This window comes from Sporichthya brevicatena, assembly GCF_039525035.1.
In the GTDB taxonomy this organism is placed as follows: Bacteria; Actinomycetota; Actinomycetes; order Sporichthyales; family Sporichthyaceae; genus Sporichthya; species Sporichthya brevicatena.
Genome location: NZ_BAAAHE010000019.1, coordinates 1 through 57,008 on the forward strand (window position 1 = coordinate 1; position 57,008 = coordinate 57,008).

Below are 57,008 nucleotides of genomic sequence, written 5' to 3' on the forward strand. Positions count from 1 at the left end.
CGGGCTTACCGGAGCGCCTGTTTTCCCTGTTCGGGCGGGGCCTCGGTTCTTTCGTAACCGTAGGTATCGATGTCGATCCCCCCACACGTGAGGCGTGTCTCGTTCCTTTGCGTCAGGGCGGATCCACGCTCGGTGATACCTGATGATTCCGACGAAAACGGGATGTCAAACCTCGTCCATGACTGGGCGCGCCGCGTTCCGCGGGCCGTCTTTTCGGGCACGATTCCGGCCATGTCGCGCCACCGCACCGCGTCGCTGACCCTCCTCGGCAGCTACGACGCCGAGGTCGAGTCCCGCCGTGTGAACCGGGGCTCCGCACTGCTGCTGGGCCTCGCGGTCGTCTGCGCGGCGGTCACCGTGGCGTTCGGGATCTGGATGGCCGGCGTCGTCCCCGCCGCCTCCATCGGCTGACGTCGGCCCACCCCTCGGCGCGGTTTGCGGCGCCCCCCGCGCACGCCAACAACAGCCCCCCGGTACGCAAACGGACTCACAACCTGACGGTCCGCCACTTCCGTTGCTCTAGACCAGATCCAGCTGGTTGATCAACCATCGCCCCGACTGTTTCTCCAGCCCCATGCGCATCCGGAGTCGGTCGATCTTGGGCTGGTCCGAGTTCGTGTTGGTCACGGTCTGATCGACGAACAGCACGACCTCGCCGCGCCCGTCGTCCAGGCTGAGGACGGCGCGGGCGAGCACCTTGCCCGTCGCCTTCCCCTGGTACTTCACGATCAGCTCCCGCAGCGAGTCCTGCGCGACCTCGTACTCGCCGCGGAACTGACCGGTCGCCACGTCCATGACGCGTGCGAAGTCCGCGTCCAGCCGGGCGGAGTCGTAGGTCGTCAGGTTCACCGCGTAGGTCTCGGCGACCGCGAGCAGTTCGCTGCGCTCCCCGTCGTCGTCGCCGCTCCCCCGCAGCAGCAGGAAGGCCGAGAACAGCAGGCTCGCGACCAACGCCAACGACAGCAACGGAACCGGGCGGGCGGCGCGGGCCAGCCGGCCCGGGGACGGGGCGGGTGCCGCCTCCGCGGCCGGGCCGGCCGGGGGCGTCGTGATGTCGTCGGTCATGGCGTGCCGATCGTAGGGCTCATGGGGTCGCTCAGGTCCGCAGCAGCGCGACGAGGATCGCGATCGCGGCGGTCATCGAGCCCTCGGCACGGACCGGGCCGAGCGAGTACCGCGTCCCGTCCGGCAGCGTCACCAGACCGTTCGCGGGCTGGTACCCGAGGACGACCGCGGGGTATCCGGGCGCACCGGGGCCGGACGGCGCGGGTTTGGGCGCGTTCTGCGACCCGCGCACCTGTACGCCGGGCAGGCGGCTCGTGCAGGTGCGCTTGCGGTCCGGCTCCGTCCGCGTTGGGTCGACGGGGGTGCGCCGCGGTCCGGCGTAGCTGCACGTCGGGTTGTTCGTCAGGTGCAGATCGATCGCGAGCTTGCCGTTCCGCACGGTGGTGCGCAGCGCCCCGGTGGCGTCGGGGAAGGCGATGACGAGCGCCTCCAGCGCGGGCAGCCGCGCCGTGATCAGGTCCCCGGGCACGACGAGGTTGCCGAGCAGCGCACCCACCGGGGAGGTCAGCGCGGTGACGAACTCGTCGAGGTCCGCGACCGCCTCCGGGCCGGTGTCGAGCAGCCGCCGGACGTTCGGGTCGGTGCCGCGCAGCTCGCGGGTCAGGCGCCGCAGCTGGGTCGTGAACGTCTCGAAGTCACCGGACAGGGCGTTGGCGGTGTCGAGGTTGCGACGGGCGTTGGCGAGCAGACGCACGGTCTGCGGCAGGCTCCCGCGGAGCGCCTCGATCAGCTCGCTCGACGACGTGACGAGCCGACCGAGCGCGCCCCCGTTGCCGTCGAGGGCGATCGCCAGTTCCTCGACCACGGTCGCCAGGTCGTCGGAGTTCACCTGGTCCAGCAGCTTGGTGACGTCGCGGACGACCGCCGCGGTCGAGATCGGCACCGCCGTGCGCTCGACGGGGATGACGTCGCCGTCGCGCAGGATCGGCCCGTCGCTGCGGCGCGGCCGGAAGTCGACGAACTGCTCGCCCGCCGCGGACAGGCTGGCGACGACCACGTCGGTGTCCGCGGGGATCTTCGTGCCCTCGTCCAGGCGCAGGTCGGCGACCGCGCCCCCGTCACGCAGCCGGACCGCGGTCACGCGGCCGACCAACTTGCCGCGGTAGTTGACCTCCGACCGCTCGTAGAGGCCGCCGGCCTGCGCCAGTTCGACGCGCACCGTGAACGGGTCGCGCCCGATCTGCAGGCGCAGGACGTTGATCCCCACGTGGTAGACCCCGACCACCAGCACGACCAGGACGGCGAGGTTCGCCAGCAGCGTCCCGTGCCGGCGCAGCGCGGCGCTCACCGTGTGCCCTCCGCCCGGTCCGGCGCGGACGCCCCGACCGAGCCGTCGGTCAGCTCCATGTCCCCGGTCAGGTAGTCCCCGGGGGTGGCGTCGTCGAGGAACTCCCCGAACCGGACGAGCTGACGCAGCGTCGGCTCGACGTCGTCGGAGATCGAGATCAGCGCGTCCAGCACCGGCTGGATCTCGCGCAGGGTCGCGACGAGATCGGCACGGGTGCGCCGGACGACACGGTCGGAGACCCGGGCGAGCTCCTCGAGCCGGGACAGCAGCTCGGTCAGCCGGGAGGTCGAGTCCGCGAGCAGCTTCGCGGCGGGGGTGGCGTCGCGCAGTGCGGCGAGCAGGGTGTCGCGGCGCGTGGCCAGCGCCCCGGAGAGCCCGTCGAGTGCGGTCAGGGTGCGGTCGATGTCGGCCGAGCGGTCGTTGAAGGCGTCGAGCACCGTGGTCAGCGACCGGAACAGCCGGCCGGCGTCGCCGCGCTTGGTGTCCAGGGCGGCGTTGAGTTCCGTGACGACCGTGCGCAGCTGCCCGAGCCCGCCGCCGGTGAGCAGGAGCGAGGCCGCGCTGAGCATGTCCTCGACACCGGCGGTCGTACTGGTCGCGGTCAGCGGCAGCACGGCGCCGTCGGCCAGCGTGCGCTTCCCCCGCCCCGGGTCGAGGTCGACGAACCCCTCACCCAACGGGGTGGTGATCCGCAGTTCCGCCGTGGCCCGGTCGGTGAGCACCACCCGCGTCGGCAGCCGCAGGCGCACCTGCGCGAGGAAGTCGCGGGTCTCGATGCCGACGACCCGGCCGACGTCGACGCCGTTCACCCGCACCCGCGCCCCGTCCGGCAGGTTCAGCACGTCGGAGAAGACCGCGGTGATCTCGTACGTCGGACCCTCGACGCCCGCGCCCGGCTGCGGCAGGTCCGAGAGCGTGACGCTGCAGCCCGCCGGCCCCGCGGCCACGAGTACCCCGGCCAGCACGGCCCCGACCACTCGCGCGCGCCTCATCGCGAACCCCCGGGGGCTCGGGCGGCGTCGGGCCCGAAGACGTCGGAGAGCGCGCCGATCGGTTTGCCGCGGTTCGGGCACAGGGCGCCGACGGCGTCGCACAACTGCTGGAGCACGACGGGGTTGAGCAGGTTGGCAGCCGCGGAGGCGTTGAACCGCACCCGCCGCCGCTCCGGGTCCACCGCCCGCGTGAGGTTCTGCAGCGTCAGCGGGAGCACGTCGAGGGCCTCGGTGAGTTCGACGCGGTGGTCGACGAGGACGTCCAGAACGGCGGTCAGGTCCCGCACCCCCGTCCGCACCGCCCCGGAGTTGGTGCGGACGAACTCGCGCACGTCCGCGAGCGCGGTCGTGAGCGCGTCGAGGGTCTGCCGCAGCAACGTCCCGTTGTCCGCGAGCACGGTGGTGGCCTTCGCGACGTTCCGGCCGAACCGGCGCAGCGTGGCGTCGTTCTGCGCGAAGGTGGCGCTCAGGGAGTCGAGGCTGCGGATCAGCGCGGTCAGGTCGCCCCGGTTCTCGGCGACGGTGTCGATCACCGCGGACAGCCCGGCGATGCCCTTCGCCATCTCGGCGCCGTTGCCCTTGACGTTCTTCGCCGCGACGCCGAGCGCGTCCTGGATCGCGCCCAGGGTGCGGGTGTCGTCGGTCAGCGAGTTCGCGAGCTTGTCCAGCGCGGCGACGACCCGGTCGAACTCCACCGGCGTCCGGGTGCGCTCCAGCGGGATGACGCCGCCGTCCGCCATCACCGGCCCGGCCGTCCACACCGGCGTCAGTTCGACGTACCGGTCGGTGATGACGGTCGGCGGGATGATCAGCGCCCCCGCGTTCGCCGGCACCTTGAGGTCCGCCGGGACGCGCAGCGTGACCGCGACGCTGGTGCCCTGCGGCTCGATGCGGGTCACGGTGCCCACGGGCACCCCCAGCACGTCGACGTGGTTGCCGGGGAACAGACCGACGGAGTCGGTGAAGTGGGCGGTGATCGTGATCGAGTCGTCGCCGAGCACGCCGCAGCCGCCGCCCGCGAGGAGCGCGGCGGACGCGGTGGCGGCGGCGAGCAGGCGCCGCAGGCGGCTCAACACGTCCCCTGGGGCTTGCAGAGAGCGGCGTCGGGCAGGACGGCGTTCGGCCCGTTCGCGTCGACGTAGGGCCCGTTCCCGGCAGCGTTGCCGAAGTAGCGGGCCGCCGGCCCGAGCAGCACGGCCACGCGCCGGAGCGCCTCGTCGTTCGCGCGCAGGGTCTCCAGCACGACGTTGAGATTGCGCAGCAACGGCGAAATCTGGGCGGAGTTCTCCCGGACCAGCGCACTCAGCACCCGCGCCAGCGCCCGGGTGTCCGCGAGCAGCTCCCGCAGCACCGCCCGCCGGGTGGAGATCTCGGCGAAGATCGCACTCGCCTGCTCCAGCAGGTCGACCAGGGTGTCGCGGTTGGCGTCGAGGTTCGCGGTGACCGCCGCCGTGCGCGAGACGAGCTCCCCGAGCTGCTCGCGGCGCGTGAGGACGACGTCGGAGAGTCGCGCGATGTTCTCGACGGCCTCGCGGGTCAGGGCGGGTGTGTCCCGGAACCCGTCGGCCAGGACGCGCAGGGCCCGCCGCAGCCGGTCGCCGTCGAGCTGTTCCAGGGCCGGGGCCCCGGCCTCGATGATGTCCTGCACCTCGAACGGCACGCTGGTCTGCGTGATCGGGATCGTCCGGTTCGGCAGCGGTTCGGTCCCGGACGGCGACAGCCCGAGGTAGTGCGTGCCGAGCAGGGTCGCGATCTTGACGTCCGCGCGCGTGTCCTTGCCCAGCTTCACGCCGTCCCCGACGCGGAAGGTGACCCGGACCTTCGCGTCGCGGATCTTCAACGACGTGACCTGCCCGACCGAGATCCCCGCGATGCGGACCGAGTCGCCCGGCAGCAGCCCGCCCGAGCGCGCCAGCTCCGCGGCGAACGTCTGCTTCCCGAGCGCGAGCCCGCTCGGGACGAACAGCAGACCGGCCAGCACGCCGAGGACGGTGACGGTCGCGATGCCGGTGGCCCGTGGGGTCCGGGGCACCAGCCGGCGCAGAAGGTCGCGGATCGTCCCGAGGAAGGCCGCCATCACGCGCACACCTCCGAGTTCGACCCGGAGTCGAGCAGCCGCTGCGAACCGGCGGTCAGGTTGCAGATGTAGATGTTGATCCAGGATCCGTACTGCATCTGCCGGGCGAAGGCGGAGAGCGCGACCGGCAGCCCACGCACCGCCTCCCCGAACGGCTTGTTCGCCCGGGCGTAGGTGGCGAGCACCCGGTTCAGCTTCGCGACGTCCTCCCGCAGCAGCGGGCGGATGTCGGTCAGCAGACCGGTGGTCGCGTCGGTGAGGTCGGCGAGCGCGGCGATCGAGGACCCGATCCGCGTCCGGTCCTTCGCCGCCGCCGCGGACAGCCGCTGCAGCTGACCGACGAGGGCGTCGACCTCGGTGTCGCGCTGTGCGATGTCGCCGGCGACCTGGGCAAGGTTCTCGACGACCCGGCCGATCACCTCGTCGCGGTCGGCGAGGCGGCCCGAGAGCTCCGCCGTCGTCCGCAGCAGGCTGGTGATGCTCCCGCCCTCCCCCTGCAGGACCTGGATCAGCTGCCCGGCGAGCCGGTTGATGTCGGCCGGCGACAGCACCTCGAACAGCGGCTGGAACCCGTTGGTCACGACCGTGAGGTCGAACGCGTCCTGAGTCTGCGTCAGCGGGATCTCGCTGCCCGGCGGCAGCGCGTCGGCGGACCCCGGCCCCGGCAGCAGCGCGAGGTACCGCTGCCCGATCAGGTTCTGGTACCGGATCGCCGCGCTGGTGCTCCGCAGGACCGGTTGCTCCGCGCGCACCGTGAACTTCACCCACGCGACGTTGTCGCGCAGCTTCACGGCGTCCACGCGCCCGACGCGCACCCCGGCCACGCGGACGTTGTCGCCCGGGTGCAGGCCGGAGGCGTCGGTGAAGGTCGCCGAGTACGAGGCGGTCGGGCCGGCCAGACGGTTGGTCAGGGTGTTGTGCAGCAGCATCCCGATGAACGCCGCGACCACGGCGAACGCCACGAGGCGGACCACCGCGCCCCGCACACTCATCGCGTTCATCCCGGCATCACCACCGTCGACCCGCGCACCATGGACCCGGCGAGGAGCAGGCCGATGTCACCGCTCGACCCGCGGCCCGCCCCGAGCGCCGCGAGGATCTGGGAGAGCACGAGGCGGTCCGAGACACTGCCGACGGACCCGATCCCGCCGTAGTCGACGTTGCGCCCTCCCCCGCCCGGGCAGTTCGGTCCGGCGAGCCCGGGGTACCGCGGGCAGTCCGCGGCGGTGTAGGTCGGCAGCGGGGTCGTGGTCAGGCGGGTGTCGAGGCCGATCCGGCCCGCGTCGGTCGTGGCGAGGCCACCGAGGAAGGCCCCGAGGTCGACGAAGCCGCGGGAGAACGCGGTCGGGTGACGGCCGAGGACACCGACGATCTGCCGGGTCTGCCCACTGACCCGGATCAGCCGCGTCTCGTTCTCGCCCACCAGCTTCCGCGCGCTCGCGGTCAGCCCGAGCCCGCCGCCGAGCAGCTCGAGGAACTGTTCCTGACGGTCCACCAGGGTCCGCGCGAGCACCAGCACGTCGTCGACGGAGTCCAGCAACGACGGCGCGCGCCGGTTGAGGTCGGCGGCGAAGCGGCTGAACGCGGTCAGGTCCTCGCGCAGCGCGGGCAGCGACGGCGCCAACGCCCGCAGGTAGGCGTCGGTGCGGCCGACGAGCTGACCGATCTGCGCGCCCCGTCCGTCGAGGGCCTCGGACAGGGCCCCGATCACGGTGGCGAGCTGAACGGGCTGCACCGCGGACAGGACGCGGTAGAGCTTGCCGAAGACGTCCTGCAGTTCGACGGTGGCGGCGGAGGTGTCGGCCGGGATCCGCGCGCCGCCGCGGATCGGACCGGCGGTGCGCTTCGGCGGGACGAGATCGACGAAGGACTGCCCGAAGAAGTTCGCGGGCAGGCTGCGCGCCGTCACCTCGGCCGGGATCTGATCGACCGTGCCCGGGTCGAGGCGCAGCTCCACCTCGGCACCGCCCGAGCCGATCTCCCGCGCGATCGAACCGACGCGGCCGACGAGGACGCCGCGCATCTTCACGTCCGACCCGGGCGCGAGGGCGTCCCCGGGCTCGGTGAGCAGCGCGACCACCGTGACGCGGTCGGCGAACGCCCCGGAGAAGCGCGCGAGCACCAACCCGATCGCCAGCGCGATCACGACGACGTAGGCCACGCCGCGGACGATCAGGTCGCCCCGGCTCGCCACCAGCCGTCCCCGCCTCGGACCGGGCCTCACGTCGGTCCCCTCATCCCGAGATCCGGACCCCGGGGTCGTAACCCCAGAACGCGAGCGTGAGGAACATGTCCGAGACGATGATCAGGATGACGCTGGCGCGGATCGCCCGCCCGGTCGCACGGCCGACACCCTCCGGCCCGCCGGCGGCGTGGAAGCCGAAGTAGCAGTGGATCAGCGTCGCGAGCACGATGAAGATCGCGACCTTCACCGTGGAAAGCACGATGTCGAACGGATTGAGGAACGCCAGGAAGTAGTGCTGATAGGTCCCGGCCGACTGACCGAAGAACGTCGTCACCACCAGCTGCGTGGCGAAGTAGGACCCGAACAGGCCGACGACGTACATCGGCAGGATCGCCATCATCGAGGCGACCAGCCGGGTGCTCACCAGGTACGGCACCGGGCGGACGGCCATCACCTGAAGCGCGTCGATCTCCTCGGAGATCCGCATCGCGCCGAGCTGGGCGGTGTAGCGGCAGCCGACCTGGGCGGCGAAGGCCTGCGCGGCGATCAGCGGGGCGAACTCGCGGGTGTTCGCCAGCGCCGAGACGAAGCCCGCGAACGGTGCGAGGCCGATGATGTCGAGCCCGGTGAACCCGGCGATGCCGACCGACGTCCCGACGAACGCCGAGAGCAGCAGCATCACGCCCATGATCCCGCCGCCGACGAGCAACGCCTTGCCCCAGCTGATGTCCGAGAGCAGCCGCCAGATCTCGCCGCGGTAGTACCGCAGGGCGTACGGGACGTACCCGACGGCCTTGGCGAAGAACGTCGCCTGCTCGCCGAGGTTCGCGAACGAGTCGCCGACCCGCTTCGCCCCGCTACGGGCCCGCGCCGCGGGCGAGAGCACGACCACCTCAGACCACCGCCGGCGGCGAGATCAGCAGGTACGCCTGCGTGATGAGGATGTTCGTGCTGAACAGCAGCAGGAAGCTCAGGACGACGCACTGGTTCACGGCGTCGGCGACCCCCTTCGGCCCACCGCGCGCGTTCAGCCCCTTGTGCGCGGCGACGATCGCGGCCAGGAATCCGAACACCGCGGCCTTGATCTCGGCGACGACGAAGTCCCCGGCGGTCGCGAAGTCGGTGAACGAGTTCAGGTAGGTGCCGGGCGTGCCGTGCTGGACGTAGACGTTGAAGAAGTAGCCGGCGAGCACCCCGGTCATCGCGACGATCGAGCAGAGCAGCACACCGACGACGACGAGCGCGGCGACGCGCGGAGCCACCAGGCGCCGGACGGGCGAGATGCCCATGACGCGCATCGCGTCGATCTCCTCGCGGATCGTCCGCGACCCGAGGTCGGAGCAGATCGCCGACCCGGCCGCGCCCGCGAGCAGCAGCGCCGTGACGACCGGCGCACCCTCGCGGATGACGCCGAGCCCGTTCACCGCGCCGACGAACGAGGACGCCCCGACCTGCTGCGCGAGACTGCCGACGTTGATCGCGACGATCACGCCGAACGGGATCGCGACGAGGATCGCCGGGAGCAGCGAGACGCTCGTGACGAACCAGGCCTGCAGCAGGAACTCGCGCCAAGGGAAGCGACCGCGCACCAGGTCCGTGACGAGGTAGCGGACGCTCGCGATCGCCAGCGTCGTCAGTCGGCCGACGGTGATCAGCCCGGCGTCGATCGGCCCGGGCAACCGCACCGGCGCCCGGCGTCGCGCCCGCCGCACGGCGGTCACCGGGATCTCGGCCATGGCAATTGCCTCACGGGTCAGCGTCCGCGCGGGACGTCCGAACGCTGCGACCCTAGTCCTGCCAGACTCGGCCGGGTGAGTGCACGCGCCGACGTCGTCGTGATCGGAGCCGGGCACAACGGGCTGGTCGCCGCGACCCTGCTCGCCCGGGCCGGACTCGACGTCGTCGTCTGCGAGGCGGCGGACGTCGTCGGGGGCGCGGCGCGCACCGAGACACCCTTCGCGGCGGTGCCCGGACTGCGGCACTCGACGGGGGCGTACCTGCTCGGGCTGATGCCGCCCGAGCTGATCGCGACACTGGGCCTCGACCTCCCCGTGCTGCGCCGGAACCCGCACTACGCGCTGCCGGCCCCGGCGGGCTCGACCCTGCCCTCGGTCGTGCTCGGCGCCGATGCCGCCGCGAACGCCGCGGCGATCGAGGCGGCCTTCTCCCCCGCCGACGCCCGCGCGGACGCGGCACTGAACGCCGAGCTCGACCAGTTGCGCACCGACCTCGCGCCGGCCTGGCTCGCCGAGCCGCTGTCGATCGAGGACACCGCCGAGCGGTACATCCGTCCCGCGCTGCGCGAGACCTTCGTCGCGCTGTGCCGGGGCTCGGTCGTCGACCACCTCGCGCGGTTCGGCTTCATCTCCGAGCGCCTGGTCGCGATGTACGCCATCACCGACGGCATCTCCGGCCTGACCGCCGGCGTCGACGACCCGGGGACCGGCCACAACTTCCTCGCCCACAACATGGGCCGACTGCCCGGGTCGGACGGGACCTGGATGATCGTCCGCGGCGGCATGGGGACCGTCACCGGTGCCCTGGCCGACGCCGCCCGCGCCGCCGGGGCCCAGGTGCGGACGTCCGTCCCGGTCCGCGCGATCGACACCACGGCCGGCGTCGTCAGCGGCGTCGAGACCGACCACGGGCGCATCGACACCACCGTCGTCCTCGCGGCCTGCGACCCGTTCCGGCTCCCTGCCCTCGTCGGCGACGCGTTGCCCGCGGACCTGGCCGAGCGGCTGGAGCGGATCCGCCGACCCGGCGTCACGTTGAAGCTGAACCTCGCGCTGCGCGAGGTGCCGCACTTCCCCGCGCTCGCGGACTCCCCCGGCGCCGGCGCGACGGGCGGGGCCACCGTGCACCTGATGCCGGGCGAGGACCGCCCGCTCGAGGCGGTGCGCGCGATGTGGGCCGACGTCCAGGCCGGACGGCTGCCGCGCTACCCGACGTTCCCGACGATCGAGTGGTACCTGCACACGACCGTAGACCCGAGCCTGCAGGACGCGGCCGGGCACCACTCGTCGGCGCTGTTCGTGCAGTCGGTGCCCCACGTCCCGCACGGCTCGGACTGGGAGACCGAACTACCCGGCTACGTCGCGCACCTGCTCGAGGTCTGCGACCGCTTCGCTCCGGGGACGACGGCGAGCGTCGCCGACACCCTCGCGCTCCCCCCGTCGGGCATCGAGGCCCGGTTCGGCATCACCGGTGGGCACATCCACCACGTCGACAACACGGTGGCCTTCGCCGACCGGGTGCCGTACGCGACCGGGCTGCCCGGCCTGTACGCCGGGTCGGCCGGCTGTCACCCGGCCGGGTCGGTGATCGGGGCGGCGGGACACAACGCCGCCGCCCGGATCCTGAACGATCTCAGCGTGACCGACCTCGGCCGGGGGAAACAGCCGGGGACCTGACCGCGGCTAGCCGACGATCGTGCCGCCGCGCTTGTTCTCGAAGTCGAAGTCGTAGTTCGTCCGCTTGTCGTTGACGAACTTCAGCGCGACCTCGCCCGCGGCGTCGTCGTACCGGCCGGTGCCGCCGGTGATCGCGAGGACGGCGCTCTTGGCCGTCCGGGTGATCGTGCCGGCGACGGTGATCTGGCCGTCGTCGAGGCGGAAGGTGCCGGTGCAGTGCGACAGCGCGTTCTTCACGCGACCGCTCGAGCTCCGGTTGACGTAGGTGACGTCGCACGTCGCGGCCAGGGTGCCGACGCGCTTGTTGTCCTCGTCGAACAGCCGCTCCGAGAACACGTACCGGTCACCGACGCTGGGACCGCTCCGCCCCGTGTCGATCGTGTAGTCCTGCAGCGCCTTGCCCCGCAGGTCGTCGTCGGCGACGGCCGCACCGGCGCTCTGCGCACCGGTCGTGAACAAGGTGACGCCCACCGCGGTGGCGACCCCGGCGGCCAGAGCGGCCGAGGTGAAACGTCGAGTAACCATGAGTCCTCGCCCCATCTCCCGAGAACCCCCCAGGGGTCTCGAACGGATTTCACGTGCCCGTCAGGATCCGCCGAAACCCGACAAATGCCCCCAAAACGGTGGCAAACATCCACGCCGAACGGGTGAGCGGTAGACCACGAAGGTCAGGCGGTCGGCCGTTTCCGGAGGGGTCAGGGCCCCACGCAACGGGCAGGTGAGTTGGGCCACCCCTACCGACCTGTGACCAGACGAACACGGCGACTACGCTGGTCAGAGCGGCGGAACCGGTGGTCCGAGGTCCCGTCTGGTCCCTGTGCGCAGCCCGGAAGAGGTTGATCAAAACCGTGTCGTCACCGCAGTCCAATCCGATGTCCGGGTTCGGGACCAACGAATGGCTGGTGGACGAGATCTACCAGGCGTATCTGCGGGACAAGAACAGCGTGGACCCGGCCTGGTGGGAGTTCTTCGCCGACTACACCCCGAGTTCCGACACCGGAATTCACCGAATCTTGACCCGGCCCGCCACCCCGGCCGGTGGTGAGGCCGCCTCAACCGCCCCGGCGACTCCCGCCGCCCCGGCTCCCGCGGCCGCTCCGGCCGCCCCGACTCCGGCCGCCCCGACTCCGGCCGCTCCGACTCCGGCCGCTCCGGCCCCGGCGCCCGCCGCCCCCACCGCCACTGCTCCGGCCACTGCGGCCCCGGCCCAGCCCGCCGCTCCGGCCGCTCCGGCCAAGAGCGCCGCCCCGGCCGCGGCGGAGAACGTCTCCCCGCTCAAGGGCCCGGCGGCGCGCGTCGTCACCAACATGGAGGCGAGCCTCACCGTCCCGACCGCGACCTCGGTGCGCGCGGTCCCGGCGAAGCTCCTCATCGACAACCGCATCGTCATCAACAACCACCTGAAGCGGGCGCGCGGCGGAAAGGTCTCCTTCACGCACCTGATCGGCTTCGCGGTCGTCCGGGCGCTCCAGGACGTGCCGGCGATGAACTGCGGCTACACCGAGATCAACGGCAAGCCGGCGCTCGTCACCCCCGAGTCGGTGAACCTCGGTCTCGCCATCGACGTCACCAAGGCCGACGGCTCGCGGTCGCTGCTGGTCCCCTCCATCAAGAAGGCCGAGACCCTCGACTTCGCGCAGTTCTGGCTGGCCTACGAGGACATCGTCCGCCGGGCCCGGAACAACAAGCTCACCGTCGACGACTTCGCCGGCACGACGATCAGCCTCACCAACCCGGGCACGATCGGGACCGTCCACTCCGTCCCGCGTCTGATGCAGGGTCAGGGCACGATCATCGGTGTCGGCGCGATGGAGTACCCGGCCGAGTGGCAGGGCGCCTCCCCCGAGACGCTCGCGAACATGGCCGTCAGCAAGATCATGACGCTGACGTCCACGTACGACCACCGGATCATCCAGGGCGCGCAGAGCGGTGAGTTCCTGCGTCGCCTGCACCAGCTGCTCCTCGGCGAGGACAACTTCTACGACGACGTCTTCGCGGCGCTGCGGATCCCGTACGAGCCGATCCGCTGGGAAACCGACATCGCGACCAGCCACGAGGACCAGGTCTCCAAGCAGGCCCGCGTCCACGAGCTGATCGAGGCCTACCGCACCCGCGGTCACCTGATGGCCGACACGGACCCGCTCGAGTACAAGCAGCGCAGTCACCCCGACCTCGACATCGTCAAGCACGGCCTGACGCTGTGGGACCTCGACCGCGAGTTCGTCTCCGGCACGACGTTCTCCCTGTCGGGCCTGATGAAGCTGCGCGACATCCTCGGCGTGCTGCGTTCCTCGTACTGCCGCACGGTCGGCATCGAGTACATGCACATGGCCGACCCGAAGGAGCGGCTCTGGATCCAGGAGCGCGTCGAGCGCGCCCCGGACCGGCTTCCCCGCAACGACCAGCTCCGCGTCCTGCGCAAGCTCAACGAGGCCGAGGCCTTCGAGACCTTCCTGCAGACCAAGTACGTCGGTCAGAAGCGGTTCTCGCTCGAGGGCGGCGAGTCCGTCATAGCGCTCCTCGACGCGCTGCTCGTCGCCGCGGCCCAGGCCCGGCTCGACGAGGTCGCGATCGGCATGCCGCACCGTGGCCGCCTGAACGTGCTCGCCAACATCGTCGGCAAGAGCTACGGCCAGATCTTCCGCGAGTTCGAGGGCAACATCGACCCGAAGTCGATGCACGGCTCCGGCGACGTGAAGTACCACCTCGGCCAGGAGGGCGTGTACACCGCGCACGACGGCTCGACGGTCAAGACCTACCTCGCCGCGAACCCGTCGCACCTGGAGGCGGTCAACCCCGTCCTCGAGGGCATCGTCCGCGCGAAGCAGGACATCATCGACCGCGGCGAGAGCGGCTTCACCGTCCTGCCGGTCCTCCTCCACGGCGACGCCGCGTTCGCCGGCCAGGGTGTCGTGGCCGAGACGCTGGAGATGTCGCAGCTGCGCGGCTACCGCACCGGCGGCACCGTGCACGTCGTCGTCAACAACCAGGTCGGCTTCACGACCTCGCCGACGTCCAGCCGTTCGAGCCTGTACGCGACCGACGTCGCGCGCACGGTGGCGGCGCCGATCTTCCACGTCAACGGTGACGACCCGGAGGCCTGCGTGCGCGTCGCGCGGTGGGCGTTCGAGTTCCGCCAGGCGTTCAAGAAGGACGTCGTCATCGACATGATCTGCTACCGGCGACGGGGCCACAACGAGGGCGACGACCCCTCGATGACCCAGCCGCTGATGTACGACCTGATCGACCAGAAGCGCTCGGTCCGCAAGCTCTACACCGAGGCGTTGATCGGTCGCGGGGACATCACGTTCGAGGAGGCCGAGGAGGCCCTCAAGGACTACCGCGAGCAGCTCGAGAAGGTCTTCGCGGAGACGCGCGGCAGCTCGAGCACGCCCGCGACCGTGGCCCAGCCGGTCAGCAACGACCAGGTGCCGGCCACCTCGGTGAGCACCGCGATCAGCAGCGAGTCGCTGAAGCGGATCGTCGAGAGCCAGGTCAACGTCCCTGACGGATTCTCGGTCCACCCTCGCGTCGCGCCGCTGCTGCAGAAGCGCGCCGCGATGATCGAGACCGGCAACATCGACTGGGGCTTCGGCGAGCTGATCGCCTTCGGGTCGCTGCTGCTCGAGGGCCGGCCGGTCCGTCTCGCCGGGCAGGACAGCCGCCGCGGCACGTTCACCCAGCGCCACGCGGTGCTCGTCTGCCGCAAGACCGCGGCTGAGTACAACCCGCTGCAGAACCTGTCCCCGGACCAGGGCACCTTCTACGTCTACGACTCGCTCCTGAGCGAGTTCGCCGCTCTCGGCTTCGAGTACGGCTACTCGGTGGCCCGACCCGACGCGCTCGTGTGCTGGGAGGGCCAGTTCGGCGACTTCGTCAACGGCGCCCAGACGATCATCGACGAGTTCATCTCCTCCGGTGAGCAGAAGTGGGGCCAGACCTCGGGCGTCGTGCTCCTGCTCCCCCACGGCATGGAGGGCCAGGGCCCGGACCACTCGTCCGGCCGCCCGGAGCGCTTCCTGCAGCTGTGCGCGCAGGGGAACATGACGGTCGCGATCCCGACGACGCCGGCCAACCACTTCCACCTGCTGCGCTGGCAGGCCCTGGGGTCGTTCCACCGGCCGCTGGTGATCTTCACGCCCAAGTCGCTGCTGCGGCACCGCGCCGCGGTCTCGGCCCCGAGCGACTTCACCTCCGGGCACTTCCAGCCGGTCATCGCCGACGACACCGTCGACCCGGCCGCGGTCACGCGGGTGCTCCTGTGCACCGGCAAGGTCTTCTACGACCTGTCCGCCCAGCGGGAGCAGCACGGCTCCGCGCAGGACACGGCGCTGGTCCGCGTCGAGCAGCTCTACCCGCTGCCCGTCGACGAGCTTCAGGCGACGCTCGCGAAGTACCCGAACGCGACCGAGCTGCGCTGGGTCCAGGAGGAGCCGGCGAACCAGGGTGCGTGGCCGTTCATGGCGCTGCACTTCGCCGAGCAGGTCGGACGCGTGCTCTACCGGGTCTCGCGCCCGGCGTCCTCGGCGCCGGCGGTCGGCTCGCACTCGGTCCACGAGTACGAGCAGCAGCTGCTCGTCGAGCAGGCGTTCGCCCGGTAACGGCGGAGCAGATGTACTTCACCGACCGCGGGATCGAGGAGCTGGCCGCGCGCCGCGGCGAGGAGGACGTCAACCTCGCCTGGCTCGCGGACCGGCTCTCCGAGTTCGTCGACCTCAACCCCGAGTTCGAGGTCCCGATCGAACGCCTGGCCACCTGGTTGGCGCGCTACGACGACGACGAGGACTGACGGGCGCGGACGTCCTAGTCCTTGACGGCGGCGCGGAGTTGATCATCGAGCGACTGCCGCTGGCCGACGACCCGGCCGACGAGCCGGGTCAGGGTCGCCCAGTCCTCCGCGGCCGCACGCTGCTCGAGGTCGTGCAGCAACTGGCCGAAGGCCTCGGCGCCGAGGGACCGCGCGGGTGACTTGAGCTTGTGGGCGGCCGCGGCGAGCGCGGCCCGGTCCTGGGCCCGGCAGACCGCCTCGAGGTCCGGCAGGGAGACCTCGAGGTCGGCGAGGAACTCCTCGGCGAGCTCGCGGACGATCTCCGGCCCGATCTCCTCGCGCAGCCGACCGACCACGTCCGGGTCGACGACGAGGTCGTCGACGCTGGGCGCGCTGAGGAGGCCGCTGAGCATGCGCCCGAGGGAGGCGACGTCGATCGGCTTGGGGAGGAACGCGTCCATCCCGGCCTCGTAGCAGCGGCGGACGTCCTCGGTCGCGACGTTCGCGGTCATCGCCACGATGTGCAGGCCGCGCTCCGGCCACCGGGCGCGGATCCGCCGCGTGGCCTCCAGTCCGTCCATCTCGGGCATCTGAATGTCCATCAGAACCAGGTCGTACGCCCGCTGCGCCAGGGCGTCCAGCGCCTCGCGGCCGCTCGCCGCCACGTCGGCGCGGAAGCCGAACCGCGCCAGGAGGTGCTGGGCGACCTTCTGATTCACCGGGGTGTCCTCGACCACGAGGATCGAGAGCTTGCGGGCCGGCACCGGCAGGTCGAACACCGAGGACGGGGACGAGGTGACCGTGTCGCGGACCCGTCCGGTGCGGACCAGCTCGAGCAGGAGCTCGGTCAGCTTCTCGGCGCGGGCCGGCTTCGCCAGCACGAGGTCGAACAGTCCCGGCTCGACGACCCGTGTCGGTGCGGTCGAGTGGAGCAGCACGAGCCGGATCCCGGGGCTCCGCTGCCGCAGCGCGCGACCGAGTTCGTAGCCGTCCATGCCGGGCATGTCCAGGTCGAGCAGGGCGAGGTCGAAGCTCCGGCTGAGCGTCTGGTTGAGCTCGACGAGGTTGAGTGCCTCCTCGCCGCCGCCCGCGGTGACGGCCTCCATCTCGTGCTGCTGCGCCCACGCCTCCAGGATCTGACGGTGCGTCGCATTGTCGTCCACGATGAGGACACGCTTCCCCGCGAGCCCCGCGGGGGCGACGCTCTCCTCGGCGTCCCGGCCGGTGACCGGGAAGGAGAAGGTGACCGTCGTGCCCGCTCCCGGGCTCGACGCCATCTCCATGTCGCCGCCCATCGACTCGACGAGACGGCGGCTGATCGCGAGGCCGAGGCCGGTGCCGCCGTAGATGCGGGTCGTCGTGCTGTCGCCCTGGGTGAACGGTTCGAACAACGACTCGATGCGGTCGGAGGCCACCCCGATACCGGTGTCGGCGACCTCGAAACGCAGCCAGGTCTCGGGACTCCCGTCCGGGCGGGAGTCGGTGCGCTCCACCTCGACGCGGACCACCACCTCCCCGGTGTGGGTGAACTTCACGGCGTTCGCGAGGAGGTTGACCAGCACCTGACGGGTCCGGGCCGGGTCGCCGATGACGATCGCCGGCACCTCGGGCGCGACGTCGCACGCCAGCTCGAGGCCTTTCTCGTGCGCCTGGAGGGTGACGAGGTCGACCGTCTCCCCCAGCCAGTCGCGGATCTCGAACGCGACCTCTTCGAGCACGAGCTTGCCCGCGTCGATCTTCGCGTAGTCGAGGATGTCGTTGATGATGGTGAGCAGGTGCTCACCCGAGGTCCGCATCGTCTCGACGAAGTCACGCTGCTGACGGTCCATCGGGGTGTCCAGCAGCAGGCTGGTCATGCCGATGATGGCGTTCATCGGGGTGCGGATCTCATGGCTCATGTTCGCCAGGAACTCCTGGCGCGAACGCGCAGCGCGTTCGGCGGTGTCGCGGGCGCGGGCGACGACGCCTTCGAACGCCTTGCGTTCGGTCACGTCCCGGACCGCGGCGGTGACGAGCAGACCGTCCTCGGTCTCGATCGAGGACAGCGAGATCTCGACCGGGAACTCCGAGCCGTCCTTGCGGCGGGCGGCCAGGTCGATGCCGGCTCCCATGGAGCGCACCACGGGCTCGGCGAAGTACCCGGTGCGGTGCTGGCGGTGCGCGGCCCGGGCCTGGTCGGGCACGAGCGTCTCGATCGGCCGGCCGAGCAGCTCGTTGCGCGACCAGCCGAACATGACCTCGGCCTGGGTGTTGACCAACTGGATCAGCCCGGAGTCGTCGACCCCGAGCATCGCGTCCGGGGCGGCCTCGAGCAGGCCGGAGAACTTGGCCTGGGTCTTGAGCCGGTCGGTGGCGTCCCGGACCACGGCGGTGACGAGCCGGCCGTCCTCGGTCTCGATCGAGGACAGCGAGATCTCGGCCGGGAACTGCGAGCCGTCCTTGCGGCAGCCGAACAGGTCGAGCCCGGCGCCCATCGGCCGCACCTGGGGCGCACCGAAGTACTGCCCGCGGTGCATCGGGTGCGCGGCGCGCGCGTTCGGCGGGACGAGGGTCTCGATCGGTTGCCCGACCAGCTCCTCGCGCGTCCAGCCGAACAGGGTCTCGCCCTGCCCGTTGACGAACAGAATCTTTCCGGACGAATCGACCACGAAGACCGCGTCCGGCAGCTGCTCGATGAGCTGCTCGCTGATGCCCAGCTTCTCCACCGGTGTCCCTTGCTCCCGCCGCCATCCGGTTGTCGGCAACCCGGGGCCGGGACATGACCCCCCGAACGTCCCCATTGGTCCGGGGGGTCGAGCCCGGTGGGGCTCAGACGGTGAAGACGATCTTGCCGAACAGGTCCCCGGAGTGCATCTTCTCGAAACCGCGGCGGGCGTCCTGGAGCGGCAGGACCTCGTCGATCAGCGGCCGAACGCCGGTGGTCGCCATGAACTGGGCGAGGCGCTCGAGCTCGTCACGGGAGCCCATCGTCGAGCCGACGACCGAGAGCTGCAGGAAGAAGATCCGGGTCAGCTCGGCCGGCGGGGCGTCCCCGCTGGTCGCGCCGGAGATGACGATGGTGCCGCCGGGCTTGAGCGCCTTGACCGAGTGCGACCAGGTCGCCTCGCCGACGGTCTCGAAGACCGCGTCGACGCGCTCCGGCAGCCGGGCACCGGAGGCGAAGACCTGGTCGGCGCCGAGCGACAGGGCACGCTCGCGCTTGGCCTCGTCCCGGCTCGTGGCCCACACGCGCAGGCCGGCCGCACGGCCGAGGCTGATCAGCGCGGTCGCGACACCGCCACCCGCACCCTGGACCAGGATCGTGGCGCCGGGCGAGATGCCCGCGCGGGTGAAGAGCATCCGGTAGGCGGTCAGCCACGCGGTCGGGAGGCAGGCCGCCTCCTCCCAGGAGAGCTGCGCCGGCTTGGGCACCAGGTTGCGCCGCGGCACGACGACCTTCTCCGCGAACGTGCCCTGGTATTGCTCGGACAGCAACGAACGCTTGGGGTCGAAGGTCTCGTCGCCCTTCCACTCCGGGTCGCCGATCACCGCGTGGACGATGACCTCGTTGCCGTCCTCGTCGGTCCCGGCCGCGTCGCAGCCGAGGATCATCGGGAGCTGCTCCTCCTTCAGGCCACGCCCCCGCAGGCTCCACAGGTCGTGGTGGTTGAGGGAGGCCGCCTTGACGTCGACCGTCGCCCAGCCGTCCTTGGCGATCGGCTCGGGCCGCTCCCCGAGGTCGAGGGCGGACAGCGGGTCGGAGTCGGAGAAGCGCGCAGCGCTGACAGCGAACATGATCCGACCCTAGTCACGCGGGCAACGGCGCCCCAGATCGCTACCGACGAAAGATCGGCCAGATCCGGCCCACGACGACGGCGACGACGTCGCGGTCCGGGATCGCCCCCACCAACCAGGAGTCGACCCCCGCCGCCGGGTTGTCCCGCTCCACCCACCACCCCTCGGGCTCGCGCCGGGTCACGCGCTTGACCGCAAGTCCCCGGTCCGGCAGGCGGACGACCGCGGCGCGGCCGACCCGCGGTCGGGCGCGGTAGCGGATCAGCAGCAGGTCACCCGGTCGGTAGGTCGGCCGCATCGAGTCGCCGGAGACGCGCGCGGTCCCCCAGCCCTTCCGCTCTTCGTCCGTGCCCACCGGGGTAGTGTCGCCGTGACTTTCACAGAACCGACACGAAGGGACCGATCCGATGCGGTTGTTCCGCCCGATCGACGTCTCCGCCCACTGCGACCTGCCGTGCGGCGTTTACGACCCTGCCCAGGCCCGGATCGAAGCCGAGTCGGTCAAGGCGACCATCGAGAAGTACCACGCCAGCGACGACGAGACCTTCCGCCAGCGGGCGATCAAGATCAAGGAAGAGCGCTCCGACCTGGTCAAGCACCACCTCTGGGTGCTGTGGACCGACTACTTCAAGCCGCCGCACTTCGAGGCGTACCCGAACCTGCACCAGCTGTTCAACGAGGCCACCAAGCTGGCCGGCGCGGGCGGCACGAAGAGCTCGGTCGACGTCGAGGTCGCGAACAAGCTGCTCGCGAAGATCGACGAGATCGCCGAGATCTTCTGGGCGACCAAAAAGGCCGCGTGAGCTCCTCGGAGCCTGCAGGCGCCGTCGGCGGACGGGTGGACGGACCGATGGACGACTTCGTCGAGGTTCGACTCCCCGCCGACGGCGCCTACCTCTCCGTGCTGCGCACCGCCACTGCGGGTCTGGCCGCGCGGCTGGACTTCACGATCGACGAGATCGAGGACCTGCGCATCGCGGTGGACGAGGCCTGCGCGATGTTGCTCGCGCAGGTCGTCCCCGACACCGAACTGCTCTGCCGGTTCACGCTGAACGCCCCGACGCTGACCGTCGAGGTCACCGCACCGACGCGCGACGGCGCCGTTCCCCCGCGGAACACCTTCGCCTGGACGGTCCTGTCGGCGCTCGCCGGGGACGTGACGGCGACCGTCGACTCCGACCAACACCTGACGATCACCCTGCGCAAGACCGCCGAGGGGGCGGCATGACTGGCGCCGGGCCGGGACGCGGCTGACGTGGCCGACGAGATCCAGGCCGAGGAGAACCAGGCCGAGGAGAACCAGGCCGACGAGATCCAGGCCGAGCCGACCCGGGACTCGGCCCGCGAGGTCGAACGGGACCGCGCCCGCGCGATGCTCACCGAGCTCGCGTCGATGGAGCTCGACGACCCCCGCCGACCCGCCCTGCGCGACGCGCTCGTCGAGCTCCACCTACCCCTGGTCGAGCACCTGGCCCGCCGGTTCCGCAACCGCGGCGAGCCCCTCGACGACCTCGTCCAGGTCGCGACGATCGGGCTGATCAAGTCCGTCGACCGTTTCGAGATCGACCGGGGCGTCGAGTTCTCGACCTACGCCACCCCGACCATCGTCGGCGAGATCAAGCGCCACTTCCGCGACCGCGGTTGGGCCGTTCGGGTTCCCCGGCGCCTGCAGGAGCTGCGGCTGCACCTCTCGACCGCGACCGCCGAGCTCTCCCAGCAGCTCGGCCGCGCCCCGACCGTCTCCGAGCTCGCCGAGCGGCTCGGGCGTTCCGAGGAAGAGGTCCTCGAAGGTCTGGAGTCGGCCAACGCCTACAGCACCCTCTCCCTCGACGTCCCGGAGCAGGGCGAGGGCGACTCCCCCGCCGTCGTCGACTCCCTGGGCGGGGAGGACGAGGCGCTCGAGGGCGTCGAGTACCGCGAGTCGCTCAAGCCGTTGCTGGAGCGACTGCCCCCGCGCGAGAAGCGCATCCTGCTGCTCCGCTTCTTCGGCGGGATGACGCAGTCGCAGATCGCGACCGAGCTCGGCATCTCGCAGATGCACGTCTCCCGGTTGCTCGCCCGCACGCTCGCGAAGCTGCGCGCCGACCTCCTCGTCGAGGAGTAGCCCCGCCCCCACCCGCCGGGCCCGGCGCGCTCAGTCCTGCAGGACGGCCCCGGTGGAGGGGGCGAACAAGGCCGCCAGAATGACGATCGCCGAGGTCAGGAGCGCGTAGCCGACGGCCGGCAGGTCGTCCATCGTCGTGAAGGCGATCGGCAGCGTGATCAGCTGCCAGACCAATGCGGGAGCCCGGGACCACCCCTGCGCGCCGAGCAGGCCGCGGGCGACCGCGAGCAGTCCGACCCCGCCGCCGGTGGCCAGCGCCCCCACCAGCAGACCGTCGACCAGGCTGCCGGCGCCCGTGATTCCCACCACCAGCGTGACGACGCCCACGCCCAGCAGGGTCAGAGCCTGGAGGGCCTGCGCGAGGGCCGCGACGACGAGCAGCCGTGGGTGCCGCCGGGCGTCGGAGATCATTCCCGCCACGTCGAGCGGACGCGCCGAGGGCTCTGCGCCCCCATCCTCACCTGGCGATTTCACCGCTGTGTTTCCCACCCTTTGCCGGACTGTGACCGGATATGCCGGTTCAAGATCGTGCGTCGCGGTGCATACCACAGCTACGGTGCGGAAGCTCTGTACGCATGCGTCGTCCCGGCCCTCCGCACCGCCCGACCGACGAGCTGCCCGATGTGTGGCGCAATTCCCTGATTCGAGGTCTTGTGCCGACGCTAGCGGGTGGTTCAAGGTGGTCTGCGGTTCGGGGCGAAGAAGGACCGAAATACCGCCCTGACCAGGACCGAAGGTCCCTGGACCCGTGCTTCATCTCACACAAATATCTCTCGTGTTGGGGGCCCGTTAACGCTCGTGAAACGGTTCACTAGTTAGCGAAACCCCAGGCACACATTCGCCGGGACCGGAGCTCGCCCGAGTCCGGAGCCCACCACTGAAGGAGCTACACCCATGGACTGGCGCCACCGCGCAGTCTGCCGGGACGAGGATCCCGAGCTGTTCTTCCCGATCGGGAACACCGGGCCCGCCCTGATGCAGATCGAAGAGGCCAAGGCCGTGTGCCGGCGTTGCGACGTCGTCGAGACGTGCCTGCAGTGGGCGCTCGAGTCCGGCCAGGACGCCGGCGTCTGGGGCGGTCTCTCCGAGGACGAGCGTCGCGCCCTCAAGCGCCGCACCGCTCGCGCCCGCGCCCGCGTCGTCTGAGCAGATCGTCGGATCGGGCTACCGCAGACCCCTACGAACCCCGGCCGGTCGGCCGGGGTTCGTGCTTGCCGGGACGCGCCTGATCGGCTGAGGCGGAGCAACTGAGACGCCGTCAGTGGGCCCGCGTCCGCAGCGGAATCGTCAGCGCGACCCGCGTTCCCCCACCCGGCCGGGCTCCGATCTCGAGCTCGCCGGAGAGTTCACCGGTGACCAGGGTCCGCACGATCTGCAGCCCGAGGTTCGACGACGAGATCGGGTCGAAGTCGGCCGGCAGGCCGCGTCCGTCGTCGTCGACCTCGATGTAGAGGGTCTCCCCCGGTCCGTCGTCGTTCGTGGTGCGCCGGGCGCGCACCACGAGGACCTTCGACCCCGCGGTGATCCCGTGCTCGAGGGCGTTCTGCAGCAGCTCGGTGAGCACCATGGACAGCGGGGTCGCCAGGTCTCCGGCGACCGTGCCGAACTCCCCCTCGCGTCGGGGCAGCAGGCCCGCCTCGACCGACGAGACGTCGGAGAGCATCGCCAGCACCCGGTCCACGACCTCGTCGAACGCGAGGTTCTCGTCCGGGGACAGCGAGAGCGTGTCGTGGACGATCGCGATCGACCCGACCCGGCGCACCGCCTCCTCCAGCGCCGTCCGCGCGCCCGGCTCGGTCAACCGCCGGGCCTGGAGGCGCAGCAGCGCCGCCACCGTCTGCAGGTTGTTCTTCACCCGGTGGTGGATCTCGCGGATCGTGGCGTCCTTGGTGATCAGCTCCCGTTCCCGGCGCCGGACGTCCGTGACGTCGCGGAGCAGCACGATCGCGCCGAGGTGGGCCTCGGGCGAGTCCAGCGGAATCGCGCGCAGCCCGACGACGACGTCGTCGGTCTCGATCTCCAGCCCCCGCGGCTTCCGGCCGCCGGCCACGACGGCGAGGGCCTCCTCGACCGGGCCGTGCGTCGGGGCGAGCTCGGCGGTGATCGTCCCGAGGTGCGTCCCCACGAGGTCGGTGGCCAGGCCGAGGCGCCGGTACGCGGACAGGGCGTTGGGACTGGCGTAGGTGACGACCCCGTCGGGGTCGAGCCGGATCAGCCCGTCGCCGACGCGCGGGGAGCCGTCCTGCAGGACGTTCGACACCGAGCCGGCCGCCCCCACGTGCGGGAACAGGCCCGCAGCGATCATGCGGGCCAGGTCCGCGGCGCACTGGATGTAGGTGAGTTCCAGGCGGCTGGGTGTGCGCACCGAGATCAGGCTGGTGTTGCGGGCGATGACGCCCAGGACCCGGCCCGCCCGCCGGACCGGGATGGCCTCCATGCGGACCGGCACGTCGCTGCGCAGCTCGGGGTCGCCCTCGCGGACGATGCGCGCCTCGTCGTGGGCGATGTCGAGCAGCGGACGGTGCCCCCGGGCCGTGAACGACCCGACGAGATCGTCGTGGAAGGCGGTCGGCCCCGTCGTCGGGCGCATCTGGGCGACGGCCAGATACCCCGTGCCGTCCCGCACCGGCAGCCAGAGGACCAGGTCCGAGAAGGAGAGGTCGGCGAGCAGCTGCCAGTCCGCGACCAGGACCTGCAACCACTCCCGGTCGGCGGCGTCGAGATCCGTGCTCGCCCGGACCAGTTCGGTGAGAGACGCCACGCCCGCAGCGTACGGGCCGGGCACGGACGGCCCGGCGGTCGGCTCCGGCAGGTAAATTCGACGCGACCCGCACGGCTACCCAGTCCCATCCCCTGGCCCAGCCCCGCCGGCCCGCAGCCTCGGACCGGCTCCCGATCGCGGAGGTACGCGGTGACCGACCCGGACCGGCGCGCGCCCGCCGGTGCCGCGTTGGACCCCGGGTTCTGGGAGGCCGTCCTGGCCCAGGGCGGGATCGTCCCCACCGACCGCCGTCTCGACGACATGACCGTCGAGCTCGTCGAACTGCTCGGCGACCTCGATCCGCACCTGCGTGACGACCTCGCGCTGACGATCCTGCTGCGGTGGATCGCGGCCGGTGTCTACGACGACCTGCTGCCCGCGATGGGCGACGGGATCAGCGAGGGCCTCCGGCCGGGCCTGGGCGAGGACGGCACGCCCTCGGTCCTGCGCCGCTCGTTCTCGGCGCGGGTGCTCGCCGCGGTGATCGACCGGGACAACGTCCTGCACGGCATGCACCGCGAGGCCGTCCTGCGCTGGGGCGACCGCGGGCTGTCCTGGCTGCTGGCCGAGCGTGATCTGCGCGGGCACGTGCCCGGCGCCGGCCGCGCGGCCGCGATGGAGCACGGGGCCGAACTCCTCCGGGCGATGGCCGAGTCGCGCCACCTGCAGGCCGACGGGCTCGGCGTCCTCCTCGACGCCCTCGCCGAGCGTCTGCTGCGGCCGACCCCGCACGCCTTCTCCGGCCAGGAGGCGGACCACCTCGCCTACAGCGCGATGACGGTGCTGCACCGCGACGCGGTCGAGCCGGTGTTCCTCCAGGCCTGGATCGACCACCTCGCCGTCGCCTGGCGCCCGCACTCCGAGGACGACCCCGGCGAGCCGAACGGCCTGGTGCCCGCCCGGGTCCGCAACACCGTCGCCTTCGCCCGCGCGCTGCACCTGCAGCTGCTGCTCGGGGTCCGCCCGAGCGCGGGGCGTGAGCCGTTCCCGGGTCCGCCCGCTGCGCGGGTCGAGGTGCTCGGCGCGCTGCAGGCCGCCCTGCGCAGTTCCGGCCCGCACTTCGAGCCCGGCCGGCTGCCCGGGAGCCGGCGATGACCGACCGGTCCCCCACCCCGAACCCCTTCGACTGGCTCGACGCCCACGCCGCCCGCCGGACCGCGGCCGGGCTGCGCCGCTGGCTGCGCCACCGCGTCAGCGACGACCCCGTCCTCGACCTCGCCTCCAACGACTACCTGGGTCTGGCCCGGCACCCCGAGGTGGCCGAGGCGGTCGCCGCGGCGGCCAAGGAGTGGGGCGCGGGATCGACCGGGTCGCGCCTGGTCACCGGATCGACGACGGTGCACCGCGACCTCGAGGCCGCCGCCGCGGCCCACGTCGGCGCCGAGGCCGGCCTCGTCTTCTCCTCCGGCTACCTCGCCAACCTCGGCGCGGTCACCGCCCTGGCCGGCCCCGGGACGCTGATCGTCTCCGACGCCCGCAACCACGCCTCGCTCGTCGACGCCTGCCGCCTGTCCCGCGCCCGGGTCGAGATCGTGCCCCACCTCGACGTCGCCGCCGTCGAGAACACGCTGGCCGTCCGCACCGAGGAGCGGGCGCTGGTCATCACCGACGGCGTGTTCTCGGTGGACGGCGCGATCGCGCCGGTGGCCGAGCTCCTGACGGTGGCTCGGCGCCACGGTGCGGGCCTGCTCGTCGACGAGGCCCACGCGCTCGGCGTGGTCGGCGAGGGCGGCCGCGGGACCGTCCACGCCGCCGGCCTGGCCGGGGCCCCGGACGTCGTCGTCACCTCGGTGCTCTCGAAGTCCCTCGGCAGCCAGGGCGGCCTGGTCCTCGGCCCGGCCCGCGTGATCGAGCACCTCGTCGACACCGCGCGCAGCTTCATCTTCGACACCGGCCTGGCCCCCGCGACGGCGGCCGGCGCCCTGGCCGCCCTGCGCCTGCTGGCCGGCCACCCCGAGCTCGCCACCGGCGTCCGCGACCGGGCCCGGGAGATCTCGGCGATCGCGCGGTCGCTCGGCCTCGACTCCCCCGAGCCCCACGGCGCGGTGGCCGCGGTGCTCGTCGGCGAGGCCGAGGCCGCCGTCGCGGCGGCCGACCTCTGCCTCTCCCTCGGGGTGCGGGTGGGCTGTTTCCGGCCCCCGTCCGTGCCGGACGGCATCTCCCGGCTGCGCGTCACCGCCCGCGCCGACCTCACCGACGCCGACGTCGAGCGGGCCCGCGCTGCGCTGGCCGCGGTGGCCGCACGGTTGAATTCGCAGGCATGAGCGCACTGATCGTCACCGGCACCGGCACCGGCGTCGGGAAGACCGTGGTGACCGCGGCCCTGGCCGCCCTCGCCGCGGACCGCGGGGTCCCCGTCGCCGTCGTGAAGCCGGCCCAGACCGGCGTGGGCTTCGGCGAGCCCGGTGACCTGTCCGAGATCGAGCGTCTCTCCGGCGTCACCGACACCCACGAGTTCGCGCGGTTCCTGCGTCCCCTCTCCCCGGCCGCCGCGGCCCGGCAGGCCGGCAAGCCCCCGCTCGACCTGACCGCCGTCGCCGAGGAGATCCGCGAGCTGCGTGGCACCCGGCGCCTGGTCCTCGTCGAGGGCGCGGGCGGGCTGCTGGTCCGCTTCGACCCCGACGGTCGCACGATCGCCGACCTGGCCCGGATGCTGGACGCGCCGGTCCTGCTGGTGGCCGAGCCCGGGCTCGGCACGCTCAACCACACCGCGCTGACGCTGGAGGCGATGGCGCACCGCGGCCTGGACCTCGCCGGTCTCGTCCTCGGCTCGTGGCCGGCCGAGCCGGGTCTGGCCCACCGGACGAATTTGATGGACCTGGAGACCCTCGCGGCCCGACCGCTGGCCGGGGCGCTGCCGGAGAACGCGGGATCCCTGGGCCGGGCCGCCTTCCTCGCCGCCGCGAAGGCGGGCCTGTCCCCGCAGTTCGGCGGGACGTTCGACGCGGCGGGCTTCAAGGCGAAGCACCTCTCTACTCTCCACCGCTGACGAGGCCCGGCGGCACGCTGGGTACCGTGATTTCACCCCCGATCGACAGGACTTCCATGACCACGCTCGAAGACCGCCCGCTGGCGACCGACCCGGCCGACCTCCTCGCGACCGCGCGGGAGCAGGTGCTCGAGCGTGGCGTCGGGCTGGACGAGGCCCAGGTGCTGGCCGTGCTGAACCTGGGCGACGAGCACCTGGAGGACCTGCTGGGGCTGGCGCACGAGGTGCGGATGCGCTGGTGCGGGCCGGAGGTCGAGGTCGAGGGCATCGTCTCGCTCAAGACCGGTGGGTGCCCGGAGGACTGTCACTTCTGCTCCCAGTCGGGCCAGTTCACCTCCCCGGTGCGCTCGGTGTGGCTGGACATCCCGGCGCTGGTCGAGGCGGCCAAGGCCACGGCGGCGACCGGGGCGACCGAGTTCTGCATCGTGGCGGCCGTGCGCGGTCCGGACGAGCGGTTGATGACGCAGATGCGTGAGGGTGTCGCGGCGATCAAGGAAGCGGTGGACATCCAGGTCGCCGCCTCGCTGGGGATGCTGACCCAGGCCCAGGTGGACGAGCTCGCGGCGATGGGCGTGCACCGGTACAACCACAACCTGGAGACCGCGCGCTCCTACTTCCCGAACGTGGTCACCACCCACACCTGGGAGGAGCGCTGGGAGACCCTGACGATGGTCCGCGAGGCGGGCATGGAGGTCTGCTGCGGCGGCATCGTCGGCATGGGCGAGACCCTCGAGCAGCGGGCCGAGTTCGCCGCGCAGCTGGCGACGCTGACCCCGGACGAGGTCCCGCTGAACTTCCTCAACCCCCGCCCGGGCACCCCGTTCGGGGACCAGGAACCCCTCTCGGCGCAGGACGCGCTGCGCACCATCGCCGCGTTCCGGCTCGCGATGCCGCGCACGATCCTGCGTTACGCCGGCGGCCGGGAGATCACCCTGGGCGACCTGGGCACCCGCGAGGGCCTGCTCGGCGGCATCAACGCCGTCATCGTCGGGAACTACCTGACCACCCTGGGCCGGGACCCCAAGGAGGACCTCGCCCTCCTCGACGAGCTGAAGATGCCGATCAAGGCCCTCGCCGACACCTTCTGACCCACACCCCCCCCTGCACTGGAGATGTCATCTCCAGTGCAGGGGCGCAGATCCTTCTGATCATGGGAACCCGCCGGTAGGTTCTGACATCACGTCAGCCCCCGGGCCGGAAGGTTCGCCATGCGTCAACGCAGGCTCTCGATCCCCGTCCTGCTGTCCCTGCCGCTGCTGGGCACGCTGCTCCCCTGGGTCTACAACAAACGGGACCCGCAGCTGTTCGACGTGCCCTTCTTCTACTGGTACCAGCTGCTCTGGATCCCGCTGTCGGTGCTGTGCACGCTCACCGTCTACCGGCTCACCCGGGAAGAGGGGTAGGCGGTCATGCCGGTCCCCGACACCGAGATCGACATCCAGGGCGTCCAGCTCACGATCTTCATCCTGATCTTCGCGCTGGTGACCCTGCTCGGCTTCGCCGCGAGCCGATGGCGGGCCGCGAACCTCGACAATCTCGACGAGTGGGGGCTCGGCGGGCGCAGCTTCGGCGCGTGGATCACCTGGTTCCTGATCGGCGGTGACCTCTACACCGCCTACACGTTCGTCGCCGTGCCCGCGCTCGTCTACGGCGCCGGCGCCCTCGGGTTCTTCGCGGTCCCGTACACGATCGTGGTCTACCCGATCGTCTTCTTCGTCGCGCTGCGGCTGTGGTCGGTCTCCCGCGCCCGGGGCTACGTCACCGCTGCGGACTTCGTCGAGGCGCGGCACGGCTCCCCCGCGCTCGCGCTGATCATCGCGCTCACCGGCATCGTCGCGACGATGCCGTACATCGCGCTGCAGCTGATCGGCATCGAGGCCGTGCTGAAGACGATGGGCCTCGGCACCCAGGAGTTCCTCGGCACCGACGAGTGGCCGGTCATCATCGCGTTCGCAATCCTCGCCGCCTACACGTACCAGGCCGGCCTCCGGGCGCCCGCGCTGATCGCCTTCGTCAAGGACACGTTGATCTACGTCGTCGTGATCGCGGCGGTCATCGTCATCCCCTACAAGCTCGGCGGGTTCGACGAGATCTTCGCCGCGGCCGACGCGAAGTTCGAGGCGAGCCCGAACCCCAACGACGGCATCACGCTCGCCGACGCGCAGGTCCTCGGGTACTCCACGCTGGCCTTCGGTTCGGCGCTCGCCCTGTTCCTCTACCCGCACTGCGTCACCGGTCTGCTCGCCGCGCGCAGCCGCGACACCATCAAGCGGAACATGGCGGCGCTCCCGGCCTACAGCCTCGTGCTCGGCCTGCTCGCCCTGCTCGGCTACATGGCCATCGCGGCCGGGGTGAAACCGATCGTCACCGACGGCAAGGCCGACCCGAACACGATCGTCCCGCAGCTGTTCGACTCCCAGTTCCCGGCGTGGTTCGCGGGCATCGCCTTCGCCGCCATCGGCATCGGCGCGCTGGTGCCGGCCGCGATCATGTCGATCGCCGCGGCCAACCTGTTCAGCCGCAACGTCTGGAAGGCCTACCTGCGCCCGCAGGCCGACGAGCGCGAGCAGGCTCGGGTCAGCAAGATCACCTCGCTGGTGGTGAAGGCCGGTGCGGTGGCGACGATCCTCGTCCTCGACCCGCAGTTCTCGATCGACCTGCAGCTGATCGGCGGCGTGATCATCCTGCAGACGCTGCCGGCGATCGTGCTCGGCCTCTACAGCGGCTGGTTCCACCGCAGCGCCCTGATCGCGGGCTGGGTGGCCGGCATGGTCGTCGGGCTGTCGATGCTCTACACGACCGAGAACGCGGCGACCGGCAAGGCGCACTTCGGCGGCTCGCTGTACCGCTGGTCCGACCTCGGCCTCGACACCGACAAGACCGTCTACCCCGGGCTGGTCGCCGTCCTGGTCAACCTCGCGGTCTGCGTCGTCGGCACCGTCGTCATGCGGGCCGGAAAGGTGCCCGCCGGCGTCGACCGCACCGCCCCGGAGGACTACCGGGCCGATCACGTCCCGGCGCGCCCCCACTAATCACATACGTCACTCGTGCTACAAGGGAATCACCCGTAACAGGCATAACACCCAAACAGGGGGATCCCGCCATGTCGCACGCGCACGAGTCCGCTGCCGCGAACGAGGCCGACCGGCGCACCGTCCGGCGTGTGGCCGCGGTCGGGGCCGCGGCGATCGCCGCCACCGCCCTCGCGACCGCCGGCGTCGCCCAGGGCGCCGGGTCCGGGGCCGGCGGCACCACCCCGGTCGCCTTCGACCGGCCGATGGTTCTCGCGACCACCTCCCCCGGCGCGACCCCCGCCCCCGACGCGACCGCCGTGCCGAGCGCGTCGGCGTCCCCCAGCGCGTCGGCGTCCGCGCCGCAGCTCAAGATCCAGATCGCCTACGAGCGGGTGGGCCGCGCGCTCACCCTCACGTTCACCTTCGCCGGCCACGTGGTCGAGCCGCTGGCCGAGGACGGCACCGCCCTGACCTTCCCGACGCCCGCCACCCGGGACATCGGCATGGGCGAGACCCTCGCGTGGGGCGACGGCAACACCGCGGACGTCCCCGTCACCGGGCGCCGCTGCCCGACCGGCCCGGAGAAGCGCACCGTGCACGAGGTGGCGGACTCGTACTCGGTCACGAACACCTACGCCGGCCCGGGCACGTACACGATCACCTACAGCTACGCCGCCTGCGGCCTCAAGGACGGCCGGATCGCCGGCTCGTTCGACATCACGATCCCGAAGTAGGCCGGCTCCGGGACCGGCGCGGTCGCCGGACGCGCAGTAGGTTCGCCGAATGGAGCTCTCCGGTTCCGGCGGCGATCTCGCCCTGCCCGTCCTGCGCGCCCACGGCGTGCGGGAGATGTTCACCCTCTCCGGCGGGCACGTCTTCCCGCTCTACGACGGAGCGGTGAAGGCGGACCCCCCGATGCCGCTGTTCGACGTCCGCCACGAGCAGAGCGCGGTCTTCGCCGCGGAGGCCGTGGCCCGGCTCGAACGGCGCCCCGGCCTCGCGGTCCTGACGGCCGGTCCCGGCGTCACGAACGGCGTCTCCGCGATCACCACGGCGCACTTCAACGGCTCCCCGGTCCTGGTGCTGGGCGGGCGGGCGCCGGCCGGCCTGTGGGGCGCGGGGTCGCTCCAGGAGCTCGACCACCCGCAGATCCTCGCGCCGGTCACCAAGCTCGCGACGACCGCGCCGACGACTGCCGACGTGCCCGCCTACGTCGACCGCGCGCTGCGGCTGGCGACCACGCCGCACCGCGGCCCGGCGTTCGTGGACTTCCCGATCGACGAACTGTTCGGCGACGCCGAGGCGACGCTGCCGCCGGCGCCGGAGCGGGTGCGGCTCGCCCCCGACGGCGGCGACCTGGACCGCGTGGCCGACCTGCTGCGCTCGTCGGTGCGACCGGTGCTGATCCTCGGCTCCGACGTCTGGACCGACGGCGCCGAGGAGGCCGCCCGGCTGTTCGCCGAGACCTTCTCGATCCCGGCGGTGACGAACGGTCAGGGCCGCGGCGTCCTGCCCGCCGGTCACCCCCTGCTCGTCACGAAGGCGCGGGGCCAGGCTCTCGGCGGCGCCGACCTCGTGCTCGTGGCGGGGACCCCGCTGGACTTCCGCCTCGGCTTCGGCCGCTTCGGCAGCCCCGACGCCGACGACCCGACGCCGGTCGTCCACCTCGTCGACGCCCCGGACCGACTCGGTGGCGGACTCGTGCAGCCCGCCGCCACCGCGGCCGGCGACCTCACCGCGATCTTCGCCGGGCTCACCGACGCCCTCGGCGACCGGCCCGGCCGCCCCGAGTGGGCCGCGCACCTGCAGGGCCTGGTGGCCGCGCGCGCGGCGAAGGACGCCGACCTGCTCGCGACCGACACCCCGGACATCCACCCGGCGCGCATCCTCGGCGAGCTGCTGCCCCGGCTCGACCCGGACGCCGTGCTCATCGGCGACGGCGGCGACTTCGTCTCCTGGGCCGGCCGCCTCGTCGAGCCCCGCCGCGCGGGGTGCTGGCTCGACCCGGGCCCCTACGGCTGCCTCGGCACCGGGCTCGGCTACGCCCTCGGGGCGCGCGTCGCCCGGCCCGACGCGCAGATCGTCGCGCTCCTCGGCGACGGCGCCGCCGGGTTCTCCCTGATGGACGTCGACTCCCTGGTCCGCCACCGGATGCCGGTGGTGCTGGTGGTCGGCAACAACGGGATGTGGGGCCTGGAGAAGCACCCGATGCAGGCGCTGTACGGCTACGACGTGGTCGCCGACCTCGCCCCGCAGTGCCGGTACGACGAGGTGGTGACGGCGCTCGGCGGCGCGGGTGAGATCGTGACCCGGCCCGAGGACATCGGACCCGCCCTCGACCGGGCCCTGGCGGCCGACGCCCCCTACCTGGTCAACGTGGTCACGGACCCGACGGTGGCCTACCCCCGATCGACAATGCTGTGAGCGTGCCCGTGACGACCCCCACCTACTGCGACCGCTGCGGCGACGAGCTCGGCACCGACCCGGCGCGGACGCACGAGGCCTGCCGGCAACAGCGCGAGCTCGAACCGCCGCGCTACTGCCCCCAGTGCAAGCGCCGCCTGGTCGTGCAGGTCGTGCCGAACGGCTGGACGGCCCAGTGCTCGGCGCACGGCCCCGTGACCTGAGCTCCACCTGTGTCGCTCCCGCGGCGACCGGCCTCGCGTTGCGACACTGACCCTCGTGGGGTTGACCGTCCTCGTGCTCGTCGCGGCCTTCGCCTTCGGCCGACTGGCCGGGGGCCCGGGTCCGCTGGCCGCGCCGTCGGTGCGCCGCGTCAGCCTGGTCGTCGCCGCGCTCGGCGTGCACCTCGCCGAGCCGCTGGTGGCCGCGGAGGTCGCGTACTCGTACCCGATGTGCATGGCGATCTCGGCGACGCTGATGGTGCAGTTCGCCGCCGGCAACCTGCGGACGCCCGGGGTGGCCCTGGCCGCGGCCGGGGTCTGCGCGAACGCGCTCGTCGTCGTGGTGAACGGCGCGATGCCGGTCTCGGAGTCGGCGGCCGCGCGCGCCGGGATCTCGGTGGAGCGCCTGGCACTCGACACCGACAGCCGCCACGAACCGCTCGACGGGGCGACGCGCATGGCGCCGCTCGCGGACCGCATCCCCGTCCCGATCCCCGGGCACCGGGAGGTCGACAGCCTCGGCGACGTCGCGATCGCCGCCGGCGCCGGGCTCTACGCGTTCTCGGCGGCGTATCGGCGCCGGGGCATCTTCACCGAGTCGGGCATCATGAACCGATGGGAACCGGCCGAGCGCTGCTGATCTTCGACGGGGACTGCGGTTTCTGCTCCCGTTGCGCGCGCTTCATCACGCGCCGCCTACCCACCTCCGCGGAGGTCCGGCCGTGGCAGCGCGTCGACCTCGCGGCGTACGGAGTCCCACCGGAGCAGGCGCAGCACGAGATCGTCTGGGTCGCCCCGGACGGGCGGACCGACGGCGGGGCGCAGGCCGTCGCCCGGCTGCTGCTGGACTGCGGACGGCTCTGGGCCGTGCCCGGCGCCCTGCTGCGGATCCCGCCGTTCCGCTGGATCGCCCACGGGGTCTACCGCCTGATCGCGGCCAACCGCTACCGGCTGCCGGGGGGTTCCGCCGCCTGCCGGCTGCCGACGGACTGAGGCCAGCGCTGCGCGACCTTCTCCAGCGGCGCGAAGGCCAGCCAGCACACCACCAGCGGCAGGAAGTGGATCGAGATCACGGCGTAGGTCGTGAGGTGGAAGCCGAGGTAGAACCCGGCGGCGAGCCCCAGGGCCCGGCCCCGGAGCACGAACACCAGCGGCGCGGCCAGCTCCGCCACGACCGTCACCCACTGCGCGACGACGAGCAGCTCGGGGACGTGCACGAGGTGCTCGCCGAGGAACGTCCCCCGGCGCTCGACCGCCCACAGCAGCGTCGCCCCGCTCGGCCAGTCCCAGCCGCCGTAGCGCACCTTCGCCCAGACCGAGAGCGTGTAGGTCGCGACGACGGCGATCTGGACGCACCGCAGCGCCCACCCGGCGCGCTCGTCGGCCCGGTGGTCGTGGGGGTGGGAGCGCCCGACGGTCGGCAGCACGAACAGCGCGACGACGAGCGCGAGGTGGTCGTGGTCGACCTTGCCGTACGACATGCCGTAGAGCACCCAGACCAGGTGCCCGGCCGCGATCGGCCAGCCGAGCAACCGGGGCAGGCGCCCGGTGGCCGCGACCAGGGCGGCGACGACGAGGAACGCCCGCAGCGCCTCGAGCGGCCCCTCGGCCGGCGCCGGGAGCGCGAGCAGCCGGGCCAGCAGCACCGGCTGGAAGAACTCGTCGCCGGCCGCGGCCTTGGGCACCACATCGTTGACCATCACGAGGACGTCGACGACGACGAACAGGTAGACCGCCGCGCGCAGCACGACGATGCGTGAGTTCGGCACCAGCGGGAAGAACCAGCGCTCCACGGACCTCACGGGCGCGCTCATCCCGGCACCGGGTCGATCGGGGCCCCGCCGGGGACGACGTCCCAGGTGGTGAAGACGTCCTGGCGCCGGTCGGCCTGGCGCCCGTTGCGCAGCTCGACGACGTCCTGCCCGACGACGATCCGGCGCAGCTCGGGCCGGTCGGGGTGCAGCCGGTGCCAAGCCTCGGCGAGCGTCGCGAGTCGCTGCGGCTCGGCGATGATCAGGTGCAGTTGTCCCTCGAGCTCGGCGCGGGCCACCCCGACGTCGCCGGAGTTGGAGATGTCGAGGCGGCGGGACGAGCCGTCGGCCAGGTCGGCCTCGACCCAGAGCGCGCGGATCTCACCGTTCGGGTCGATGCGGAAGGAGTACTGCGACATCGGCCCGAACGGGAACAGGTCGTCGTCGCCCCAGCCGGAGCCGTAGATCAGCAGGCCGAAGGCGACCGCGAGCGTCCCCAGCCGCCAGCTCCGGCCGAGCCGGGACAGCGGCTTGCGCTTGGGTGCGCCGGCCTGCAGATCCATGCCGGGGACGATATGCGCCCGCTCAGACCGAGCTCTTCAGGGACCGCTCGACGACGCGGGACAGCGCCGCGACGACGCGCGGGTCGTACTCGTAGGCCATGCCGAGGCGCAGCCGCTCCAGGGCGTCGAGACGGACCCGGGGCGAGGTCGACTCCCCGACCAGGTCGTCGAACGCGTTCGCGGCCTTGATCACCGACGCCCCCAGCGGCAGCGTCGGGTCCAGTGCCTCGTGCGGGCGGCGGTACGGCTCGGTCGAGCGCTCCACCATGTCGGCGACCCGGTCCAGCACGCCGGTGGCGCGGATGACCCGGGCGCCCTCCTCGGCGATCCGGCGCTGCTCCCCCGCGTCGACCATGATCGTCGCGCCGCCCGGGATCGGCTCGGCGAGCGAGAGCTGGCCGAGGTCGTGCATCAGGGCGGCGTACTCCAGGTCGCGCAGGTCGTCGCCGGCCAGGCCGAGCTCGCGGCCGACCGCGAGCGCGAGCTCGCTGACCCGGCGCGCGTGCCCGGTCTCGGTGTACCCGCCGAGCTCGGTGACGCGGGACAGCGACCGGACGGTCTGCAGGTAGGTCTCGCGGATCGCGACGAAGCGCCGGAACGAGAACTGGGTCAGCAGCAGCGGAGCGCAGAACACCGGGATCGCCCACAGATCCATGACGCCGACGGCCAGCGCGATCAACATCCCGGTCGCGCCGATCGCCGAGCCGATGCTCAGCTCGGTGCGCAGCTCGTCCCGCCAGGTGGCGGCCAGCCGGGCGCGTTCGGTCGACGCCCGGCTCAGGGCTGCGAGCAGGGCGTCCAGAACCAGGACGCCGAGCAGGACGCCGATCATCACCACGGCGAGCGCCGGACCGGGTTCCAGGCCCGCCCCGTCGGGATCCACGACCGGGCGGAAGGCGGCGGCCGCCGCGGCCACGACGAGCAGCCGGCGCGCCGCGTCCTCGAGCCCGATCACCCGCCCCGCGGCGGCGTGCGGGAGACCGCCGACGAGGATGCCGATCGCCGCGACCGCGACGACCTGGGACGCCCCGTGCTCGGCCGGGGTGCCCGCCACCTCGGGCAGCAGGCAGTAGGCCAGCGCGCCGGCGACCCCGAGCGGAGCGGCGTCCCGCTCCCCCGGCAGCGTCAGGCGGACCAGTTCACCGAAGGCCACGAACGCGGCGAAGGCCAGCGCCACCCACGGGTCGACGACCCCGACCGCGCCGGTGTGCGCCACCGCGGCCACGACGACGACCGCCGCGACCGGGATCAGCGGCCCGATGTGCGACCTCACCGGTCCTCCCGGATCGGCCGGGCGACCGGCGGCGGCATCGGGGCGGACGTCGGGTCGTCGTGGTCGTACCGGGCGGCGGGGGCGGTGGAGCCGGCGGCGGGCTCGGGCACCTCGGCGGCCGTCCAGCCGTGCTCGGCGATCGCGGCGGCGAACGCCTCGACCATCCGCGCGTCGAAGTGGGTCCCGATGCACCGCTCGAGCTCGGCCATCGCCTCCGCGGTCCCGCGGGCGGGCCGGTAGGAACGGGTGGAGGTCATCGCGTCGAACGCGTCGGCCACGGAGATGACGCGGGCGAACTCGGGGATCTGATCGCCCTTCAGGCCCATCGGGTAACCGCGCCCGTCGACCCGCTCGTGGTGGTGCATGATCCCGTCGTACGCCTCGCGGAGGAACTCGATCTCGCGCACCATCTCGACGCCCCGCACCGGGTGCAGCGCGATGATCTGGAGCTCCTCGGGCGAGAGCGGGCCGTCCTTCTGCAGCAGGCGGGTCGGGACGCCGAGCTTGCCCATGTCGTGCAGCAGGCCGGCGAAGCGGACGAGCTCGACCCGGTCCTCGGACATGTTCAGGCGACGGGCGATCAGCTCGGCCCCGGTCGACACACGCTCGGAATGACCGCGGGTGTAGAGGTCCTTGGTCTCGACGGCGGCGACCAGCGTGCGCACCGTGCGCTCGTAGGCCTCCCGCTCCGCGGCGTACTGGCCGAACGCCCAGCGCGCGACCAGGAGCGGCAGCAGCACGAGCACCGCGGCGAGCGCGCCGACCTCGGTGCTCCAGAGGACGGCCATCATGAGGCCGAACAGGCCGTAGAGCAGGTAGCCGACCAGACCGGTCGACAGCGTGGTCCGCAGACCGTGCGCGAACGGCACGCCCTGAGCCAACGTCAGAACACCGGCCACCAGGCCGGCGTTGACCGCGCAGTAGACGGCCGTCGTCGCGACGACGACGAGCAGGACCAGCGGGAAGTCGTCGCTGCCGAGCTTCTCCTCGCCGCCGAGGGCCGTGTAGACCACTCCGGCGCAGGCCGCGGAGACCGCGAGCTCGGCGGCGTTGAACAGCCGCTTGACCAGAGGCGGCCGCGACGGCTGGTAGGCGGCGCTGGCCAGCGAGACGATCGCGGCACCCGCCGGTCCGAGCAGGATCACGGCGGCGAGCGACACGGGGAAGCTCGCGGACAGCGTCACGCCACGGCCGCGGCCGAGGGAGACGGTGGACAGGGGGTCGAGCACGGCGAACAGCAGGCCGATGACGACCAGGGCCACCGGATCGGTTCCGGTGAGGACCACGGTGGACGCGGCCGCGAGGGCCGCGACACACACCGCGACGACGTAGATCCGCGCACGCCAGGGAAGAGCCGACATCTCCTCCCCGTCCCGTTGGCCGAACCGATTCGGACTCTAACCCCGAACGGCCCGTGGGGAAGGTGCGGATCACACTTTCCGGCTGTTACTCAGGTGGGGTTCAGCCCCACTTCCAGTTCTCCTCGCGCATGACGACCGACACCTCCTTCCGGAGCTCGAACCGGGCACGTCCGACCGACACCAGGCGGTGGGTTCCTACTCCCACTTGGCGGTGGAGCCGGCCGACAGGAACTGCTCGAGAACGGAGCGGAGCTTGCCCATGGGAATTGCCCTTTCATCGGCTGGAGAGCCTCCGGATGGCGCTCCAGTTGATCTTGGAAACGTTCGCACACTTCGAGGCGGAATAGGAGCCTTGGATCGCCCGAACGGGTTGCGGATACCCACGCCCCGTTGCGCGAGACATCCGTGGGACGATGGCTACCGATCCGAGAACGAAATGAGGTCTCCATGGGCAAGAAGGCTCGGCGCCGCAAGGCCCGGAAGAAGTCGAAGTCGAATCACGGTCGGCGTCCCAACGCCTGAGGCCGAACCAACACGCGAAAGGCCCCTGCCGCAATGGCGGCAGGGGCCTTCGTGACTTATTGGAGTGGAGTGCCACTCATTCGTCGGCGGCGCTTCGTGCGACATTCACCGAACGGTGAGATTCGTCAGTCCTCGACGGTGATTTGTACCTGTACCTCGCGGATACGAATCATCACCTTCGACCGCAGGTCCTGAGGCGGCGTCTCGCACCCGCAACTGCGCTTCACGACGTCCTTGACGAGCTGGTCGAGCCCGAACTCCCGCAGGCACGGCTCGCACTCGTCGAGGTGCTCCTGGATCTTCGTGCAGTCCGCCTGATCGAGTTCGTTGTCGATGAACTCGGCCACACGCGCGATGACGTCCGCGCAGGAGGTGAAGTGAGGCAGGCCGGACGTCATGATGCTTCTCCCGTGCCATTGGTGTCGCCGGCCGGGACCAGCCCCCGGTCGCGGGCGTAGTCGGCGAGCAGGTCGCGCAGCTGGCGGCGACCGCGGTGCAGGCGCGACATCACGGTGCCGATCGGCGTCCCCATGATCTCGGCGATCTCCTTGTACGCGAACCCCTCGACGTCAGCGAGGTAGACCGCGATCCGGAAGTCCTCCGGGAGCTCCTGCAGCGCGTCCTTGACGTCCGAGTCGGGCAGGTGCTCCAGCGCCTCGACCTCGGCCGACTTCAGGCCCGAGGAGGTGTGCGACTCGGCCCGCGCGAGCTGCCAGTCCTCGATGTCCTCGGTACCGCTCTGCTTCGGCTCCCGCTGCTTCTTGCGGTACGAGTTGATGAAGGTGTTGGTGAGGATGCGGTAGAGCCAGGCCTTGAGGTTCGTGCCCTCCTCGAACTGGTGGAACGAGGCGAAGGCCTTCGCGAACGTCTCCTGCACCAGGTCCTCGGCGTCGGCCGGGTTGCGCGTCATGCGCATCGCGGCGGCGTAGAGCTGGTCCAGGAACGGCAGCGCGTCGCGCTCGAAGCGCGCTACACGCTGCTCCTGGGTCTCCGTGGCGGTCATCACCGGCGAGCCTATGCCACCCCCGGACGGGCGTGGACGGCATGCGGGGCGATCGAGCACGGCGGCGGTCATAGGGCCCTCCTTCTGCCAAGCACAACCACCGCGGCGCGGGAGGGATTCCCCTGCTCCCCCGTGCCACCCCCGTGCCACCCCGGTGCTGTCGCCGGCTACCCCTGGCCCGGCGACCGGGACGCCGGCAGGCCGTCGAGCCAGTCGGCGACCCCGGCGACGATCAGCTCCAGGGCGCCGGCCTGCCCCAGCGCCGACCGGGCGGGCACCTTGAAGCCGTGGTCGGCGTCGGGGACCTCGACGATCGCGGTCCTGGGCGGGAACTCGGCCGGCCCCCCGAAGCTGTCCTTGCGGCCCTGGACGACCAGCGTGGGGACGCCGGCACCGCGGAGCTCGTCGACGCGGCTGCGCTCCGGCTTCCCGGGCGGGTGGAGCGGGAACGACAGCGCGAGGCAGGCGGTGGCGCCGACGGCCGTGGCGGTCCGGCAGGCCACGCGGGCGCCCGCGGAGCGGCCCCCGACGACCAGCTGGGGGGTCAGCAGCTTCGCGGCGCGCAGATCGGCCAGGACGGCCGTCCAGGCGACGTCGAGCGTCGCCGGCGGGGACGCGACCTTGCGGCCGGCGAGCCGCCAGGGCTGCTCGACGAGGACGACCGTCGTCCCGCGCTCCGGGAGGGCGGCCGCCAGCGCCTGCAGGTCCCGTGCGTCCGTGCCGCCGCCGGCGCCGTGACCGAGCACGAGGGTGCGCGCGGCGCGCTTGCGGCCGCGAACGACGGCCGGGAACACCTCGGCGCTCGCCGGCCCCACCGGGGTGTCGATCCTCCGCACTGGCTCCGGCACCGGCCGACCTCCCGAACTCGCCCCGACTACGCTCACGCACTGTGACAGCTGACGGCACCGACGGGCTCTGGACGGCTCCGCTCGCGGCGGGGCCGGTCTCGGCGACCGTGCAGGTGCCCGGGTCGAAGTCCATCACCAACCGCGCGCTGCTGCTCGCTGCCCTCGCCGACGGGCCCAGCACGATCCGGCGGCCGCTGCGGTCCCGCGACACCGACCTGATGCTCGGCGCCGTCCGGGCCCTGGGCACCGCGGTGCGCGAGGAGCCCGGGGCGGGCGCCGGTCCGGACTGGGTCGTCGAGCCGCAACCGCTGCGCGGCCCGGCCGCGGTGGACTGCGGTCTCGCCGGCACCGTGATGCGTTTCGTCCCGCCGGTCGCGGTCCTCGCCGACGGCGACATCTCCTTCGACGGCGACCCGCGCGCCCGGGAGCGCCCGATGGGCCCGGTGCTGGAGGCGCTGCGCCACCTCGGCGCGGGCATCACCGTCGACGGCGGCGGACCGGACCGGTTGCCGTTCACGGTCGCCGGCCGCGGCTCCCTTCCGGGCGGCAACGTGCAGATCGACGCCTCCGCGTCCTCACAGTTCGTCTCCGGGCTCCTGCTGGCGGCCCCCCGCTACGACAAGGGCGTCGACGTCGTGCACGTCGGCCCGCCGGTGCCGTCGTTGCCGCACATCCGCATGACGATTCTGATGCTCCGTCAGGCCGGCGTCGACGTCGAGGACGAGACGCCGCAGCGCTGGCGGGTGGGCCCGGGTCCGATCCGTGCCCGGGACGTCGACGTCGAGCCCGACCTGTCGAACGCGGCGCCGTTCCTGGCCACCGCCCTCGTCACCGGCGGCGAAGTGACGGTGGGTGGGTGGCCGTCGACCACCACGCAACCCGGCGACTCTCTGCGCGACCTGCTGGCGCGCATGGGTGCGGAGTGCCGGCTCGGCCGCTCCGGTCTGGTCGTCCGCGGCCGCGGGCGCGTCCTCGGCATCGACGCGGACCTGCGCGAGGTCAGCGAACTCGCCCCGACCATCGCCGGCATCGCCGCACTCGCCGACACCCCGAGCACGCTGCGCGGCATCGGGCACATGCGCGGACACGAGACCGATCGCCTCGCGGCGCTCGCGACCGAGATCAACAACCTGGGCGGCGACGTCTCCGAGACCCGCGACGGGCTCCGCATCCGCCCGCGCCCCCTGCACGGCGGCGTCTTCCGCACCTACGCCGACCACCGCATGGCGACGACCGGCGCCCTGCTCGGCCTGGTCGTGCCCGGAATCCAGGTCGAGGACATCGGGACGACGGCGAAGACGCTGCCCGAGTTCGTCGACCTCTGGACCGGCATGCTCGGGGGCGCAGGCTGAACGAACGACGGAACCCACGTCCGGCCCGTCGATTCGACGAGGACGACGTGCGGGTGCGGCCCGGGCGCGGAAGTCGCCCCCGCAGCCGGCTGCGTCCCCGTCACGACGAGGCGGTCGACGGGCGCGTGATCACCGTCGACCGGGGCCGGTTCACGGTCCACCTCGACTCCCCCGGAAAGGGCCCGTCGGTCGTCGGTGCGGTGAAGGCGCGCGAGCTCGGCCGGCGCGGGATCGCGGTCGGCGACCGCGTCGCGCTCGTGGGAGACCTCTCCGGCGGTCCGGACGCGCTCGCCCGCATCGTGCGGGTGCACGAGCGCACCTCGGTGCTGCGGCGCACGGCCGACGACACCGACCCCGTCGAGCGTGTGCTCGTCGCCAACGCCGATCAGCTCGTCGTCGTGGTCGCACTCGCCGACCCGCAGCCGCAGGCGCGCCTGATCGACCGGTGCCTGGTCGCGGCCTACGACGCCGGTCTGGATCCGCTGCTGTGCCTGACGAAGGCCGATCTCGCCTCCCCCGACGAGCTGCTCGCGACCTACGCGGCCCTGGACCCGTCCTACGTGGTCACGACGCGCGGCGAGGAGCCCGCGGCACTGCGCGAGCACCTGCGCGACCGCGTCAGCGTGCTGGTGGGCTCCTCCGGCGTCGGCAAGTCGACGCTGGTCAACGCCCTGGTCCCCGGCACGGACCGCGAGACCGGGGTGGTCAATGCGGTCACCGGCCGCGGGCGGCACACCTCGAGCTCCGCCGTCGCGCTCGAGCTCCCGGAGGGCGGATGGGTCATCGACACCCCGGGCGTGCGCAGCTTCGGGCTCGCGCACGTCACACCGGACCGGATCCTGAGCGCGTTCACCGATCTGCTGCCGGGCACGACGGAGTGTCCCCGCGGCTGCACGCACGACGAACCCGACTGCGCCCTTGACGAGTGGGTCGCCGCCGGGCACGCCGACCCCGCGCGCCTCGACTCACTGCGCCGCCTGCTTGCGGTACCGCAGCGGGGCGACGAGGCCGACCCAGCGACCTGACGAAACGTCAGGCCCGCTACGGTGTCGAGTGATGAGCGACCTCCAGGACAAGTACGCGGACGATCTGAGCCTCGCCCTCTCCCTGGCCGACGCCGCGGACGCGATCACCACCGCCCGGTTCCGCGCCCTCGACCTGCGGGTCGAGTCGAAGCCCGACCTCACGCCGGTCACCGACGCCGACCGCGACACCGAGCAGCACCTGCGGGACCTGCTCGCCGACGCGCGGCCCACCGACGCGGTCCACGGCGAGGAGTTCGCGGACGCCGGGTCCGGCGCCCGCCGCTGGGTGATCGACCCGATCGACGGCACCAAGAACTTCGTGCGCGGCGTCCCGGTCTGGGCGACGTTGATCGCCTTGATGGACGGCGACGACGTGGTGGTCGGCGTGGTCTCCGCACCGGCTCTCGGCCGCCGCTGGTGGGCCGGGACGGGCAGCGGCGCCTGGGCACGCAGCGGGTCGGAGGAGCCGGTGCGGTGCCGGGTCTCCGCCGTCGCGACGCTCGCGGACGCCTCGCTGTCGTACTCGAGCCTCTCGGGCTGGGAGGAACGCGGCCTGCTGCCGGGCTTCCTCGACCTGACCCGCGCGTGCTGGCGGACGCGGGCCTACGGGGACTTCTGGTCCTACGTGTTGCTCGCGGAGGGCACCGTCGACCTGGCCGCCGAGCCCGAGGTCGCGTTGCACGACCTCGCCCCGCTCGCGCTGATCGTGTCCGAGGCCGGCGGGACGTTCACCGACGTCTCCGGGCGGCCCGGCCCCGACGGGGGCAGCGCCGTCGCGACCAACGGTCTCCTCCACAGTGCGGTCCTGGCCCACCTGCAGGCCGACCGGCCGTAGGCGAGCACGAACGGCGCGGACCACAGCGCGGCGAGGTCGAACCAGCCGTAGCCCCCGGCGGCCCCGCTGGGCGGGTTGCCGATGGGGATCAGTCCGGTCGGGTCGTGCGTCGACCACGTCCACGTCCCGGCCCAGGTACCGACCAGCTCGAGGTAGGTGACGATCGCGAACGCGCCCAGGTAGAGCGTCTGCGACCGGCCGAGGAAGCAGAACCCGACCAGGCACAGGTACCAGAAGGCGCCGAGGACGTCGGTCTGCTCGGCCAGGAACAGTCCCCAGGCCGCGAAAGCGCCGCCGGCGAGAACGACACCCGTCCGCAGCCGTCGGTGACAGCGGTGCACCCAGGCCGTCCGTCCGAGCGCGAGCGCGCAGAGGTAGACCAGCCCGTGCCCCGGCGGCACGTACGCCGGCACGTTGTCGAAGCGATAGGTGTAGACGCCGAGCAACGGCGAGAACGTGTACTCCACGGCGGTTGCGAACGCGACCACCACGCCGACCTGCGCGCGGACGAGCGCGCTCTCCCCCGCCAGGAACGCGAGCAGCAGCGCCCAGGTCGCGACGCCGAACAGGCGCTGGGCGGTCAGGCCCCCGCCGCCGAGCACGCTGCCGCCGTCCGCGCAGAGGACGAGCGTGGTCCAGGAGAAGACCGTCGCCGCGATCAGGCCGTTCCTCACGGAGCGCCGGCCGCCAGGCGCACCACGACCTCGGAGGTGTCCACGTCGCCGGGGAAGGACCAGGTGGCGACGCAGGCCGCCCGTAGGGCGTCGACGAGATCCCCGGCGCCGGTCAGCCGCAGCCGGCCGCCCGACACCCGGGCCGTCCACCCGCCGAGCGCGCCGCCGCCGGAGAGGTCCACGTCGGCGTGCGCCGTGAGCAGCCCGCGCAGGTCGGCCGCGAGGTAGGTGGGGCGGCGGCTCGGCGGGGCGGCCAGCAGCTCGGCCGCCCCGGTCACCCCGGTGAGGACGAGCAGGCTGTCGGCCCCCGCGCGCACCGCACCCTCGATGTCGGTGTCGAGCCGGTCGCCCACGATCAGCGGACGTTGCGCCGCGACGCGGTCGATCGACTCCCGGTGCAGCGCCAGCTCGGGTTTGCCGGCGACGAGCGGCTCGGCGCCGCTCGCCAACCGGATGACGTTCACGAGCGTCCCGTTGCCCGGGCCGATGCCACGCGGGGTCGGGATCGTCAGGTCGGTGTTGCTGGCGACCCACGGCAGGCCGGCGCGCACCGCGAACGTGCCCTCGGCGAGCTGTCGCCAGTCGACGGTCGGGTGATAGCCCTGCACCACCGCGCTGGGGCCGTCGTCCGCCGACCGCACCGGGCGCAGGCCCCGCTCGAGCAGCGCCTCCTCCAGCGCGTCGCCGCCGACCACCAGCACCGCCGAGCCCGGGGCGACCAGCCCCGCGACCAGTCGGGCGGCCGCCTGCGCCGAGGTCGCGACCTCGGAGGCGTCGGCCGTGACCCCGAGGTCCGTGAGGTGCTCCGCGACCGCCTTGGGCGCCCGGGAGGCATTGTTGGTGACGAACGCGAGCCGCATCCCGCGGGCCCGCGCGGCGGTCAGGCTCTCCGCCGCGTGGGGCACCGCGTGCGGGCCGATGTAGACGACGCCGTCGAGGTCCAGCAGCCCCGCGTCGTACCGGTCGACGAGCGGCTCCGCGCACCCGCCGGCCAACGGCACCCCCGCGGCGCTCACACGCCCTCCCAGCGCGATCCCCCGCCGTCGTCGGAGAAGAACAACGCGATCTGGCTGAACTCCGCGTCCGCCGCGGGCGGCTCCTCGACCTCGACCTGGGCCGGTGCCGGCGGCTCCTCCACCACGGCCACCGGCTCCGGCTCCGGTTCCGGCTCCGGCGTTGCCGCCAGGGGCTCCGGCTCCGGCTCCGGCTGGCCTACGGGCGCCTCGCCCACGACCTCGAGCTCGACCTCGACGTCGACCACGACAGGCTCGGCGTCCCCGACCTCGGCGTCCCCGACCTCGGCGGCGAACTCGGCGCCTTCCTCGTCCGGGAGGAACACGATCCCGTCGAGCTCAGCCAACCGCTCCGCTGCGTCGGTCAGCCCGTCCGGGTCGGCGGCGGCCGCGCGGCCGTACCAGACCCGCGCCTCGTCCTCCCGCCCGACCGCCTCGAGCGCGGCGGCGTAGGCGAACTTCAGTCGAGCCGACCAGTCCGACGGCCGAGGGTCCGTCAGTTCGGGGCTCTGCAAGGTGACCACGGCCGCTTCGAGCTGTCCGAGGTCGCTCCGAGCACCGGCCGCGACGATGCGCATCTCGACCTTGCCGGCCTTGCTCAGCTTCGCGACCTCGGGCGCCGCGGCCATCTGCAGCGCCTTCTCCGGGCGACCCAGCGCACGCTCGCAGTCGGCCATCATCGGCCAGTGCTCCTGGTCGCCGGAGATCCGCCGCGCGGCCCGCAACTCCGCGAGCGCCTCGGCGTACTTCTCGCAGCGGTAGGCCGCGATGCCGAATGCCTCCCGGATCACCGCCACGCGCGGCCCGTGCTTGCGCGCCGCCTCGGCGTGCGCGTACGCGAGATCCGGCTCCTCGTCGAGGAGTCGCGCCACCATCACCAGATGCTTCGCGGCCGACTCGGCCGCCTCCGCACGCAGCGTCGACAGTTCCCGCACGACCGCCTTGTCGAGTTCCTCGCCCGTGACGTCCGGGGCGACCGCCGGTCCCGCCGGCACCGGCGGGCTCGTCCGACGCTCCGGACGACCGCGCTCACCGTCGGGCCGCGGACCACGCGGACCGTCCGAACGCGGACCACGCGGACCGTCCGAACGCGGACCACGCGGACCGTCCGAACGCGGACCACGCGGACCGTCCGAACGCGGACGACGGGCACCGTCCGAACGCGGACCACGCGGACCGTCCGAACGCGGACTCGGATTCTCCGAACGCGGACCACGCGAGGATTCCGGCCGGGAATCCGGCCGAACCGAACGCGGCGAATCCGCCCGCGAACTACGCGCAGAATCCGGCCGTAAATTACGAGGCGAATCCGGCCGCGAATTACGCGGTGAATCCGAACGGGAATTGCGGGCCGAGTCCGGGCGCGCATTTCCGCGCGGGGAGTCGCCTTCGGGCCGGGGCTTGCGAGGACCGTCGAAGCGCGGCTTGTTCCCACCGGCGCGGGGTCCGTCGGAGCTGCGCGTCGAGTCGGAAGCGGGCCGTGGAGTCGAACCGGGCTTGCGGTTGCCCGTGGGCTTGCCCGTGGGCTTGCCGGTCGGGCGCTGACCCTGGCCCTGCGGCCCGTTGCCACGCCGGGCACCACCGCCCGCATTCCCGCGTCCGCGGGGCGGGCCGTCATTCGCAGCCACTACGACTCCTCGTTCTCACAACTCGACATTCCCGTTAAGCGATAAGGGCCACCCCGCTGGGGTGGCCCTTATCGAAAGAATGTCCGGCGGCGTCCTACTCTCCCACACCGTCTCCAGTGCAGTACCATCGGCGCTGAGGGGCTTAGCTTCCGGGTTCGGAATGGAGCCGGGCGTTTCCCCCTCGCTATGACCGCCGAAACTCTATTGAGATGTATGGGCGCTCTCCTCAAATTTCGAGGGAGCGGCGACCGTATCTCGGGAACCGCACAGTGGACGCGTAGCAAAAATCTCGATCTCTCGCCGTTGCCGGCGGAGAAGAGTGAGTGGTCAAGTCCTCGGCCTATTAGTACCGGTCAGCTTCACACGTTGCCGTGCTTCCACATCCGGCCTATCAACCCAGTCGTCTAGCTGGGGGCCTTACCAGGTTAACCCTGTGGGAGACCTCATCTTGAAGCGAGCTTCCCGCTTAGATGCTTTCAGCGGTTATCCCTTCCGAACGTAGCTAACCAGCCGTGCTCCTGGCGGAACAACTGGCACACCAGAGGTTCGTCCGTCCCGGTCCTCTCGTACTAGGGACAGCCCTTCTCAAGTCTCCTGCGCGCACAGCGGATAGGGACCGAACTGTCTCACGACGTTCTAAACCCAGCTCGCGTACCGCTTTAATGGGCGAACAGCCCAACCCTTGGGACCTACTCCAGCCCCAGGATGCGACGAGCCGACATCGAGGTGCCAAACCATGCCGTCGATATGGACTCTTGGGCAAGATCAGCCTGTTATCCCCGGGGTACCTTTTATCCGTTGAGCGACGGCGCTTCCACAAGCCACCGCCGGATCACTAGTCCCAGCTTTCGCTCCTGCTCGACATGTCTGTCTCACAGTCAAGCTCCCTTGTGCACTTGCACTCGACACCTGATTGCCAACCAGGCTGAGGGAACCTTTGGGCGCCTCCGTTACATTTTGGGAGGCAACCGCCCCAGTTAAACTACCCATCAGGCACTGTCCCTGATCCGGATCACGGACCGAGGTTAGATAATCAGTACGATCAGAGTGGTATTTCAACGTTGACTCCACCCGAACTGGCGTCCGAGCTTCACAGTCTCCCACCTATCCTACACAAACCGAACCAATCACCAATACCAAACTATAGTAAAGGTCCCGGGGTCTTTCCGTCCTGCTGCGCGTAACGAGCATCTTTACTCGTAGTGCAATTTCGCCGGGCCTGTGGTTGAGACAGTCGAGAAGTCGTTACGCCATTCGTGCAGGTCGGAACTTACCCGACAAGGAATTTCGCTACCTTAGGATGGTTATAGTTACCACCGCCGTTTACTGGCGCTTAAGTTCTGAGCTTCGCCCCGAAAGGCTAACCCGTCCCCTTAACGTTCCAGCACCGGGCAGGCGTCAGTCCGTATACATCGTCTTGCGACTTCGCACGGACCTGTGTTTTTAGTAAACAGTCGCTTCTCGCTGGTCTCTGCGGCCGTACGGAGCTCAGGGAGCAAGTCCCATCACCCCACGCGGCCCCCCTTCTCCCGAAGTTACGGGGGTATTTTGCCTAGTTCCTTAACCACAGTTCGCCCGATCGCCTTGGTATTCTCTACCTGACCACCTGAGTCGGTTTGGGGTACGGGCCGCCATGACACTCGCTAGAGGCTTTTCTCGGCAGCATAGGATTATCCACTTCGCCTTACGGCTCGGCATCGGGTCTCAGGCTATGTGAGATGCGGATTTGCCTACATCTCGCCCTACACCCTTACCCCGGGACAACCATCGCCCGGGTTGGACTACCTTCCTGCGTCACCCCATTGCTTGCCTACTACCGAATTGGGTCACCGTCTCCACCATTGACTCCGAAGAGTCGCCGGCTTCAAGGGCTTAGCATCAACGGGTTCAGCATTGGCGCATCATAGCGGGTACGGGAATATCAACCCGTTGTCCATCGACTACGCCTGTCGGCCTCGCCTTAGGTCCCGACTTACCCTGGGCGGATTAGCCTGGCCCAGGAACCCTTGGTCATTCGGCGGAAGGGTTTCTCACCCTTCTTTCGCTACTCATGCCTGCATTCTCACTCGTGTGGCGTCCACGGCTGGGTCACCCCGCCGCTTCACTCGCCACACGACGCTCCCCTACCCATCCAGCCACCTGGACCACGAAGGCCTGGCTTACGGCTGAATGACACAGCTTCGGCGGTGTGCTTGAGCCCCGCTACATTGTCGGCGCGGAATCACTTGACCAGTGAGCTATTACGCACTCTTTCAAGGGTGGCTGCTTCTAAGCCAACCTCCTGGTTGTCTCTGCAACTCCACATCCTTTCCCACTTAGCACACGCTTAGGGGCCTTAGCTGGTGTTCTGGGCTGTTTCCCTCTCGACTACGGAGCTTATCCCCCGCAGTCTCACTGCCGCGCTCTCACTTACCGGCATTCGGAGTTTGGCTGATTTCAGTAAGCTTGTGGGCCCCCTAGACCATCCAGTGCTCTACCTCCGGCAAGAAACACGCGACGCTGCACCTAAATGCATTTCGGGGAGAACCAGCTATCACGGAGTTTGATTGGCCTTTCACCCCTACCCACAGCTCATCCCCCAGGTTTTCAACCCTGGTGGGTTCGGTCCTCCACGCGGTCTTACCCGCGCTTCAACCTGGCCATGGGTAGATCACTCCGCTTCGGGTCTAGAGCATGCGACTATGGCGCCCTATTCGGACTCGCTTTCGCTACGGCTTCCCCACACGGGTTAACCTCGCCACACACTGCTAACTCGCAGGCTCATTCTTCAAAAGGCACGCGGTGACGGCCGTACAGCAAGCTGCACGACGACGCTCCCACGGCTTGTAGGCACACGGTTTCAGGTACTATTTCACTCCCCTCCCGGGGTACTTTTCACCTTTCCCTCACGGTACTTGTCCGCTATCGGTCACCAGGGAGTATTTAGGCTTAGCGGGTGGTCCCGCCGGATTCACACGGGATTTCTCGGGCCCCGTGCTACTTGGGATATCACTCCGGAGTCACAAACATTTCGGTTACAGGGGTGTTACCTTCTGTGCCGGCCCTTTCGCATGGCCTTCACCTATGAATGTGATTTCTTACTCCGTGTCAGACCGGCAGATCTGACCGAATGGTCCCACAACCCCGGATACGCAACGCCTGCCGGCTATCACACGTATCTGGTTTGGCCTGTTCCGCGTTCGCTCGCCACTACTGACGGAATCACTGTTGTTTTCTCTTCCTGTGGGTACTGAGATGTTTCACTTCCCCACGTTCCCTCCGACTGCCCTATGTGTTCAGGCAGTGGTGACAGGACATGACTCCTGCCGGGTTTCCCCATTCGGAAATCCTCGGATCACAGCTCGGTTGGCAGCTCCCCGAGGCTTATCGCAGCCTCCTACGTCCTTCTTCGGCTCCTGGTGCCAAGGCATCCACCGTGCGCCCTTACTAACTTGGCCACAAAGATAAGATGCTCGCGTCCACTGTGCAGTTCTCAAGGTACGGGCGATCCCGCCGGCTTCCTCGCCGTGTACTCCGACCAGCGGAGCCTTACGTGCGTGCCTGGCGGCCCGAAAAGGAGTGGGTGAATACCCGCCCCTTCAGGACCCAACAGCGTGCCTGGGCCGGCTTCCTCTCCGACGCCCGTTCCACTCCGCACAAGGCGGTTGTACTTGGGGTTGGTGAGGTCACCGGCCTACTGGTCAATGTTCCACCCATGAGCAAACCACCGTGGAACGTGCGTCCACTGAAGTGGCTCTGGCCGGCCACCCGAGGGGTGGTCGGCAGATGCTCCTTAGAAAGGAGGTGATCCAGCCGCACCTTCCGGTACGGCTACCTTGTTACGACTTCGTCCCAATCGCCAGTCCCACCTTCGACGGCTCCCTCCACAAGGGTTGGGCCACCGGCTTCGGGTGTTACCGACTTTCGTGACGTGACGGGCGGTGTGTACAAGGCCCGGGAACGTATTCACCGCAGCGTTGCTGATCTGCGATTACTAGCGACTCCGACTTCATGGGGTCGAGTTGCAGACCCCAATCCGAACTGAGACCGGCTTTTTGGGATTCGCTCCACCTTGCGGTATCGCAGCCCTTTGTACCGGCCATTGTAGCATGTGTGCAGCCCAAGACATAAGGGGCATGATGATTTGACGTCATCCCCACCTTCCTCCGAGTTGACCCCGGCAGTCTCCTATGAGTCCCCGCCATTACGCGCTGGCAACATAGAACGAGGGTTGCGCTCGTTGCGGGACTTAACCCAACATCTCACGACACGAGCTGACGACAACCATGCACCACCTGTATAGGGCCCTTGCGGACCTGACATCTCTGCCAGTTTTCCCTATATGTCAAGCCTTGGTAAGGTTCTTCGCGTTGCGTCGAATTAAGCCACATGCTCCGCCGCTTGTGCGGGCCCCCGTCAATTCCTTTGAGTTTTAGCCTTGCGGCCGTACTCCCCAGGCGGGGCGCTTAATGCGTTAGCTGCGGCACGGAGATCGTGGAAAGATCCCCACACCTAGCGCCCAACGTTTACGGCGTGGACTACCAGGGTATCTAATCCTGTTCGCTCCCCACGCTTTCGCTCCTCAGCGTCAGTATCGGTCCAGAGACCCGCCTTCGCCACCGGTGTTCCTCCTGATATCTGCGCATTTCACCGCTACACCAGGAATTCCAGTCTCCCCTACCGCACTCTAGCTAGCCCGTATCCACTGCAGGCTCGGGGTTGAGCCCCGAGTTTTCACAGCAGACGTGACAAGCCGCCTACGAGCTCTTTACGCCCAATAATTCCGGACAACGCTTGCACCCTACGTATTACCGCGGCTGCTGGCACGTAGTTAGCCGGTGCTTCTTCTGCAGGTACCGTCACTTTCGCTTCGTCCCTGCTGAAAGAGGTTTACGACCCGAAGGCCTTCGTCCCTCACGCGGCGTCGCTGCGTCAGGCTTTCGCCCATTGCGCAATATTCCCCACTGCTGCCTCCCGTAGGAGTCTGGGCCGTGTCTCAGTCCCAGTGTGGCCGGTCGCCCTCTCAGGCCGGCTACCCGTCGTCGCCTTGGTAGGCCGTTACCCCACCAACAAGCTGATAGGCCGCGGGCCCATCCCTAGCCGAAAAACTTTCCACATCGAGCGATGCCGCTCGATGTCATATCCGGTATTAGCTCCGGTTTCCCGGAGTTATCCCAGAGCTAGGGGCAGGTTGCCCACGTGTTACTCACCCGTTCGCCACTGATCCCCACCCGAAGGTGGTTCACCGTTCGACTTGCATGTGTTAAGCACGCCGCCAGCGTTCGTCCTGAGCCAGGATCAAACTCTCCGTTGATGTCTTTTAGTTGTGGCTTCCCGGCGAAGGGGAGCCACTGACACAACAAAGTGTCCTGGCAGTCGAGATCTGACCCACTGACGAAGTCAGCTCGACAACCAAAGGAATCCGTTTTCGCTTCAGATCACCAGGGCCGGATGGACCTGGCGAAGCCTGAAGCCAACGGGGTTATTTGGCATTGACTTTCGGCACGCTGTTGAGTTCTCAAGTTGCGAATGCTCACCGAGTTCGGTCTCTCGACCTGCGTCAGGGCAACTCGCCTAACCTACACATCGATTGGATCGCCGTCAAATCGAGCGGTTTTCCAATCCCTTCCCGCGCGCCGAAATCGACCGGCTCCGGTTTCCCGGATCGGTCTCCGACGTTCGGGGAGGTTCACCCTGCGGACCGGCCACCGAGACTCGGTGTCCGTTGCTCCGTGCGGGGCGACGTCGAGAACATTAGGGAACCCCTCCGAGGGAGTCAAATCGGGAAACCCATTTCCGGTGTGACGCGCGCCGCGAGGTGCGTTTGCGCAGGTCAGAGGCCGGTTTTCGCGATCATGCACCTGACGCATCGTCAGCGTTTCCGGGTCCTCACCGCTCCTCGAGGGCGCCGGCCGGCTCTGGACGCGGGCCGATTTTTCGGGTTAAGCCGGACGAGTCGGAGCGCCGGCCCGGATCAGGGCCACGACGACGTCGTCGAGGGTGAGCACGCCCTCGACTTCCCGGCCCTCGACTCCCCCGGACCCGACTCCCCCGGCCCCGACGACGGTCGCCATCGGGGCGCGATCGCCCCGCAGCTGGGCCAGGACGTCGGGCAGGGGGGTGTCGGAGGCGACGGACGGCATCGGACGGACCGCGGGTGCGATGGGGACCCCGCCGCCGAGGTCCCCCGCGACCAGGAGGTCCTTGGCGTGGACGTAGCCGATCGGGACCCCGGCGCCGTCCAGCACCGGGAAGCGCATGTGTCGGGTGCGCGCGGCCAGCGCCTCGAGCTCGGCCGCGGAGGCGCCCTCCGCGAGCGTGTGGAGGCGTTCGCGCGGGATGCGCACGTCCGCGGCGGTCATGGCCGTGAAGTCGAGGGCCCGGGCCATGCGCCCGTACTCCTCGTCGTCGATCAGTCCCTCGCGATGGGACTCGGCGGCGATCTCGGCGACCTCGTGCAGGCCGTACGCGCTGTCGACGTGGTCGGACGGCCGGATCCGCAGCGCCCACATCACCGCCGCCGCCATGCCCCGGACCAGCGCGAGCACGACGGAGAACGCGCGCGAGAACGTCGCGAGCGGTGGTCCGAGCAGCACCGCGGCACGGTCGGGCACGGCCAGCGTGAAGTTCTTCGGGACCATCTCGCCGATCAGGACGTGCGCCAGCACGACCAGCAGCAACGCCACGGAGAACGCCACCGGGTGGACCGCGCCGTGCGGCAGACCCGCGTCCTCGACCGGCCCCTCCAGCAGGTGCGCGATCGCGGGTTCGGCCAGGGCGCCGAGGCCGACCGAGCAGATCGTGATGCCCAGCTGGGCCCCGGCCATCATCTGCGGCAGCCGGTCCATCGCGGCGAGCGTCCGGACGGCCCGCCGGGAGCCGGCGTTGGCGGCCGGCTCGACCTGCGAGCGCCGGGCGGAGACGAGCGCGAACGAGGCGCCGACGAAGAATGCGTTGGCCAGCAGCAGGACCAGCGCCGCGACGATGCCGCCGGTGCCGCTCATGAGCGCGCGCCCTCACGGCCGGTGGCCGCCTCGGCGCCGTTCCCGGGCTCGGGCGGGGCGTCGGGGTCGACCGGTTCCGCCGGCCGGATCTCGACGCGGTCGACGCGGCGGCCGTCCATCGTGAGGACGGTGAGATCGACGCCCGCGACGGTCACCGTGTCCCCCGCGACGGGCACGCGGCCGAGCGTCGCGAGGACGAGGCCGCCGAGCGTCTCGTAGACGATCCCGCCGTCGGGGATCTCGACACCGGTCAGCTCACGCACCTCGTCGGGCCGGAGCAGGCCGGAGACCACCCACGGCTCTCCCGGGTCGTGCGGGCCGGACTCGGGCTCCCCACCGCTGTCGGGGTCGTGCTCGTCGACGACGTCGCCGACCAGCTCCTCGACCAGGTCCTCCAGGCTCACGACGCCGTCCAGCCCGCCGAACTCGTCGAGCACGATCGCCAGCTGGGCGGACTGCCCGAGCAGGCCGGCGAGCAGGTCGTCGACCGGCAGGACGGACGGCACCAGGTGCGGTTCGGTGGCGATCCGGCCCACCGGCGTGGTGTCCCGGGCCGCGGCGGGGACGGCGAAGGCGTCGAAGAGGCTGACCACGCCGCGGACGTCGTCCACGGTCGCGCCGACCACCGGATAACGGGTGCGGCCGGTCTCGCGAGCGGTCTCCAGCAGCTCGGTGACCGTCGCCGTGGCCGGCACGGTGGACACGCGGGTCCGCGGGGTCATGACGTCGGAGGCGCGCAGGTCGTCGAAGGTCAGGACCTTGCGCAGCAGGTCCGCGGTCGGCTCCTGGAGCGTCCCCTGCTCGGCCGAGCGCTGGACGAGGAAGACCAGCTCCTCAGGGTTGCGCGCGTGCGCCAGTTCCTCGGTCGGCTCCACCCCGAACGCACGGACCACGCGGTTGGCGACGACGTTCAGGCCGCCCGACAGCGGCTTGGTCGCCAGCGTGAAGATCCGGATCGGGCGCTGCACGAAGCGCGAGACCGGTTCGGGGTGGGCGAGCGCGATGTACTGCGGCACGAGCTCGCCGAGCACCATCGTCACGATCGTGGCCAGCGTGAGCGCGACCACGGCGCCGACGCCCTCGGCCGCCTTCTGCGAGAGCCCCGCGTCGGTCAGCGGACCGTCGAGCAGTTCGGAGATCGCCGGTTCGGCGAGGAAACCGATCGCGAGGTTGGTCAGCGTGATGCCGACCTGCGCGCCGGACAGCTGCGTCGTCAGCCCCTGCAGTGCGGCGAGGACGCCCTTCGCGCCGCTGTCACCGTCGCGGGCCTTCTGCTCGATCGCCGTGCGGTTGACCGAGAGGAACGAGAACTCGGCCGCGACGAACACCCCGCACGCCAGGACCAGGGCGAACGCAGCCAACAGCGCGAGCGTCTCGTTCACGCCGCGTGCTCGCCTCCCGTGCCACGACCCGGATCCCGGGTGCAAGTCTGTCCTACCCCGTCCGCGTGCACGTGCGGCGCGCGGGGCGGCGGCGGATCTCGACCCTCGCGGAGGTTGGCACAGTGCTCGCGATCGCTCACCGGACCCCACCCGCGCCGACCGGCATCGCCGCCCTGACCGCGGCCGGCGCGACGGTGTTCGAGATCGACGTCCAGGAGATCGGCGGCGAACTCGTCTGCTCGCACTTCCTTCCGATCTCGCCCCTGCTCCCCCGCGTGCGCCGGGACCGGGTCCGGTTCACCGTGCGGCGCCGGGGCGCGTCGGAGGTGGCGCTCGCGGCAACGGTGGCCGCCCTGCCCGCGGAGGCGGAGGTGCTGATCGACCTCAAGGTCGACCGGGGGCCGGCCGCACACGCCCTGATCGAGCGACTGTTCGAGGTCGGGCCGGACCCCGCCCGGTGCTACGCGAGCACGAAGGGCTGGGAGACCCTGCCCGCCCTCGCCGCCGGCGGCTACCGGACCTGGCGCACCATCGGCGACCCGGCGGCGCTGCGGGCCGCGCTGGCGATGGACCGCATCCCCGACTACGCCGTCACGGTGAAGCACGGCCTGCTCACCGCCGGCGTCCTGGCCGCCCTGCGGGACCGGGTCGACCGCGTCATGTGCTGGACGGTGAACGACGTCACCCGGGCCCGGACGCTGATCGACCTCGGCGTCGACGGCATCACCTCGGACTCGCTCGACGTCCTGCGCCTGGTCGGGACGCACGGTCGCAACGCCTGACCCCGCCGCCGACGGCCCCGAGAACAGAGCTGCTCCCGGGCCGAGGCCCGGGAGCAGCAGGTCCGCCGTGGCGCGATGGTCGCCTCGCGGCGCGCGGCACGAACGCGGCCCCAGCCGAACTGGGTTCCCGCGACGGCCTCTCTAGTTGGGACCCGGGGACACATGGCGCGCCCGTGCGGACCTGGGTCCAGACTAATGGCGCTGGCACCGCGAGCGAGCCCAATCGCCCAGGAGGGCGGCCAGGAGGGCACCATGGAGAGCACGCCCGGCACCACCATCGACGAGATCGCCGACCGGATCTACCGGATCGCCACCTTCGTCCCCGAGATCGGACCGACCGGCTTCACGTTCAACCAGTTCCTGATCGACGCCGACGAGCCCGCCCTGTTCCACACCGGCCCGCGCGGGATGTTCCCGTTGGTGACGGCCGCGATCGAGACCGTTCGTCCGGTCTCCGAGCTGCGGTGGATCACGTTCGGGCACCTGGAGGCCGACGAGAGCGGGGCGATGAACAGCTTCCTCGGGGCGGCGCCGCAGGCCCAGGTGGCGCACGGCGCCCTCGGCTGCATGGTCTCGCTCAACGATCTGTGCGACCGCGCGCCCCGGCCGCTGGCCGACGGCGAGGTGCTCGACCTCGGCGGGCGGCGCCTGCGCCACCTCGACACCCCGCACGTCCCCCACGGGTGGGACGCGCGCGTCCTCCACGAGGAGGAGACGGGGACCCTCTTCTGCGGCGACCTGTTCTCCCACCTCGGGAACGGACCCGCCGTCGTGTCGTCCGACGTCGTCGAACCGGCCGACGAGGCCGAGACGATGTTCGCCTCGACCTGCCTGACGCCGACGACGGCGCCGACGATCCGCCGACTGGCCGACCTCGAGCCGCGGACGCTCGCGATCATGCACGGCTCGTCCTTCACCGGGGACTGCGCCGGCGCGCTGCGCGAACTCGCGGACCGGTA

51 protein-coding genes and 3 rRNA genes (1 of these 54 running past the window's edge) are annotated in these 57,008 nt (G+C 71.1%); 25 read left to right on the top strand and 29 right to left on the bottom strand.

Annotation, left to right across the window (positions count from 1 at the left end; genetic code table 11):
• The first annotated feature begins 231 nt into the window (after positions 1 to 231).
• A complete protein-coding gene (locus ABD401_RS12310; protein WP_344605066.1) occupies positions 232 to 411 on the top strand; it encodes a hypothetical protein in 180 nt (59 codons plus the stop codon).
• Between the two features lie 108 nt (positions 412 to 519).
• On the opposite strand, the gene ABD401_RS12315 is transcribed toward ABD401_RS12310, so the two are convergent.
• Genes ABD401_RS12315 through ABD401_RS12355 form a run of 9 tightly spaced genes read right to left on the bottom strand, consistent with a single transcriptional unit; the run spans position 520 to position 9,343 of the window.
• A complete protein-coding gene (locus tag ABD401_RS12315) occupies positions 520 to 1,065 on the bottom strand; it encodes a hypothetical protein (protein WP_344605068.1) in 546 nt (181 codons plus the stop codon).
• Between the two features lie 31 nt (positions 1,066 to 1,096).
• A complete protein-coding gene (locus ABD401_RS12320) occupies positions 1,097 to 2,353 on the bottom strand; it encodes an MCE family protein (RefSeq protein WP_344605070.1) in 1,257 nt (418 codons plus the stop codon).
• Positions 2,350 to 3,345 (bottom strand): MCE family protein, encoded by a 996-nt coding sequence (locus ABD401_RS12325; RefSeq protein WP_344605072.1) that lies wholly within the window; start codon positions 3,343 to 3,345, stop codon positions 2,350 to 2,352. The genes ABD401_RS12320 and ABD401_RS12325 overlap by 4 nt, the downstream gene beginning before the upstream one ends.
• Positions 3,342 to 4,418 carry an MCE family protein gene (locus ABD401_RS12330; RefSeq protein ID WP_344605074.1) on the bottom strand — a complete coding sequence of 359 codons (1,077 nt, stop codon included), beginning with the start codon at positions 4,416 to 4,418 and terminating at the stop codon, positions 3,342 to 3,344. The genes ABD401_RS12325 and ABD401_RS12330 overlap by 4 nt, the downstream gene beginning before the upstream one ends.
• On the bottom strand, positions 4,415 to 5,422 hold the full coding sequence (locus tag ABD401_RS12335; RefSeq protein WP_344605076.1) for an MCE family protein: 1,008 nt from the start codon (positions 5,420 to 5,422) through the stop codon (positions 4,415 to 4,417). Before ABD401_RS12335 ends, ABD401_RS12330 begins: the two co-directional genes overlap by 4 nt.
• Complete coding sequence (locus ABD401_RS12340; RefSeq protein ID WP_344605078.1) at positions 5,422 to 6,423, bottom strand: MCE family protein; 1,002 nt, start codon at positions 6,421 to 6,423, stop codon at positions 5,422 to 5,424. The genes ABD401_RS12335 and ABD401_RS12340 overlap by 1 nt, the downstream gene beginning before the upstream one ends.
• Positions 6,420 to 7,616 (bottom strand): MCE family protein, encoded by a 1,197-nt coding sequence (locus ABD401_RS12345; protein ID WP_344605080.1) that lies wholly within the window; start codon positions 7,614 to 7,616, stop codon positions 6,420 to 6,422. Before ABD401_RS12345 ends, ABD401_RS12340 begins: the two co-directional genes overlap by 4 nt.
• 40 nt (positions 7,617 to 7,656) lie before the next feature.
• On the bottom strand, positions 7,657 to 8,499 hold the full coding sequence (locus tag ABD401_RS12350; RefSeq protein WP_344605082.1) for an MlaE family ABC transporter permease: 843 nt from the start codon (positions 8,497 to 8,499) through the stop codon (positions 7,657 to 7,659).
• 1 nt (position 8,500) lies between these two features.
• Entirely contained in the window at positions 8,501 to 9,343 is an 843-nt protein-coding gene (locus ABD401_RS12355; RefSeq protein WP_344605084.1) for an MlaE family ABC transporter permease, read from the bottom strand.
• Positions 9,344 to 9,418: 75 nt separating this feature from the next.
• Here ABD401_RS12355 and ABD401_RS12360 point away from each other — a divergent pair, with 75 nt between their 5' ends.
• Complete coding sequence (locus tag ABD401_RS12360; protein ID WP_344605086.1) at positions 9,419 to 11,020, top strand: phytoene desaturase family protein; 1,602 nt, start codon at positions 9,419 to 9,421, stop codon at positions 11,018 to 11,020.
• A gap of 6 nt (positions 11,021 to 11,026) precedes the next feature.
• Here ABD401_RS12360 and ABD401_RS12365 read toward each other — a convergent pair whose 3' ends face one another.
• Entirely contained in the window at positions 11,027 to 11,545 is a 519-nt protein-coding gene (locus ABD401_RS12365; RefSeq protein ID WP_344605088.1) for an allene oxide cyclase barrel-like domain-containing protein, read from the bottom strand.
• Positions 11,546 to 11,892: 347 nt separating this feature from the next.
• Between ABD401_RS12365 and ABD401_RS12370 the strand changes: the two genes are divergently transcribed.
• Together ABD401_RS12370 and ABD401_RS12375 are read left to right on the top strand one after the other, a co-directional pair.
• Positions 11,893 to 15,621 carry a multifunctional oxoglutarate decarboxylase/oxoglutarate dehydrogenase thiamine pyrophosphate-binding subunit/dihydrolipoyllysine-residue succinyltransferase subunit gene (locus ABD401_RS12370; RefSeq protein ID WP_344605221.1) on the top strand — a complete coding sequence of 1,243 codons (3,729 nt, stop codon included), beginning with the start codon at positions 11,893 to 11,895 and terminating at the stop codon, positions 15,619 to 15,621.
• Positions 15,622 to 15,632: 11 nt separating this feature from the next.
• Positions 15,633 to 15,809 (top strand): DUF6104 family protein, encoded by a 177-nt coding sequence (locus tag ABD401_RS12375; RefSeq protein WP_344605090.1) that lies wholly within the window; start codon positions 15,633 to 15,635, stop codon positions 15,807 to 15,809.
• Between the two features lie 14 nt (positions 15,810 to 15,823).
• Here the strand turns inward: ABD401_RS12375 and ABD401_RS12380 are convergent, their stop codons facing one another.
• The 3 genes from ABD401_RS12380 to ABD401_RS12390 all read right to left on the bottom strand — a co-directional run bounded on the left by ABD401_RS12380 (position 15,824) and on the right by ABD401_RS12390 (position 19,917).
• Entirely contained in the window at positions 15,824 to 18,493 is a 2,670-nt protein-coding gene (locus ABD401_RS12380; protein ID WP_344605092.1) for a hybrid sensor histidine kinase/response regulator, read from the bottom strand.
• 103 nt (positions 18,494 to 18,596) lie between these two features.
• Positions 18,597 to 19,562, bottom strand: a complete 966-nt coding sequence (locus tag ABD401_RS12385; RefSeq protein ID WP_344605094.1) for a zinc-binding dehydrogenase — start codon at positions 19,560 to 19,562, stop codon at positions 18,597 to 18,599.
• A 40-nt stretch (positions 19,563 to 19,602) separates the two neighbouring features.
• Complete coding sequence (locus tag ABD401_RS12390) at positions 19,603 to 19,917, bottom strand: S24 family peptidase (RefSeq protein ID WP_344605096.1); 315 nt, start codon at positions 19,915 to 19,917, stop codon at positions 19,603 to 19,605.
• A gap of 52 nt (positions 19,918 to 19,969) precedes the next feature.
• Here ABD401_RS12390 and sodN point away from each other — a divergent pair, with 52 nt between their 5' ends.
• The 3 genes from sodN to ABD401_RS12405 are packed head-to-tail and all read left to right on the top strand — an operon-like array spanning position 19,970 to position 21,666.
• The gene (gene sodN, locus ABD401_RS12395) at positions 19,970 to 20,365 is read left to right on the top strand and encodes a superoxide dismutase, Ni (RefSeq protein WP_344605098.1); all 396 of its coding nucleotides are present in this window, start codon (positions 19,970 to 19,972) and stop codon (positions 20,363 to 20,365) included.
• Between the two features lie 47 nt (positions 20,366 to 20,412).
• Positions 20,413 to 20,790 carry an ATP-binding protein gene (locus ABD401_RS12400; protein WP_344605223.1) on the top strand — a complete coding sequence of 126 codons (378 nt, stop codon included), beginning with the start codon at positions 20,413 to 20,415 and terminating at the stop codon, positions 20,788 to 20,790.
• On the top strand, positions 20,791 to 21,666 hold the full coding sequence (locus tag ABD401_RS12405) for an RNA polymerase sigma factor SigF (protein WP_425566127.1): 876 nt from the start codon (positions 20,791 to 20,793) through the stop codon (positions 21,664 to 21,666). It begins immediately after the preceding gene.
• A 30-nt stretch (positions 21,667 to 21,696) separates the two neighbouring features.
• On the opposite strand, the gene ABD401_RS12410 is transcribed toward ABD401_RS12405, so the two are convergent.
• A complete protein-coding gene (locus ABD401_RS12410; protein WP_344605100.1) occupies positions 21,697 to 22,077 on the bottom strand; it encodes a hypothetical protein in 381 nt (126 codons plus the stop codon).
• 483 nt (positions 22,078 to 22,560) lie between these two features.
• On the opposite strand from ABD401_RS12410, the gene ABD401_RS12415 reads away from it, so the two are divergent.
• A complete protein-coding gene (locus ABD401_RS12415) occupies positions 22,561 to 22,812 on the top strand; it encodes a WhiB family transcriptional regulator (protein ID WP_019876180.1) in 252 nt (83 codons plus the stop codon).
• A 112-nt stretch (positions 22,813 to 22,924) separates the two neighbouring features.
• Here the strand turns inward: ABD401_RS12415 and ABD401_RS12420 are convergent, their stop codons facing one another.
• A complete protein-coding gene (locus ABD401_RS12420) occupies positions 22,925 to 24,427 on the bottom strand; it encodes a sensor histidine kinase (RefSeq protein ID WP_344605104.1) in 1,503 nt (500 codons plus the stop codon).
• 150 nt (positions 24,428 to 24,577) lie between these two features.
• Between ABD401_RS12420 and ABD401_RS12425 the strand changes: the two genes are divergently transcribed.
• From ABD401_RS12425 to ABD401_RS12475, 11 genes are all read left to right on the top strand, one after another.
• A complete protein-coding gene (locus tag ABD401_RS12425; protein WP_344605106.1) occupies positions 24,578 to 25,522 on the top strand; it encodes a DUF2785 domain-containing protein in 945 nt (314 codons plus the stop codon).
• Positions 25,519 to 26,691: an 8-amino-7-oxononanoate synthase gene (locus tag ABD401_RS12430; RefSeq protein ID WP_344605108.1), complete on the top strand. Its 1,173-nt coding sequence runs from the start codon at positions 25,519 to 25,521 to the stop codon at positions 26,689 to 26,691. The genes ABD401_RS12425 and ABD401_RS12430 overlap by 4 nt, the downstream gene beginning before the upstream one ends.
• On the top strand, positions 26,688 to 27,416 hold the full coding sequence (bioD, locus tag ABD401_RS12435) for a dethiobiotin synthase (RefSeq protein ID WP_344605110.1): 729 nt from the start codon (positions 26,688 to 26,690) through the stop codon (positions 27,414 to 27,416). The genes ABD401_RS12430 and bioD overlap by 4 nt, the downstream gene beginning before the upstream one ends.
• Positions 27,417 to 27,472: 56 nt before the next feature.
• Complete coding sequence (bioB, locus tag ABD401_RS12440; RefSeq protein ID WP_344605112.1) at positions 27,473 to 28,504, top strand: biotin synthase BioB; 1,032 nt, start codon at positions 27,473 to 27,475, stop codon at positions 28,502 to 28,504.
• Between the two features lie 120 nt (positions 28,505 to 28,624).
• Positions 28,625 to 28,819 carry a DUF3311 domain-containing protein gene (locus ABD401_RS12445; RefSeq protein WP_344605114.1) on the top strand — a complete coding sequence of 65 codons (195 nt, stop codon included), beginning with the start codon at positions 28,625 to 28,627 and terminating at the stop codon, positions 28,817 to 28,819.
• A gap of 6 nt (positions 28,820 to 28,825) precedes the next feature.
• Entirely contained in the window at positions 28,826 to 30,448 is a 1,623-nt protein-coding gene (gene mctP, locus ABD401_RS12450) for a monocarboxylate uptake permease MctP (protein WP_344605116.1), read from the top strand.
• 71 nt (positions 30,449 to 30,519) lie between these two features.
• On the top strand, positions 30,520 to 31,164 hold the full coding sequence (locus ABD401_RS12455; protein WP_344605118.1) for a hypothetical protein: 645 nt from the start codon (positions 30,520 to 30,522) through the stop codon (positions 31,162 to 31,164).
• A gap of 49 nt (positions 31,165 to 31,213) precedes the next feature.
• Positions 31,214 to 32,854 carry an acetolactate synthase gene (locus ABD401_RS12460; RefSeq protein ID WP_344605120.1) on the top strand — a complete coding sequence of 547 codons (1,641 nt, stop codon included), beginning with the start codon at positions 31,214 to 31,216 and terminating at the stop codon, positions 32,852 to 32,854.
• 2 nt (positions 32,855 to 32,856) lie between these two features.
• Positions 32,857 to 33,057: a biotin synthase auxiliary protein BsaP gene (gene bsaP, locus ABD401_RS12465; RefSeq protein ID WP_344605122.1), complete on the top strand. Its 201-nt coding sequence runs from the start codon at positions 32,857 to 32,859 to the stop codon at positions 33,055 to 33,057.
• Positions 33,058 to 33,112: 55 nt separating this feature from the next.
• The gene (locus ABD401_RS12470) at positions 33,113 to 33,694 is read left to right on the top strand and encodes a DUF5317 domain-containing protein (protein WP_344605123.1); all 582 of its coding nucleotides are present in this window, start codon (positions 33,113 to 33,115) and stop codon (positions 33,692 to 33,694) included.
• The gene (locus tag ABD401_RS12475) at positions 33,670 to 34,047 is read left to right on the top strand and encodes a thiol-disulfide oxidoreductase DCC family protein (protein WP_344605125.1); all 378 of its coding nucleotides are present in this window, start codon (positions 33,670 to 33,672) and stop codon (positions 34,045 to 34,047) included. The genes ABD401_RS12470 and ABD401_RS12475 overlap by 25 nt, the downstream gene beginning before the upstream one ends.
• On the opposite strand, the gene ABD401_RS12480 is transcribed toward ABD401_RS12475, so the two are convergent.
• The 4 genes from ABD401_RS12480 to ABD401_RS12495 are packed head-to-tail and all read right to left on the bottom strand — an operon-like array spanning position 33,999 to position 38,002.
• Positions 33,999 to 34,868, bottom strand: coding sequence for a hypothetical protein (locus ABD401_RS12480; RefSeq protein ID WP_344605127.1), 870 nt, complete (start codon positions 34,866 to 34,868; stop codon positions 33,999 to 34,001). The genes ABD401_RS12475 and ABD401_RS12480 overlap by 49 nt on opposite strands.
• On the bottom strand, positions 34,865 to 35,368 hold the full coding sequence (locus ABD401_RS12485) for a hypothetical protein (protein ID WP_344605129.1): 504 nt from the start codon (positions 35,366 to 35,368) through the stop codon (positions 34,865 to 34,867). The genes ABD401_RS12480 and ABD401_RS12485 overlap by 4 nt, the downstream gene beginning before the upstream one ends.
• Before the next feature lie 22 nt (positions 35,369 to 35,390).
• Positions 35,391 to 36,641, bottom strand: coding sequence for an HD-GYP domain-containing protein (locus ABD401_RS12490; protein ID WP_344605131.1), 1,251 nt, complete (start codon positions 36,639 to 36,641; stop codon positions 35,391 to 35,393).
• The gene (locus ABD401_RS12495; protein ID WP_344605133.1) at positions 36,638 to 38,002 is read right to left on the bottom strand and encodes an HD-GYP domain-containing protein; all 1,365 of its coding nucleotides are present in this window, start codon (positions 38,000 to 38,002) and stop codon (positions 36,638 to 36,640) included. The genes ABD401_RS12490 and ABD401_RS12495 overlap by 4 nt, the downstream gene beginning before the upstream one ends.
• A 447-nt stretch (positions 38,003 to 38,449) precedes the next feature.
• On the opposite strand from ABD401_RS12495, the gene ABD401_RS25155 reads away from it, so the two are divergent.
• Positions 38,450 to 38,524: a 50S ribosomal protein bL37 gene (locus ABD401_RS25155; protein ID WP_483852918.1), complete on the top strand. Its 75-nt coding sequence runs from the start codon at positions 38,450 to 38,452 to the stop codon at positions 38,522 to 38,524.
• Positions 38,525 to 38,649: 125 nt separating this feature from the next.
• On the opposite strand, the gene rsrA is transcribed toward ABD401_RS25155, so the two are convergent.
• The 3 genes from rsrA to ABD401_RS12510 all read right to left on the bottom strand — a co-directional run bounded on the left by rsrA (position 38,650) and on the right by ABD401_RS12510 (position 40,375).
• Complete coding sequence (gene rsrA / locus ABD401_RS12500; RefSeq protein ID WP_344605135.1) at positions 38,650 to 38,922, bottom strand: mycothiol system anti-sigma-R factor; 273 nt, start codon at positions 38,920 to 38,922, stop codon at positions 38,650 to 38,652.
• Positions 38,919 to 39,527: a sigma-70 family RNA polymerase sigma factor gene (locus ABD401_RS12505; RefSeq protein ID WP_344605137.1), complete on the bottom strand. Its 609-nt coding sequence runs from the start codon at positions 39,525 to 39,527 to the stop codon at positions 38,919 to 38,921. The genes rsrA and ABD401_RS12505 overlap by 4 nt, the downstream gene beginning before the upstream one ends.
• A gap of 167 nt (positions 39,528 to 39,694) precedes the next feature.
• The gene (locus ABD401_RS12510; protein WP_425566126.1) at positions 39,695 to 40,375 is read right to left on the bottom strand and encodes an alpha/beta hydrolase family protein; all 681 of its coding nucleotides are present in this window, start codon (positions 40,373 to 40,375) and stop codon (positions 39,695 to 39,697) included.
• A gap of 41 nt (positions 40,376 to 40,416) precedes the next feature.
• On the opposite strand from ABD401_RS12510, the gene aroA reads away from it, so the two are divergent.
• The 3 genes from aroA to hisN are packed head-to-tail and all read left to right on the top strand — an operon-like array spanning position 40,417 to position 43,587.
• A complete protein-coding gene (gene aroA, locus ABD401_RS12515) occupies positions 40,417 to 41,727 on the top strand; it encodes a 3-phosphoshikimate 1-carboxyvinyltransferase (protein WP_344605139.1) in 1,311 nt (436 codons plus the stop codon).
• Positions 41,728 to 41,774: 47 nt separating this feature from the next.
• Positions 41,775 to 42,752, top strand: coding sequence for a ribosome small subunit-dependent GTPase A (gene rsgA, locus ABD401_RS12520; RefSeq protein WP_344605141.1), 978 nt, complete (start codon positions 41,775 to 41,777; stop codon positions 42,750 to 42,752).
• A gap of 31 nt (positions 42,753 to 42,783) precedes the next feature.
• A complete protein-coding gene (gene hisN / locus ABD401_RS12525; protein ID WP_344605143.1) occupies positions 42,784 to 43,587 on the top strand; it encodes a histidinol-phosphatase in 804 nt (267 codons plus the stop codon).
• 670 nt (positions 43,588 to 44,257) lie between these two features.
• On the opposite strand, the gene ABD401_RS12530 is transcribed toward hisN, so the two are convergent.
• From ABD401_RS12530 to ABD401_RS12560, 7 genes are all read right to left on the bottom strand, one after another.
• Positions 44,258 to 45,277 carry an HAD-IIA family hydrolase gene (locus ABD401_RS12530; RefSeq protein ID WP_344605145.1) on the bottom strand — a complete coding sequence of 340 codons (1,020 nt, stop codon included), beginning with the start codon at positions 45,275 to 45,277 and terminating at the stop codon, positions 44,258 to 44,260.
• Complete coding sequence (locus ABD401_RS12535; RefSeq protein WP_344605147.1) at positions 45,274 to 46,269, bottom strand: tetratricopeptide repeat protein; 996 nt, start codon at positions 46,267 to 46,269, stop codon at positions 45,274 to 45,276. Before ABD401_RS12535 ends, ABD401_RS12530 begins: the two co-directional genes overlap by 4 nt.
• Positions 46,270 to 46,983: 714 nt before the next feature.
• A 5S ribosomal RNA gene (gene rrf / locus ABD401_RS12540) occupies positions 46,984 to 47,100 on the bottom strand.
• Positions 47,101 to 47,225: 125 nt separating this feature from the next.
• Positions 47,226 to 50,339, bottom strand: a 23S ribosomal RNA gene (locus ABD401_RS12545).
• Positions 50,340 to 50,678: 339 nt separating this feature from the next.
• Positions 50,679 to 52,195 (bottom strand): 16S ribosomal RNA (locus ABD401_RS12550).
• The 16S, 23S and 5S rRNA genes sit together here, the layout of an rRNA operon.
• Positions 52,196 to 52,823: 628 nt before the next feature.
• Entirely contained in the window at positions 52,824 to 53,885 is a 1,062-nt protein-coding gene (locus ABD401_RS12555; RefSeq protein ID WP_344605149.1) for a CNNM domain-containing protein, read from the bottom strand.
• On the bottom strand, positions 53,882 to 55,267 hold the full coding sequence (locus ABD401_RS12560; protein WP_344605151.1) for a hemolysin family protein: 1,386 nt from the start codon (positions 55,265 to 55,267) through the stop codon (positions 53,882 to 53,884). Before ABD401_RS12560 ends, ABD401_RS12555 begins: the two co-directional genes overlap by 4 nt.
• A 122-nt stretch (positions 55,268 to 55,389) precedes the next feature.
• Between ABD401_RS12560 and ABD401_RS12565 the strand changes: the two genes are divergently transcribed.
• Together ABD401_RS12565 and ABD401_RS12570 are read left to right on the top strand one after the other, a co-directional pair.
• Positions 55,390 to 56,049, top strand: coding sequence for a glycerophosphodiester phosphodiesterase (locus tag ABD401_RS12565; RefSeq protein WP_344605153.1), 660 nt, complete (start codon positions 55,390 to 55,392; stop codon positions 56,047 to 56,049).
• A 252-nt stretch (positions 56,050 to 56,301) separates the two neighbouring features.
• Positions 56,302 to 57,008: the 5' portion of an oxygen-binding di-iron domain-containing protein gene (locus ABD401_RS12570; RefSeq protein WP_344605154.1), read on the top strand. It continues 28 nt past the right edge of the window; only the first 707 of its 735 coding nucleotides appear in the window; it begins with the start codon at positions 56,302 to 56,304; its stop codon lies beyond the right edge, outside the window.

Bases quoted from the DNA above. Each gene is read 5' to 3' on its own strand.
- mctP (WP_344605116.1), top strand. From the start codon at position 28,826: ATGCCGGTCCCCGACACCGAGATCGACATCCAGGGCGTCCAGCTCACG.
- ABD401_RS12455 (WP_344605118.1), top strand. From the start codon at position 30,520: ATGTCGCACGCGCACGAGTCCGCTGCCGCGAACGAGGCCGACCGGCGC.
- ABD401_RS12475 (WP_344605125.1), top strand. From the start codon at position 33,670: ATGGGAACCGGCCGAGCGCTGCTGATCTTCGACGGGGACTGCGGTTTC.
- ABD401_RS12505 (WP_344605137.1), bottom strand. From the start codon at position 39,527: ATGACCGCCACGGAGACCCAGGAGCAGCGTGTAGCGCGCTTCGAGCGC.
- ABD401_RS12410 (WP_344605100.1), bottom strand. From the start codon at position 22,077: ATGATCTCCGACGCCCGGCGGCACCCACGGCTGCTCGTCGTCGCGGCC.
- ABD401_RS12480 (WP_344605127.1), bottom strand. From the start codon at position 34,868: ATGAGCGCGCCCGTGAGGTCCGTGGAGCGCTGGTTCTTCCCGCTGGTG.
- ABD401_RS12400 (WP_344605223.1), top strand. From the start codon at position 20,413: ATGGACGACTTCGTCGAGGTTCGACTCCCCGCCGACGGCGCCTACCTC.
- rsrA (WP_344605135.1), bottom strand. From the start codon at position 38,922: ATGACGTCCGGCCTGCCTCACTTCACCTCCTGCGCGGACGTCATCGCG.
- ABD401_RS12495 (WP_344605133.1), bottom strand. From the start codon at position 38,002: ATGTCGGCTCTTCCCTGGCGTGCGCGGATCTACGTCGTCGCGGTGTGT.
- ABD401_RS12325 (WP_344605072.1), bottom strand. From the start codon at position 3,345: ATGAGGCGCGCGCGAGTGGTCGGGGCCGTGCTGGCCGGGGTACTCGTG.
- ABD401_RS12430 (WP_344605108.1), top strand. From the start codon at position 25,519: ATGACCGACCGGTCCCCCACCCCGAACCCCTTCGACTGGCTCGACGCC.
- ABD401_RS12485 (WP_344605129.1), bottom strand. From the start codon at position 35,368: ATGGATCTGCAGGCCGGCGCACCCAAGCGCAAGCCGCTGTCCCGGCTC.
- ABD401_RS12370 (WP_344605221.1), top strand. From the start codon at position 11,893: ATGTCCGGGTTCGGGACCAACGAATGGCTGGTGGACGAGATCTACCAG.
- ABD401_RS12415 (WP_019876180.1), top strand. From the start codon at position 22,561: ATGGACTGGCGCCACCGCGCAGTCTGCCGGGACGAGGATCCCGAGCTG.
- bioB (WP_344605112.1), top strand. From the start codon at position 27,473: ATGACCACGCTCGAAGACCGCCCGCTGGCGACCGACCCGGCCGACCTC.
- sodN (WP_344605098.1), top strand. From the start codon at position 19,970: ATGCGGTTGTTCCGCCCGATCGACGTCTCCGCCCACTGCGACCTGCCG.
- ABD401_RS12310 (WP_344605066.1), top strand. From the start codon at position 232: ATGTCGCGCCACCGCACCGCGTCGCTGACCCTCCTCGGCAGCTACGAC.
- ABD401_RS12385 (WP_344605094.1), bottom strand. From the start codon at position 19,562: ATGTTCGCTGTCAGCGCTGCGCGCTTCTCCGACTCCGACCCGCTGTCC.
- ABD401_RS12340 (WP_344605078.1), bottom strand. From the start codon at position 6,423: ATGAACGCGATGAGTGTGCGGGGCGCGGTGGTCCGCCTCGTGGCGTTC.
- ABD401_RS12335 (WP_344605076.1), bottom strand. From the start codon at position 5,422: ATGGCGGCCTTCCTCGGGACGATCCGCGACCTTCTGCGCCGGCTGGTG.
- hisN (WP_344605143.1), top strand. From the start codon at position 42,784: ATGAGCGACCTCCAGGACAAGTACGCGGACGATCTGAGCCTCGCCCTC.
- ABD401_RS12315 (WP_344605068.1), bottom strand. From the start codon at position 1,065: ATGACCGACGACATCACGACGCCCCCGGCCGGCCCGGCCGCGGAGGCG.
- ABD401_RS12555 (WP_344605149.1), bottom strand. From the start codon at position 53,885: ATGAGCGGCACCGGCGGCATCGTCGCGGCGCTGGTCCTGCTGCTGGCC.
- ABD401_RS12445 (WP_344605114.1), top strand. From the start codon at position 28,625: ATGCGTCAACGCAGGCTCTCGATCCCCGTCCTGCTGTCCCTGCCGCTG.
- ABD401_RS12355 (WP_344605084.1), bottom strand. From the start codon at position 9,343: ATGGCCGAGATCCCGGTGACCGCCGTGCGGCGGGCGCGACGCCGGGCG.
- ABD401_RS12365 (WP_344605088.1), bottom strand. From the start codon at position 11,545: ATGGTTACTCGACGTTTCACCTCGGCCGCTCTGGCCGCCGGGGTCGCC.
- ABD401_RS12375 (WP_344605090.1), top strand. From the start codon at position 15,633: ATGTACTTCACCGACCGCGGGATCGAGGAGCTGGCCGCGCGCCGCGGC.
- ABD401_RS12460 (WP_344605120.1), top strand. From the start codon at position 31,214: ATGGAGCTCTCCGGTTCCGGCGGCGATCTCGCCCTGCCCGTCCTGCGC.
- bioD (WP_344605110.1), top strand. From the start codon at position 26,688: ATGAGCGCACTGATCGTCACCGGCACCGGCACCGGCGTCGGGAAGACC.